The 57,671-nt window shown below is 43.3% G+C and carries 53 protein-coding genes and 2 riboswitches (1 of these 55 running past the window's edge); of the genes, 16 read left to right on the top strand and 37 right to left on the bottom strand.

The window, feature by feature from the left end; translation table 11 throughout:
• The coding region (locus tag FC83_RS17525) for a zinc ribbon domain-containing protein (RefSeq protein WP_236700855.1) at positions 1–379 on the top strand (379 nt) is incomplete at its 5' end.
• Positions 380–742: 363 nt separating this feature from the next.
• Here the strand turns inward: FC83_RS17525 and FC83_RS16530 are convergent.
• Both FC83_RS16530 and FC83_RS16535 read right to left on the bottom strand, forming a co-directional pair.
• The gene (locus tag FC83_RS16530) at positions 743–1,216 is read right to left on the bottom strand and encodes a nucleoside deaminase (protein ID WP_169790839.1); all 474 of its coding nucleotides are present in this window, start codon (positions 1,214–1,216) and stop codon (positions 743–745) included.
• A gap of 48 nt (positions 1,217–1,264) precedes the next feature.
• Positions 1,265–2,692: a uracil-xanthine permease family protein gene (locus FC83_RS16535; RefSeq protein WP_235184157.1), complete on the bottom strand. Its 1,428-nt coding sequence runs from the start codon at positions 2,690–2,692 to the stop codon at positions 1,265–1,267.
• 449 nt (positions 2,693–3,141) lie between these two features.
• Positions 3,142–3,238: riboswitch (purine riboswitch) on the bottom strand.
• A gap of 682 nt (positions 3,239–3,920) precedes the next feature.
• Here FC83_RS16535 and FC83_RS16545 point away from each other — a divergent pair.
• Both FC83_RS16545 and FC83_RS16550 read left to right on the top strand, forming a co-directional pair.
• Positions 3,921–5,279: a uracil-xanthine permease family protein gene (locus tag FC83_RS16545; RefSeq protein ID WP_035450588.1), complete on the top strand. Its 1,359-nt coding sequence runs from the start codon at positions 3,921–3,923 to the stop codon at positions 5,277–5,279.
• Positions 5,280–5,314: 35 nt separating this feature from the next.
• Complete coding sequence (locus tag FC83_RS16550) at positions 5,315–6,685, top strand: 8-oxoguanine deaminase (RefSeq protein ID WP_057003044.1); 1,371 nt, start codon at positions 5,315–5,317, stop codon at positions 6,683–6,685.
• A gap of 29 nt (positions 6,686–6,714) precedes the next feature.
• Here the strand turns inward: FC83_RS16550 and FC83_RS16555 are convergent, their stop codons facing one another.
• The 16 genes from FC83_RS16555 to nifJ form a co-directional block, all read right to left on the bottom strand.
• A complete protein-coding gene (locus FC83_RS16555) occupies positions 6,715–7,398 on the bottom strand; it encodes a TVP38/TMEM64 family protein (protein ID WP_057003045.1) in 684 nt (227 codons plus the stop codon).
• 18 nt (positions 7,399–7,416) lie between these two features.
• Positions 7,417–8,139, bottom strand: a complete 723-nt coding sequence (locus tag FC83_RS16560; protein WP_052004406.1) for a TVP38/TMEM64 family protein — start codon at positions 8,137–8,139, stop codon at positions 7,417–7,419.
• Positions 8,126–9,037, bottom strand: coding sequence for a nucleoside hydrolase (locus FC83_RS16565; RefSeq protein WP_057003046.1), 912 nt, complete (start codon positions 9,035–9,037; stop codon positions 8,126–8,128). The genes FC83_RS16560 and FC83_RS16565 overlap by 14 nt, the downstream gene beginning before the upstream one ends.
• Positions 9,034–9,702, bottom strand: coding sequence for a TIGR04282 family arsenosugar biosynthesis glycosyltransferase (locus FC83_RS16570; RefSeq protein ID WP_035450586.1), 669 nt, complete (start codon positions 9,700–9,702; stop codon positions 9,034–9,036). Before FC83_RS16570 ends, FC83_RS16565 begins: the two co-directional genes overlap by 4 nt.
• Positions 9,695–10,702: a phosphotransferase family protein gene (locus tag FC83_RS16575; RefSeq protein WP_057003047.1), complete on the bottom strand. Its 1,008-nt coding sequence runs from the start codon at positions 10,700–10,702 to the stop codon at positions 9,695–9,697. The genes FC83_RS16570 and FC83_RS16575 overlap by 8 nt, the downstream gene beginning before the upstream one ends.
• A gap of 2 nt (positions 10,703–10,704) precedes the next feature.
• Positions 10,705–11,397: a TIGR04283 family arsenosugar biosynthesis glycosyltransferase gene (locus tag FC83_RS16580; RefSeq protein ID WP_057003048.1), complete on the bottom strand. Its 693-nt coding sequence runs from the start codon at positions 11,395–11,397 to the stop codon at positions 10,705–10,707.
• A complete protein-coding gene (locus FC83_RS16585; protein WP_035450585.1) occupies positions 11,394–12,389 on the bottom strand; it encodes an ABC transporter ATP-binding protein in 996 nt (331 codons plus the stop codon). The genes FC83_RS16580 and FC83_RS16585 overlap by 4 nt, the downstream gene beginning before the upstream one ends.
• Entirely contained in the window at positions 12,373–13,152 is a 780-nt protein-coding gene (locus FC83_RS16590; protein ID WP_035450743.1) for an ABC transporter permease, read from the bottom strand. The genes FC83_RS16585 and FC83_RS16590 overlap by 17 nt, the downstream gene beginning before the upstream one ends.
• The gene (locus FC83_RS16595; protein ID WP_035450584.1) at positions 13,139–14,011 is read right to left on the bottom strand and encodes an ABC transporter permease; all 873 of its coding nucleotides are present in this window, start codon (positions 14,009–14,011) and stop codon (positions 13,139–13,141) included. The genes FC83_RS16590 and FC83_RS16595 overlap by 14 nt, the downstream gene beginning before the upstream one ends.
• Positions 14,004–15,251: an ABC transporter substrate-binding protein gene (locus FC83_RS16600; protein ID WP_035450583.1), complete on the bottom strand. Its 1,248-nt coding sequence runs from the start codon at positions 15,249–15,251 to the stop codon at positions 14,004–14,006. The genes FC83_RS16595 and FC83_RS16600 overlap by 8 nt, the downstream gene beginning before the upstream one ends.
• Before the next feature lie 12 nt (positions 15,252–15,263).
• Positions 15,264–16,019 carry a heterodisulfide reductase-related iron-sulfur binding cluster gene (locus FC83_RS16605; RefSeq protein WP_035450582.1) on the bottom strand — a complete coding sequence of 252 codons (756 nt, stop codon included), beginning with the start codon at positions 16,017–16,019 and terminating at the stop codon, positions 15,264–15,266.
• Entirely contained in the window at positions 16,016–16,381 is a 366-nt protein-coding gene (locus tag FC83_RS16610) for a 4Fe-4S dicluster domain-containing protein (RefSeq protein WP_035450581.1), read from the bottom strand. The genes FC83_RS16605 and FC83_RS16610 overlap by 4 nt, the downstream gene beginning before the upstream one ends.
• Positions 16,382–16,385: 4 nt before the next feature.
• A complete protein-coding gene (locus FC83_RS16615) occupies positions 16,386–16,775 on the bottom strand; it encodes a hypothetical protein (RefSeq protein ID WP_081762946.1) in 390 nt (129 codons plus the stop codon).
• A complete protein-coding gene (locus FC83_RS16620; protein ID WP_057003069.1) occupies positions 16,775–17,755 on the bottom strand; it encodes a sulfurtransferase in 981 nt (326 codons plus the stop codon). Before FC83_RS16620 ends, FC83_RS16615 begins: the two co-directional genes overlap by 1 nt.
• Positions 17,756–17,852: 97 nt before the next feature.
• Entirely contained in the window at positions 17,853–18,329 is a 477-nt protein-coding gene (locus FC83_RS16625) for a rhodanese-like domain-containing protein (protein WP_035450580.1), read from the bottom strand.
• A 250-nt stretch (positions 18,330–18,579) separates the two neighbouring features.
• A complete protein-coding gene (gene nifJ / locus FC83_RS16630) occupies positions 18,580–22,119 on the bottom strand; it encodes a pyruvate:ferredoxin (flavodoxin) oxidoreductase (RefSeq protein ID WP_035450579.1) in 3,540 nt (1,179 codons plus the stop codon).
• Positions 22,120–22,595: 476 nt separating this feature from the next.
• Here nifJ and FC83_RS16635 point away from each other — a divergent pair, with 476 nt between their 5' ends.
• Genes FC83_RS16635 through yedF form a run of 5 tightly spaced genes read left to right on the top strand, consistent with a single transcriptional unit; the run spans position 22,596 to position 26,538 of the window.
• Entirely contained in the window at positions 22,596–24,248 is a 1,653-nt protein-coding gene (locus FC83_RS16635; RefSeq protein ID WP_035450578.1) for a peptide ABC transporter substrate-binding protein, read from the top strand.
• Positions 24,249–24,277: 29 nt separating this feature from the next.
• Positions 24,278–24,916 (top strand): molybdenum cofactor guanylyltransferase, encoded by a 639-nt coding sequence (locus FC83_RS16640; RefSeq protein WP_057003049.1) that lies wholly within the window; start codon positions 24,278–24,280, stop codon positions 24,914–24,916.
• The gene (locus FC83_RS17145; RefSeq protein ID WP_156405617.1) at positions 24,909–25,079 is read left to right on the top strand and encodes a hypothetical protein; all 171 of its coding nucleotides are present in this window, start codon (positions 24,909–24,911) and stop codon (positions 25,077–25,079) included. Before FC83_RS16640 ends, FC83_RS17145 begins: the two co-directional genes overlap by 8 nt.
• 30 nt (positions 25,080–25,109) lie before the next feature.
• Positions 25,110–26,306: a selenium metabolism membrane protein YedE/FdhT gene (gene yedE / locus FC83_RS16645; protein ID WP_057003050.1), complete on the top strand. Its 1,197-nt coding sequence runs from the start codon at positions 25,110–25,112 to the stop codon at positions 26,304–26,306.
• The gene (gene yedF / locus FC83_RS16650) at positions 26,296–26,538 is read left to right on the top strand and encodes a sulfurtransferase-like selenium metabolism protein YedF (protein WP_035450577.1); all 243 of its coding nucleotides are present in this window, start codon (positions 26,296–26,298) and stop codon (positions 26,536–26,538) included. Before yedE ends, yedF begins: the two co-directional genes overlap by 11 nt.
• 64 nt (positions 26,539–26,602) lie before the next feature.
• Here yedF and FC83_RS16655 read toward each other — a convergent pair whose 3' ends face one another.
• The 13 genes from FC83_RS16655 to FC83_RS16715 form a co-directional block, all read right to left on the bottom strand.
• Positions 26,603–27,523, bottom strand: coding sequence for an aldo/keto reductase (locus FC83_RS16655; protein WP_035450576.1), 921 nt, complete (start codon positions 27,521–27,523; stop codon positions 26,603–26,605).
• 67 nt (positions 27,524–27,590) lie between these two features.
• A complete protein-coding gene (locus tag FC83_RS16660; protein WP_035450575.1) occupies positions 27,591–28,460 on the bottom strand; it encodes a MurR/RpiR family transcriptional regulator in 870 nt (289 codons plus the stop codon).
• Complete coding sequence (locus FC83_RS16665; RefSeq protein WP_052004404.1) at positions 28,429–29,040, bottom strand: HutD/Ves family protein; 612 nt, start codon at positions 29,038–29,040, stop codon at positions 28,429–28,431. Before FC83_RS16665 ends, FC83_RS16660 begins: the two co-directional genes overlap by 32 nt.
• Before the next feature lie 89 nt (positions 29,041–29,129).
• Entirely contained in the window at positions 29,130–29,900 is a 771-nt protein-coding gene (locus FC83_RS16670; protein WP_035450574.1) for an ABC transporter ATP-binding protein, read from the bottom strand.
• A 10-nt stretch (positions 29,901–29,910) separates the two neighbouring features.
• Positions 29,911–30,798 carry an ABC transporter permease gene (locus FC83_RS16675; RefSeq protein ID WP_052004403.1) on the bottom strand — a complete coding sequence of 296 codons (888 nt, stop codon included), beginning with the start codon at positions 30,796–30,798 and terminating at the stop codon, positions 29,911–29,913.
• On the bottom strand, positions 30,746–32,056 hold the full coding sequence (hutI, locus tag FC83_RS16680) for an imidazolonepropionase (protein ID WP_052004428.1): 1,311 nt from the start codon (positions 32,054–32,056) through the stop codon (positions 30,746–30,748). The genes FC83_RS16675 and hutI overlap by 53 nt, the downstream gene beginning before the upstream one ends.
• Positions 32,057–32,061: 5 nt before the next feature.
• The gene (locus FC83_RS16685; RefSeq protein WP_057003051.1) at positions 32,062–34,080 is read right to left on the bottom strand and encodes a urocanate hydratase; all 2,019 of its coding nucleotides are present in this window, start codon (positions 34,078–34,080) and stop codon (positions 32,062–32,064) included.
• 30 nt (positions 34,081–34,110) lie between these two features.
• On the bottom strand, positions 34,111–35,127 hold the full coding sequence (locus tag FC83_RS16690; RefSeq protein ID WP_057003052.1) for an ABC transporter substrate-binding protein: 1,017 nt from the start codon (positions 35,125–35,127) through the stop codon (positions 34,111–34,113).
• Between the two features lie 29 nt (positions 35,128–35,156).
• Positions 35,157–36,128, bottom strand: a complete 972-nt coding sequence (locus FC83_RS16695) for a C-terminal binding protein (RefSeq protein ID WP_035450573.1) — start codon at positions 36,126–36,128, stop codon at positions 35,157–35,159.
• Between the two features lie 10 nt (positions 36,129–36,138).
• Positions 36,139–36,561: an aconitase X swivel domain-containing protein gene (locus FC83_RS16700; RefSeq protein ID WP_035450572.1), complete on the bottom strand. Its 423-nt coding sequence runs from the start codon at positions 36,559–36,561 to the stop codon at positions 36,139–36,141.
• On the bottom strand, positions 36,518–37,762 hold the full coding sequence (locus tag FC83_RS16705; protein ID WP_057003053.1) for an aconitase X catalytic domain-containing protein: 1,245 nt from the start codon (positions 37,760–37,762) through the stop codon (positions 36,518–36,520). Before FC83_RS16705 ends, FC83_RS16700 begins: the two co-directional genes overlap by 44 nt.
• A 12-nt stretch (positions 37,763–37,774) precedes the next feature.
• The gene (locus FC83_RS16710) at positions 37,775–39,121 is read right to left on the bottom strand and encodes an amidohydrolase family protein (protein ID WP_057003054.1); all 1,347 of its coding nucleotides are present in this window, start codon (positions 39,119–39,121) and stop codon (positions 37,775–37,777) included.
• Positions 39,122–40,399, bottom strand: coding sequence for a Zn-dependent hydrolase (locus tag FC83_RS16715; protein WP_035450571.1), 1,278 nt, complete (start codon positions 40,397–40,399; stop codon positions 39,122–39,124).
• 297 nt (positions 40,400–40,696) lie between these two features.
• Positions 40,697–40,803, top strand: a riboswitch (TPP riboswitch).
• Between the two features lie 81 nt (positions 40,804–40,884).
• On the opposite strand from FC83_RS16715, the gene thiM reads away from it, so the two are divergent.
• The 4 genes from thiM to cytX are packed head-to-tail and all read left to right on the top strand — an operon-like array spanning position 40,885 to position 44,330.
• On the top strand, positions 40,885–41,667 hold the full coding sequence (thiM, locus tag FC83_RS16720; RefSeq protein ID WP_035450570.1) for a hydroxyethylthiazole kinase: 783 nt from the start codon (positions 40,885–40,887) through the stop codon (positions 41,665–41,667).
• A 12-nt stretch (positions 41,668–41,679) separates the two neighbouring features.
• Positions 41,680–42,504 (top strand): bifunctional hydroxymethylpyrimidine kinase/phosphomethylpyrimidine kinase, encoded by an 825-nt coding sequence (gene thiD / locus FC83_RS16725; protein WP_035450569.1) that lies wholly within the window; start codon positions 41,680–41,682, stop codon positions 42,502–42,504.
• Complete coding sequence (thiE, locus tag FC83_RS16730) at positions 42,494–43,144, top strand: thiamine phosphate synthase (protein ID WP_057003055.1); 651 nt, start codon at positions 42,494–42,496, stop codon at positions 43,142–43,144. Before thiD ends, thiE begins: the two co-directional genes overlap by 11 nt.
• 1 nt (position 43,145) lies before the next feature.
• Entirely contained in the window at positions 43,146–44,330 is a 1,185-nt protein-coding gene (cytX, locus tag FC83_RS16735) for a putative hydroxymethylpyrimidine transporter CytX (protein ID WP_057003056.1), read from the top strand.
• A 51-nt stretch (positions 44,331–44,381) separates the two neighbouring features.
• Here the strand turns inward: cytX and FC83_RS16740 are convergent, their stop codons facing one another.
• Positions 44,382–44,963, bottom strand: a complete 582-nt coding sequence (locus FC83_RS16740) for a hypothetical protein (RefSeq protein ID WP_057003057.1) — start codon at positions 44,961–44,963, stop codon at positions 44,382–44,384.
• A 169-nt stretch (positions 44,964–45,132) separates the two neighbouring features.
• Between FC83_RS16740 and FC83_RS16745 the strand changes: the two genes are divergently transcribed.
• Positions 45,133–45,885 (top strand): 3-oxoacyl-ACP reductase, encoded by a 753-nt coding sequence (locus FC83_RS16745; RefSeq protein WP_035450566.1) that lies wholly within the window; start codon positions 45,133–45,135, stop codon positions 45,883–45,885.
• Between the two features lie 99 nt (positions 45,886–45,984).
• Here the strand turns inward: FC83_RS16745 and FC83_RS16750 are convergent, their stop codons facing one another.
• Positions 45,985–46,401, bottom strand: a complete 417-nt coding sequence (locus tag FC83_RS16750; RefSeq protein WP_057003058.1) for a universal stress protein — start codon at positions 46,399–46,401, stop codon at positions 45,985–45,987.
• 245 nt (positions 46,402–46,646) lie between these two features.
• Here FC83_RS16750 and FC83_RS16755 point away from each other — a divergent pair, with 245 nt between their 5' ends.
• Both FC83_RS16755 and FC83_RS16760 read left to right on the top strand, forming a co-directional pair.
• On the top strand, positions 46,647–47,861 hold the full coding sequence (locus tag FC83_RS16755; protein WP_269083198.1) for a restriction endonuclease subunit S: 1,215 nt from the start codon (positions 46,647–46,649) through the stop codon (positions 47,859–47,861).
• 82 nt (positions 47,862–47,943) lie between these two features.
• Positions 47,944–48,873 carry a site-specific integrase gene (locus tag FC83_RS16760; protein WP_035450562.1) on the top strand — a complete coding sequence of 310 codons (930 nt, stop codon included), beginning with the start codon at positions 47,944–47,946 and terminating at the stop codon, positions 48,871–48,873.
• Positions 48,874–48,983: 110 nt separating this feature from the next.
• Here the strand turns inward: FC83_RS16760 and FC83_RS16765 are convergent, their stop codons facing one another.
• The 4 genes from FC83_RS16765 to FC83_RS16780 form a co-directional block, all read right to left on the bottom strand.
• Positions 48,984–50,225 carry a restriction endonuclease subunit S gene (locus tag FC83_RS16765; protein WP_057003060.1) on the bottom strand — a complete coding sequence of 414 codons (1,242 nt, stop codon included), beginning with the start codon at positions 50,223–50,225 and terminating at the stop codon, positions 48,984–48,986.
• Complete coding sequence (locus FC83_RS16770; RefSeq protein ID WP_057003061.1) at positions 50,215–51,792, bottom strand: type I restriction-modification system subunit M; 1,578 nt, start codon at positions 51,790–51,792, stop codon at positions 50,215–50,217. Before FC83_RS16770 ends, FC83_RS16765 begins: the two co-directional genes overlap by 11 nt.
• A gap of 15 nt (positions 51,793–51,807) precedes the next feature.
• Positions 51,808–54,687: a type I restriction endonuclease subunit R gene (locus FC83_RS16775; protein ID WP_057003062.1), complete on the bottom strand. Its 2,880-nt coding sequence runs from the start codon at positions 54,685–54,687 to the stop codon at positions 51,808–51,810.
• Positions 54,688–54,875: 188 nt separating this feature from the next.
• Positions 54,876–55,121, bottom strand: a complete 246-nt coding sequence (locus FC83_RS16780) for a hypothetical protein (protein WP_035450560.1) — start codon at positions 55,119–55,121, stop codon at positions 54,876–54,878.
• A gap of 961 nt (positions 55,122–56,082) precedes the next feature.
• On the opposite strand from FC83_RS16780, the gene FC83_RS16790 reads away from it, so the two are divergent.
• Positions 56,083–57,671, top strand: the 5' portion of a protein-coding gene (locus tag FC83_RS16790) for a glycoside hydrolase family 3 protein (protein WP_057003063.1). The gene runs 1,075 nt beyond the window's last position; only the first 1,589 of its 2,664 coding nucleotides appear in the window; it begins with the start codon at positions 56,083–56,085; the stop codon falls past the right edge of the window.

Here is a 57,671-nt window from a genome sequence, read left to right on the forward strand (position 1 = left end):
CGGACCAAATACCTTGTTTGTTTTAGAAAATTTGGTCAATGTTCGTTTTGCCACAGAAAAGACCACTAAGGACACGCGTTATGAAAAAGTCTCTTGGGCATTCTACCAACTAGAACAGATGTTGACCTACAAGGCTATCCAGGCGGGTGTGGCAGTCATCACCGTTAGTGCGGCATATACCAGTCAGCGCTGTCCTCACTGCGGTGAAATCAAAAAGACGAATCGCAAGTACCAACTGCACGCCTATCAATGTTCAAACTGCGGTTATCAGTCCAATGACGACCGTGTTGGTGCCATGAACATTCAATATTTGGGTACGCAGTATATCAATGGCGTGAAAAAGCCCAAACTTAAAAAGAAAAAAAGTGCGAACGGGTAAACCTGTTCAATTGCCGGTGAAGTCGATCATCGGGCTGTTGGGACCCTTAGATAAGTAAGACCCAGCAGTAAGTAACGCCAACACAGCGCGTGCTTATCACACGCAAACTACGTGGGAGACCGGAAGGTTGTTAGACCACATAGCGTTAGGCGTAAGTCTAAAGGTATCTGATACAGATGCCCTCGCCACTTGGTGGTGAGAGACAAGCTTGGTACTTTAGTGCCGAAAATCATTGACAATAGCGCTTTCTTTACTGTTCTAGGTCCTTTTTGAATTTCAACACCACGTAAAAAAAGACTGAGGCGGCTGCCTTCAGTCTTAATCAATCACATTTTATGAAAGGATGCAATCTTTATTTTAGAATTAATATAATTGTTTGTCCTGCATGGCTTCAAAGCTGTTAAAGGCTGGAATCGTTAAGTCTCTGGACAGCTGTTCCAAGTCCAAAACTTCTTTATCTTTGGCATCGCCTTTAATGAAGTCATAGATGAAATCATCCCGGAAGCCAATTTTAGCCGCATCTTTGGCGGTATTGCCGTAGTAAACAGTCTTAATATTGGCCCAGATGATGGCCCCTAAACACATTGGGCAAGGATAGCAAGAAGTATAAACCACCGCGCCGGTTAAATCATGGGTGCCTAATTTACGGGTAGCTTGGCGAATCGCGGTGATTTCCGCATGGGCGGTGGGGTCATGGTCCACCAATACTTGGTTGTGAGCTTGGGCAATGATTTCCCCATCTTTGACGATGACACAGCCAAATGGGCCCCCGTCGCCAGTCTTTAAGTTAGATTCTGCTTCTTGTGCGGATAATTTCATATAGTTTTCAGTCATGATAGGAACTTCCTTTCTGCATGCGTTTGGCTATTGATGATCAACAATAAACTAGTTTTGGTTTGCTAAAGACTCGTTATTGCCTTTAGCGGTTCGGTCAGTCTCTACTTCTGCTTCTGAATCTTTTATCTCAACGACTTCCTTTGAGGCTGGTTTCATCAATTCCTTGAAATTAAAGAATAGATTCAAGCAGATAGCCATCAAAGAGCCGGCTAGAATGCCACTGCCAAAAATTGTTTGGACGATAGTCGGAAAATTACCATAGAAGTTAGGATAAACCGATGGCAACATACAAACCCCAATACTTAGCCCAATGACTAAGCCATTGTGGTTGCCCTTAAAGTCAACGGGTTTCAAAATATTAACGGCACTGCCCACGATGGCGCCAAAGATGGCAAACCCAACGCCCCCTAAGACGGGCTTAGGAATGGCAGAGATCAAAGCAGAAAACTTAGGTACTAAGCCCACTAAGATCAACATGAACCCGGCAGCCGCGGTGGTATAACGGCTTTTCTTTTTAGCTAAGTCTAAGACACCAATATTAGCCACAAAGGCCGTTGGTTGGGCCGCGTTAAAGGCCCCGGAGAAGATGGTGGAGATGCCTAGCGTTCTAAAGGTCTTAGAAAATTGATCCTTCGTGGCCGGCTTTTGGGAAATGTCATGGATCCCCATGGAAGTCCCGGATAATTCCACCATCCCTAAAACCATAATAATAAGAAATGATAGCGTGGCGGTGGCATCAAACTTCGGTAAGCCAAAGTGGAATGGCAACACTAGGCCAAACCAAGGGGCACTATTTACCGCAGAGAAGTCCGTCATGCCTAACAAAGCGGCAACGATGGTCCCCACCACAATGGCCACTAGAATACTGATATCCCCCATAAAACCCTTGAGATATTTACTAATGAACACGTGGAAGATAAAAACGCCTAAGCCCAGTAACAGGGCTGATACATTCACAGATTTGGTGAGTTGGCCGGCGTTCTTATCCATGAGCCAGTTGAAGGCATTGGGCAATAAAGCCACCCCGAGGACCATCAAGTTGGTCCCCACAACTAACGGCGGAAAGAAACGCTGCATTTTGTTCCAGAATGGGCCAATGAGCAGGCAAAATAGCCCCGCAATCATCGTTGAACCCGCAATAATTTCAAACCCGGCGTCTATGGCACCGGCTTGTTTGAAAGTAATGATCATCACCGACGCCACGGAGAAGTTGACACCCATGACCATCGGTAATTTCGGAGATGTTTTGGGGATAATATTTAAAGATGCGAGTAAGGTGGAGATCCCAGTGGCAAAAATAATGGAACTGACGAAAAACATCGTTTGGGCTGCCGATAACTTAACAGCGGCTGAAACAATCAGCGGCACGGGGATGGCGGAAAGAACCGCAATCACCATGTGCTGAAAGCCCAAAGGTAGACTTTGGGACAATGGTAGTTTTTCATCAGCGGGTAATTTTTGTGCTTGTTTCATCATGTCAATACTCCCTTCTCAATGGGATATCAAACAGCATATCCGTGTCTTTGAACTGACAATATCTGTGCTTTTGCTTGGTTTCTCCAGCAACGTTCATGTTCAGAACTGACGAGAAGTTGTTTATTTGTGTTGGAAATAAACGATTCTTGATGTCGATTAAACACGTTACGGGTCCACCATTTGAAGTAAAGATTGATCCTTTATTCATGGCGTTCACTCCTGATGTAATGTGGCGACAATAACTAGTAACAATAAAACAAGTTCCTAAAAATCAACCTATAGCTTTAGCCAACAGTTAATTTTTAGCGATCACTGATTGAAAAACACCTCACTCCTTTGTTTGACAACCTCAGTGAAGTACCAGGTTAAGGCACTTTATAAATGTGATTTTAATCACAATTTGGGTGATTTCTGGCGGGCAAAATAAAAACTACCAACGCAGTCTGAGGGCTTGTTTAAATAAGCCTCATAGTCAACTGTTTTGGTAGTCGGTAGAAACGCCCATCCATTTCATGGGCATATATGAGTTGTCCATATTCTAATTTACAAATATCATATTAGCTCATGTTAATTAACTTGTCAATAAATAAATCATAAATAATAAAAATTGTACTCAATTTGTTTTTTGCAGATTTGCTTTTTCAATGTAAGCGCTGCACTTTTTTAAATTCTTAAAATTACATTTTTTTGATTAAAAAACGAACATTTTATGTTAACTATCATCACATTAATTCTATGCTTACAATGGCCCTGCCCGGTTACGTTTGTGGTGTTAATTTGACCTTTATCAAGATAAAATAACAGATCTGCCCCTATCTTTATACAAAAATATGTTTATGCCCAAAAAAATAATTGTAATAAAGCCCATAATGTAATATCATGACCATAGTTATAGGGTTCACAATCAGTCACTTTACAAGGATTTTAAGTTATCAATATTTTGGCTTAAAGACATTATTCTGGCTCGATGCTGAATTGCTATAACATTTTTGTCGTACCAATAATTGCGACGTGCTGAATCGACATTTTGCCCCCATCAAAATGTCGATTTGGCGTATACCGGCATAAAAAGGAGTGATGGTCCTACCAAATTATCGTGGATGCTAGTTTTTAAATGTATATACAGATTAACTTATTAAAGGTGTTAGCTCGTTCTTAGTTGCCAGATCCATCTGTGGGCTAACACATGTCAACCTGCATATCATAGTTAACGAAACGGAGGATTACTATGAATGATGTAAAAAAGAACAATGACAACAAAAAATTGTCAGATAAAGATCTGGTCTACCAATTAGAAGGCCGTCCCAAATTTTCAGTTGCATTTCCATTAGGGATGCAACACGTTTTAGCCATGTTTGCCGGAAATTTAGCGCCAATGCTCATCATCGCCAGTGTTGCCAAAGCAACTGCCGCTGAGACCGTCGTCATGGTTCAAGCGGGGATGCTGATTTCTGGGTTGACCACTTTCTTACAGCTTTATCCTATTAAAATTGGGAAACTCAAAATCGGCTCCGGTCTGCCTATTGTCATGGGGACCAGTTTTGCCTTTGTCCCAACCGCATCTGCAGCCGCCCTGGTCGGCGGTATCCCAGCGGTGCTAGGGGGCTCATTGGTGGGGAGTATTGTCGAAGGTTTAATTGGTCTGTTTTATAAATACTTAAAACGCTTCTTCACCCCACTGGTCATTGGCTGTACGTTGATTGCCATTGGGATCAACTTACTGGGCGTTGGCCGTGATTACTTCGCCGGGGGTGCCGGCGCCAAGGATTACGGTTCTTGGCAAAACTTGACCATCGCCTTTACCACCTTCCTCTTCGTAGCCATCTTGCAACGATTTGGGAAGGGCGTTATCAAAACAGCGGCCTTATTATTCGGTTTAGTGTTTGGTTATATTGTTGCCCTGTTATTTGGGAAAGTTAGTTTTGCAGCTGTTACGACTGCCTCTTGGGCGACTATTCCGCTGCCATTCCACTTTATCCCAACTTTTGATGCCAAAACAATTATCAGCTTTATTGCCATTTATATCACTATTGCCATGGAAACCATCGGGAACACGTCAGGTATCACCATTGCAACTATGGATCGCCAAGCGACGGAAGAAGAAACTTCTGGTTCCGTCCTGGCCGATGCCGTAGGTTGTGCGGCCGCCGCCGTATTTGGCTCCATGCCAAACACCGCCTTTGGCCAAAACGTGGGGATCGTTTCCATGACCAAAGTTATTAACAAATATTGTATTGCCCTAGGTGCTGGTGTCTTAGTTATTTGTGGCTTCTTACCTAAATTAGGGGCGGTTTTCGCTTCAATCCCTTCAGCTGTTTTAGGTGGGGCTTTGATTTCTGTATTTGCTATGATCACCATCAATGGTGTGAAAATGCTAGCTCAAGCCGGTTTTAGTGAACGGAATGTCTTAGTCATTGGGATTACTTTTGCCATGGGTATTGGTTTAGCTGGACATGCTGATGCCATTAAAGGCATGCCAACATTCCTTAAATTCTTCTTTGAAGACAGTATTGCTGCCACAACTTTCATTGGGATCCTTGCTAACTTAATCTTCCCAGAACCTAAAAAAGCTGTTGCCACCAATTAAGGTCACCGGCAATCTGCCGGCAAAGGAGGCAATCCATGTCAAGTTTATTGATTAAAAATGCCCAAATCGTCGTCACTTGTGACGACGATGATCAAGTCCTGCATGAAACCAATATTTTGATCAAAGATGGGGTCATTACTTATATGGGTGACGCCGACCAAGTAGCCGATGAAACCATTGATGCTAGCCATCATATTGTTTATCCCGGTTTGGTCAACACCCATCACCATCTTTATCAAACCTTCACCCGCAATCTACCCCAGGTCCAAAATATGGAATTATTCGATTGGTTGACCACTTTGTACAAAATTTGGGGTAATTTAGACCAGACTGTGACTTACTATAGTGCCATCACGGGTTTAGGGGAGTTGCTGAAAAGTGGCTGTACCACGGCCTTTGATCATCATTATGTTTTCCCCAGTGGTGAAGAGACCGGCTTGATTGAAGCTCAATTTAAGGCTGCTGATGATTTAGGTATTCGTTTCCATGCCTCTCGGGGTAGTATGAGTTTGAGTCAAAAAGATGGCGGTTTGCCGCCGGACAACGTGGTTCAAACGACGGATACGATTTTAAAAGATTCAGAACGCATCGTTAACAAATTTCATGATCCCAAACCTTTTGCCATGCACCAAGTCGCTTTAGCCCCCTGCTCACCCTTTAGCGTGACCGGGGACTTGATGATTGAAACGGCCAAATTGGCCCGACAGCTAGGCGTTCGGCTACATACACATTTAGCTGAAACCATCGATGAAGAAGATTATGTCAAAGCCCACTTTCACATGCGGCCCTTGGCCTATATGGAATCTTTAGGCTGGACTGGCCCAGATGTCTGGTTTGCCCATGGCATTCACTTTAATCATGAAGAACTTGCATTTTTAGCCGAAACCAAAACTGGCGTCGCCCACTGTCCAATTTCAAATATGAAATTGTCTTCAGGGGTCTGCCAAATTCCAGAAATGCTTAAGTTGGGTGTCCCGGTTGGTTTGGGCGTAGATGGCAGTGCCAGTAATGACGCTTCTAATCTACTAACCGATCTACGGGTAGGCTTTTTATTGCAACGGCTAAGTGCCAGCAATAATGCCCCAACGGGTTATGATTTCTTAAAAATGGCCACCCGAGGCAGTGCCCACTTACTAGGGCGAGATGATATTGGTAGCCTAGCCGTGGGTAAAGCTGGGGACTTGTTTATGATCGATACTCAAAACATTTCCCTGGTAGGCACCCTGCAAGATCCTAAAGCCTTGCTTGGGACGGTGGGTTTCTCCGGAGCCGTGGATTATACCGTGGTCAACGGTAAGATCTCCGTGGCCCATGGGCAATTGACCCATTTAGACGAAACCAAATTTGTAGCTGATGCCAATCAGCTCCAGAAATTATTCGTTTCCAAAGCAGATCCTGTTAAATGACCACAAAAAAACTGATGCGCAATTTTGCATCAGTTTTTTTCTTTGGACTTATATTCAGAATTTAATTGGCGGATTTTTGGACTCAATCGCTTAGGTAACAGGGTCAACAGGGCTAATAAAAGCCCCGCAATGGTCAATTCCAGCAGCAACTTCCAAGAGACGCCGTTTTTAACAATTTCGGCGGCCATAAAAGTATAAATAAAGCTGGCCGGCATCATGGTGATGAATGAAATTAAGGTGAACTTTCCCAAGGACATTGGTGTCAGGGCGTAGGCATAACTTTGAATCGCATAAGGAAAAATCGGCACTAATCGAGTAAATACCAGAAAAGTGGTACCATTGGTCAAGACTCCCTGCTCAATTTTTTGAAAAACTGGGCGCTGGCCAAAGTGTTGCACGATATAATCTCGGGCCACGTACTTGCCTAATACAAACGCGATGGCTGCCCCTAAGGTGGCCCCAACCACCGTTAAAATGCCGCCCACTAAGCCGCCATAAACCATCCCCCCAACCAGGGCTAATAGCTGCCCGGGCAGTAGAAAAACCGATACCAGGATGGATAATACGATGAACCAAATATAGCCCTGCCACCCGCTGGCAACTAGCAGGTGTTTAAAGTCCTGTAAATTAGTCAATAAATCCCATAACCCAAAAGTATAGGCGAGATAAAAGCCGCTGAGCAGTATCGCCAAAAAAATCAAGATGCGCTTCATCGCTTTATCCTTTCCAGATTAACGTCGCTGTTGGCGTTGCAATAAGATTCGCTTGATAACCAAAGAGGCCACGATCAATAGACAAAAACCTAAAATACCATATAGGATCATCTTTGGGCCTTGACTTAACGTGCCTCCCACCACGGAATACACCACGGTGGCTGGCAGTTGACCTAAACCGGTGGCAATCAAAAAGCTGCCTAAGCCGATGTCAGTCAACCCCGCCGCGTAACTCACCACGTCAAAGGAAATAAAAGGGACGAGCCGACAGATCAAAATTGTATACTGGCCGTAAATATCAAAGAAATGATCCATCTTGTCCAGGGCAACTTTAGAGATCAATTTCACCGTCACCGGCCGCCCCAATAAGCGGGCAATGTAAAAACATAGGGTTGCGCCGAACATGGCCCCTACCCAAGAATAAAGGATCCCTTGAAACCAGCCAAAAACCATGGCATTGGCAAAGGTGATCACAAAGGCCGGTAACGGGGCCAACACCGATTGAAACATCATCAACAAGATAGAAATCACCGGCGCCCAGATACCAAAATCTTGAATCAAGCTAGAAATGCCGCGAATATCCCCTCTGCTTAGTAAAACGGCTGTGGTATTCACGCCCTTTTGAAAGCCAGGCACCAATACATATAAGCCCAACAGGCATAACACTACCACCAACAAACTCACTAACTGAAATTTGCCATTGCCTGAGTTGGCCTTGTCCGACCCTTTAATTTTTCCCATGGTGCTGTACTTCCTGCCCCGGTTTGGCAAAACCAGCGGCAATCCCGGCGATCATCAGGTTGTTAAACGTCTTTAAATCTAATAAGTGCTTGGGCATGGTCACGGGATAAACGGAAGCATCATCAAAGACCATTTCCCCCACATTGAGTAAGGGTTGGTTTTGATGCAAAAAGACTTGTTCTGAGGTAAATAATTCAGGCTGGGTCACATAAAGGGCCGTGGTCATATCCCAATTGCAAAAACCATTAAAATGAAAAACACGTTGATTCCATTGGATCCAGTGGCTTAAAGTTTGGGCTATGAACTGCTGCGCTTCAGGGGTTAGTAATGGTTGTAGGGTCGCTAACAGTTGCTCTTTTTGTTTGGCCGAAAAGAAAGCTTCGGCGGTCATATGGCCATTCATAATAGCTAAAGGTGCTTGCGCCAAAATAGTGGCCTTGGCAGCCTGAGGATCACTAGCAAAATTTAATTCATCAACTGCATGGTGGTTCACCTTTAACGGTTCAATGGTCCCCCCCATCAAGATCACTTGGGCTACTTTTTTGAAAAAATCCGGATCCAAAGCTTGAGCTGCGGCCAAATTAGACAAGGCCCCGGTGCCAATCACCGTTACTTCTCCAGGATATGTATTGACTTGTTGGACTAAAAATTCAGCCGCAGGACTGGCCACATTTTTCGATTCAGCACCTAAATACGTTGGAAAATTCAAACCTAGTTTTGCCTTTAGTCGGTCCGTGGCGCGTTTGACCTCAGCTAAAGTCCCATTGCCATGGGTTAACGTCACCCCCAACAAGTTGAGTTCAGACTGGCCCAGTAAATATAACAAGGTCAAGCCATCATCCACGTCTCGATTGGGTAGGCCAAAGGTATTATCACAATCATAAATCACTTTTTTCATCCTAATTTACCTCGATTCTTGATTAACCAGGCCCCTAAATTTCGATTTTGCTGCATCGTTGCTGGTGTGAGTGCCACCAGATCTTTAGGGTAATCCACATCTTGAAGTGGTTTTAACAAAGCAATGTGAACCTGCTGCAACAGTTTCATGGTAGTTTCGTAAACCGTGTCCTGTCCCCAGGCAATGGGGCTGGTAAACATCGGCGCCAAATCAATGCCAGCCCGGCAACCAATTAAATAATAACCCCCATCTGGCGACGGCCCAATCACCACGTCTTGTAATTTGGAAAATGCTGTGGTGATTAAAGCCGGCTCTAACCCAGGAATATCACTGCCAGTCAAAACGACTGCTTCATAGCCTAACGCAAATACAGATGCAAAGACATTTTGCATGCGTTGGCCCATATCAGCGCCAACTTGCGGCATGGCTTTAAAGGTACGTGGCAACGTGGTCAGGAATATACTGGGATCTTGCTCATCAGAATAAGCCACGAAGACATCAATATGCTGTTGTACGGGAAAATTTCGAAACTTCGCGAAAAAATCCTGCAACATATCCCCCTGGACCTGACTAGCTTCAATGCCAGAAAGTCGGGCTTGCAGTCGGGTTTTCACTTTGTTGGGGGTTGGAATCCGAGTGAATAAAATATAAGCCTGTTTAGTCATGGGCAAACACCTGCTCTTGTAAGGCCTGGGCCAAAAAGGCCGGGTCCAGGTAACTTTTAACTTTTTGAAAAATCACTTCGTTTTTCAAGGCCTTGGTATCACTTAAATAGCTATCATAAGCCATGGTTGACCAGGAAAGGGCCCGGAGCATCAAATAAGGATGATAAATCGCTAAAGCCGTCAAAAAATCCGTCGGATCAAAGCCAGTCACTGCCAAATACTGATCCATAAAGCCTTGCTTTTGGGCGAAGGTTAAACGGACATCACTGCGCCACAGCGTAGTGGTACTGGCCAGAAATTGCGAAATATCTTGCACTGGATGGCTGATGACGGGTTTCTCCCAATCAATTAACCAACCCTGCTGGCCAATGATGAAGTTATGGGAGTTTACTTCGGTATTGTTCACTGCCCAAAGATCTAAGTCTGTGAAAAAGCGCTGTTGGGCAACATGCTGGCGACAATTGTCTAACGCGTCCGCCAGTAATTGTTGCACGGGTTGGGCGATGACTTTACTGGCAAAGACTGGCGTCAATAAGGTGGTGCATTCCCGGACCCGAGCCGCTAGAATATCTTGTTTTTCGGCCAAAAATTGCTGTTGGGCCTGCCTGTCAATTTTTAAACGATGAATACGTCCAAAAATTCTCGCTGCCACCGTTAAATCCTGATGGTAATCCAGTGGGCGACCAGGTAAAAACGCTTCAATCAATAAACCTTGGTCAAAGAAATCCTGACTATCATCCACATAATAGACCTTAGGGGTTACGTGGGAACGTTGCAACCATTGTAAAGCCTGGTATTCATAGCGAATTTGATTATCAATCGGCAGCTGGGAGCCATAGTTAAACCGCAAGACAAATTGTTGGGGATTTTGCCCATCGGTCAACAAGAAATTCTGATTATATTCTCCCTGGGCTAAAAAAGTAACTTTCACAGTCGGTTGTAATCCCAGTAATTTAGGGATTTCTTTGACCTTTAAATAAGTTAAAATTTTTTCGATCATGGCTAATTGTGCCTCCTGTTGTAACGTTTGGCTAAGTCCTTGGGGGATGTCCCCAATATAAATAATAATTGCAGCCGATGCATGGCCAAGTGCGTCCGCCAGGGATGGGCAGCAAAGCGACGATTAGAGGTGTAAATGGGAGCGCTGATCAACTTAAACTTACCCAGCCGATGAAGTTGCCGGCTTAGTAGCCAATCTTCCATCAACGGTTCGGCTAAAAAGCCCCCGGCCCGTTGGTAATTTTGCCGAGTGGTAAATAGCCCTTGATCGCCGAAAATTAAACCTAAATATTTTGCCCGCCAATTGGAAGTGATTGCTAAATAACGGTAGAAAAACCCTTTTTCAGTGAAGCGCAAGGTTAAACAACCTGCACTTACCCGAGGCTGACTTAAAACGGCCATTATATCCGCAAAAATAGCTTGTTGGCCATTCAACTGGCTATCGCCGTGTAAAAACCATAAAATATCACCTTGGCTTTTGGTCACCCCATAAGCCAATTGCGCCCCACGATTAGCTTGACTCAAGGTATACACCTTGGCATACTTTTGGGCGATAGCCACGGTCTTATCTTGGCTACCCCCGTCCACCACAATAATTTCACTGGCATAGCCCACAGCTAATCGGGTCACTGTTTTTAATAAATTACCAATGCCTGCTGCTTCGTTTAAAGTAGGAATAATCACGGAAAATTTCAATTCGCCACCACCTGTAAGTTGGCGCCAAACTGTAAATACACCACTTCACCCGGATGTAACTCCCCTTGAATATTGGTAAGGACCAGGGTCTGTTGCCCAACGCGCAAATGCGCCAAGACCCCACTGGGTTGCCACTGTAAGGACACTATCTCCGCTTGAATACCCGAATGGCTCAGAGAAGCTGCCACTTCATAGGGAATCACCAATTGGACTGGCCCAGTGAGTTGGTTGGGATTGACAACGGTAATTTCTTGAGATTCGAATTGAAACTGTTGGCCTTGTATAATACCAGCCAAAAAATTCATCCCCCCAATAAACGCCGCTACCTGGCGGGTTTGCGGTTGTTCATAAATTGTCTGGGGCGTACCAATTTGTTGAATTTCACCGTCAATTAAAACGGCTAATCGGTCAGACAACTCAAAGGCTTCATCCCGGTCATGGGTGACCAAAATAACCCCAAAATGATATTGTTGCTGTAATTCCAATAATAATTGATGCATCTTTTGGCGGAGACTGCTGTCTAGGCTGGCGAAAGGTTCATCTAGAAGCAATAATTTAGGTTTCAAAACAATTGCCCGGGCTAAGGCCACCCGCTGTTGCTGTCCCCCGGATAATTGGTCCGGAAAGTGATCGGCTAACCCTTGCAGTTTTAAGATGGTGATCATTGCTTGAACTTGTTGGGCAATTTGGGTGGTGTTGACGTGGCGCACTTTAAGTCCAAAAGCAATGTTTTCAAAAACCGTCATATGGGGGAAAAGCCAAAAGTCCTGCAACACTAAGATGGTCCGTTCTTGGGAAAAATCACCGCGAAAATCTAATGCGCCGGATTGTAGGGGCTGCATCCCCGCAATGAGCTTTAAAATCGTAGTTTTACCAACACCAGAAGGCCCAAATAGCGTGAGAATTTCCCCGGCCGCTACCTGAAGGTTGATGTGTTTTAAAATTTGTTTGCGGCCATAATGTAACGACACATCGCTAATTTCTAAGCCCATGATGCCATCCTCCAATCAATTGTTTTAAAAGCAATACCCCAATCATCGTCACCAATAAAAATACCACGCTGTAAGCTGAAGCCAAACCAAAGCGGCCATTGTTGGCGTAAGGTAATAGGATCAACGGTAACGTCATTATTTTGCCGCCACCGATGAAAAAAGTTGGTAAATACTGGCTCAAAGAAACAATAAAGGTTAACCCCGCTGCCGTGGCGATTCCTGGGGCCATGAGTGGCCAAGTAATCGTTCTCAAAATTTGCCAGGGCTTAGCCCCTAAACTCTTGGCCGTTAGTGCGTAGCCCTGACCCATTTTCCGATAACTTTCCAAAATAATTTGCATGGCATAGGGCAATGTGAAATAAGTGTGGCTCAAAATAATCCCGGTAAATGTCCCGGTTAAATGCCATTGAATGAATAGCATCTGAGTTGAGGTCACAATGGCAATGGCCGGTAAGATAAAGGGCAAGTAAATCATGAAGGTCAATAGCCGTTGGGACATGAAGTGCTGCGTGGCTAAGACCTTTGCTGCGGGCATGGCAATGAGTAAAGTCACCACGGTGGTGGCCAACGCAATGACAAAGCTATTGAGAACTGCGGGCCAAAAATTGGGTTCTTGTAACATTTGCCCCAGAACTTTGCCGCCAAATTGTTGGGGGACGAGTGCTGGATAAAGCCACTGGGTCGCCACCGTCCACAATAGTAAAACTACCAGGGGCAAAGCCACTAAAAAACAAGCCAATAGTAAAGTACTAGTCCTTTTCACGGTGCCGCCTCCCTCCTGGCAAGCGGGCACTGATGCCTAAGACCAATAAAGTCATTGCCAAACAGATCAAGGACATGATGAAGTTTAAGGCAAAGGCTGTGGGTCGGACGGTCAGGTCGGCTTGGGTCAATAGATTATAAGCGGTCACCGCGATGGTTTCGTTGGCGGGACTGCCCAAAATGAGGGGGACTTCAAAAGAGGTAAAGGTGAAACAAAATAAAATGATAAATAACGTGGCTAGAATCGGTTGGAGCATGGGTAAAATGACCCGGCCAAAAATTTGCCGCGGGGTTGCCCCTAAATTGGCCGCCACTTGGACATAGCCTAATTGTAATTGCTTCAAAATGGCTAAGGTGCTCACCGCCACATAAGGGATCTCTTTATATAAAAATACACAGATGATGCCAATACCGCCCTTATCATGAATCAACAACGGAAATTGGTCAATCTGTTGAAGCAACCCCACTTGATATAGTAGCCGGGAAATCAATCCAGATTGGCTTAGTACCTGCAACATCATCAACGCCACAATGATATGAGGTAAGGCAATGGGAATTTTGAAGAAATTCGCCAACAAAGGATGATTGGCGCTGGTTTTCAATAAAATAAACGCCATGCCTAATCCCAGTAACAACGCTAAAATAGTGGCGACCAGGGCTAAATAAAGACTATAGCCAATAGTCCGCTGAAAGGCCGCATCCCCTAAGACCGTTTTGAAATAAGCCAACGTATAGTGACGTAGGCCGATAACCGGATAATAGCCTAAACTGACCTGAATAGTCTTAAACAGCGCTGCTAAAATAACAGCGCTGTTTAAGAGAATAAATGGTCCTAAAAAAAGCAAAGATTTTTTAGTCATTTAAAACGTATTCTTTCCATAAAGATTCGATAATCGGAATCTTCTTAGCCTGGACTTCGGGAATTTGTTTCTGTTGCAATTCGGCTAAAGAAGGCACCCCTTGATTGTTATAGATATCCGTCAATTGTTGCTTGGCTTTAGGGGATAGTTTTTGCGCATCAAATGGGGGAATGCTGTAACCATACTTCGCTTCTGCCTTTTTCAATTGGGCACTTTCACTGGTCATTTCATTGATCAAGACCAGCGCCGCATCCTTGGCATTGGAAGATTTGGCCATGGCCAAGTAGTTTTGATTGGCAATCGTGCCCTTGTCAAATAAGAAGGACTCAGTGTTGTCGTTGAATTCCTTATCATGGCGCTTTTCAGCCACATGCATTGGGGAATAACTGTAAGTCATGTTGATTTGCCCGGCAGCAAACATCTGATCTAATTCCGCCGTAGTCTTAGGGTAAGTTTTCCCCTGTTGCCATAGGTAGGGTTTCAACGCATTCAAATAATCCAAGCCCGGTTTGATGGCTTTATACAAACCCGCTTTGGTGGCGGGGGCTTGGTTGACTTTGTCATAGCCCACCACGTCACAAATGATATTACGGACAAAGGCACTGCCGGTAAATTCTGGTGGCGCCGTATAAGTAATCTTGCCCGGATTAGCCTTAGCATAAGCTAGCAATTTGGCACTACTGGTGGGAAAACCCTCGGGAAATTTAGTCTTATCCCCGCCAAAGACCAGTTGGGCATTGCCATAAGGCACTTCATAACCATTGATCTTGACCCCAAAGTCATATTTAGAACTGTGGCCGTTAACGGCCATCAATTGATTGAAACTGGGAACTTTATTGGCAATCGGGCCATATAACAAGTTGGCTTGCTTAGCCGTATAAAAGTTTTCCCCGTTGATCCAAACCACATCGATATCGCCTTTATTATTCCCGGCTTCTTTTTCAGTGGTCAATTTGTTTAAAATATCATCAATATCCATGGGTACCCGCTTGACCGTGATATCATACTTTTTCTTCATGGCCGGGGTCACTACTTGATCCACCCATAGATTGGCTTTCTCGTCCCCGCCAAACCCATAAAAGGTCACGGTCTTGCCCTTGCTGGATTTAATCGCCGCCGACAAGGTGGTCACTTTCCCAGACCCGGCATCACTTTTAGAACTTTGATTAGCTTTACAGGCCGGTAATAAAAGCAGTAGCACCATTAAAGCTGCTAGGCGCCAATACCATTTCTTCTTCATTTTATTCTCTCCCTATGCTTTGGCCACAATTTGCTTGGCGCGATAACGATTCGCCCAAGCAACCAGGGGATGATGTAACGCTGTATCTGGGCAAGTATCCCCCAGTTGGACCACATCCCCAAAAATCAAGTCCAGTAAATGCCAAGATCGCCCGCCACCTAAAATCATGGCTGCCGTACAACTGGCACAATACGTCACGATATAATCCGTTTTAAAATCATGGACCCGTTTGGTAGCCGCTGTTTTCGCCAAAGGCGGATTAGAAACCCCACACATCCCACCCATGCCGCAACATAAGGTATTTTTCCCAGAAAGTCGTGTTTCTTTGGTGGCATAACCAAGAATGTGGATCAAATAGCGCACCGCCTCATGAATGTCGGTACGATCTTTGGTGGGGCAAGAATCCTGAATGGAGAAAACCACTTGGCTGTCTTTAGCTTTGTTCAAATAAGCCTTAGGTAAACCTAATTCAGCCATTTTCACCCAGAGGGATTCGGTTTTAAACTGATTTTGATCCGTCATGGTCTTCAAACAACCCTGGCAAGCCACTAGGAGCTCATCGATACCAGCTTCATGGACCATATCAGTCAAACTGGCGAATTGCTTTTGAAAAGCCGCCTCTTGGCCGATCATGCGTCGAGGCTTGCCGCAACAAGCCTGAATAACGCCCAAATCCGGGTAGTAAGTCTTTAAATAAGCAATAATGTTGGCCACGTTTTTGGGGCTGGCCGAACTTAGCGAACAGCCCGCCATAAAGCCATATTTCATCGTGAATGCCTCCCACTGATACTGCTGAACAAGCGACTGGCTGATAAGCGCTGATGCAGGGTCACACTGCGCAGTTGTTTTAAAGGTAACTTCTTTTGATCACGGCAAAGATCTTGACGCATGGCCAAAAAGGCTTGCCCCAGCTCCAAGCGCAGGGGGCAAACCACGGTACAATGGCCACATAACTGACAGGAATAGGGCACGATGGTGGGTAATCCTGAGGTTAAGAATTTTTTGAAAAGTTCTTTGGGATTGGCGCAATACTGTTGTAAAAAGACACAATCTTTCATGCAACGGCCGCATTGCGTACAATTATCGGCAATGAGTTGAGCCATATTGATTGTTTTTTGTGAGTAAACCATGGCCCTACCCCCGATTCTTGCGGCCAACTAGGCCGATCAACAACAACTGCAGTAGCAAGATGACAAATATAATAGCTACAACTAAATAATAAATAGGTACCAGCTGTAACGACGCACTATACAACCAGCTCAGCCAAATCGCCGCAATGATCAATAGTAAGTAACGCTCTTTGGTGCGTTCTCGCCAAACTAAAAAGATACTCAACAGCAACATCACGATGGGTAAAACGACGAGATAACGCCCCAACCAGCTTTGGGCAAATTCTTCGGAGAAAAAAGACGTATTGCGCATGAAACCTAAGTGATTGGCATACAAGTCATTGACCACATAAATGCCATAAACCAGGCCCAACTGCAATAGATGGATGATAAGATAGATTAATTTTCGCATCATTAATCTAAGATTTTCACTTTACTTTTATCCCGGGGATCGCCAACTTGAACAGGGTATTGACTTGGATGTTTTTGATGGGCTTTATCCCAATCATACCAGCCGCCATCAAACATTTTGACATTTTTCCAGCCAGACTGTTTGGTGATGAAAAAGGCTGTGGCTGCCCGCCAACCAGTCCCGCAATAAAAGGCCACTTCTTTATCCGGTGTGATCCCCCACTTTTTCCAGTCTGCGAAAATCTTGGTCGGGTCCTTCACCGTGCCATCACTATTGGTCAAATAAGCCACATCAGCACTGGTCTTACTAGCCTTGGCATAAACGGCACCTTTAGGTTCACCTTTGTCTTTAATGTAAGAATAGCCACTGGTCTTCCCAGTAAATTCAGCCCAAGACCGAGTACTAGCCAATACTAGATCTGGATTCTTCTTTTGCGCTGCTAGTAAATCAGCAGACGTGGAAATCAAGATATCAGGACGACCGGGCACATTACCTTTAAAGTCTTTGGCAGCCTTAGGTTTCACATTCCCTTTGGCAGTGGTATATTTGGCACTTTGCCAAGCATTAAAGCCACCGTCTAAGATCTTAACTTGATCGACTCCTAACCAATAAGCCACAAAGGCCACCCGAGAAGCGGCGTTAATGTCGCTGGAATAAATGATCACTGGGGTATCCTTGGTGACACCCTTTTTCAAAAAGGCTTTTTCGCAAGTCGCCGCGGGTAAAATGTTCCAGTTATTGGCTTCGGTTTCAATTTCCATGGTATCCATATGCACGGCCCCAGGTAAATGGGCTTTCTTATATTCTTTACCGGGACCATAAGAAGCTTCGATGACAACGGTCTTTTTATTGGTCTTCAATTGGTTCTGGACCCATTTGGCACTGACAAAAAAGTCATTTTCGCCGGGTTTGTTATTTTTCACCAGGCGCTGGCTGGTGGTACTGGCCTTGGCTTGAACTTGGTTGGTATTTAAGCCAACCATTAAAATGAATGCTGCTAAAATACTCGTGATAACTGCTAAAATACGTTTGTTTTTCTTATCCACGATAAGACCCCATTTTATAATTTATAAGTTTCGACTAATTTGTGACCCAAAGTTTGCTATTATCCTTATAAGGCCATCCTTTAGCCCCATTTTGAACAATATGTAACCGTTTGGCTTTGACACCTTTATCGATCAAAATTGAAACAGTGCGTTTAGCCCCACTGCCGCCGCCGGGACAAACCACATAAATTGGATTGGCGCCCTTTTTAATTTTGGCAGCTGATTTAGTGACTAAGTTTTCCAATTGCTTGGTATCCACCGGATAAGCATGCAGACTTAAGGAATTTGGTAAATGACCCTTTTTATAATCTGCTGTGGGTTGAATATCCACCACTTGGTAAGTCTTCTTGTCTTTATTTAACAAGATTTTTTTCATCGCTTTAGGTGTGGTGTATTGCCAGGCAATATTATCATTGGCCCGATCTTTTGCCCCCACCGTTTGTGTCCCTGTACCGATAATCAAGAACGCTGCAAATAGTGCAACGAATAACCCAACTAATTTCTTTTTCATTTCGTCACTCCTCCAATAATTTTATATGCAATAGTTTGTTCACTATTTAACATTGCTACCTAAAAATTAAGTTGGAAACTAGCCCGGAGGTTCATTTCCAACTTTTGAATTGGATCGTATGCTTCTCGTGAATAACCACGGTCTCATTATATTTAGAAAGCGGTCACCATGTCAAGGAAATGTAAAAATTTTTTTGGTTAGAAAAATTATATTTTTTCTAATAAAGTTATTCTCTTATCGTCCCATAAGTTCACTTAGGAGACTGATCTACCAATTCTTGATAACGGGCGGTGCGGGCCTTCATATCCGCAATGGTTTTGGACACCATGGTATCCACTAACTGGTCGTTCTTTAAAATATTGTGCAGGGACCGATAACGGGTCTGTTGGGCCATGAAGGCTGGCATCTCACTGTATTCCGGATTCTTTTGGTCTAAGCGCATGGGACTGTGACCCTTGTCTATTCTTCTAGGATCGTAGCGATACAACTGCCAATAGCCGGCGGCAACCGCTGCTTTGGCGGAGGTGATGGCTTGGCCTAACCCCCCCTTTAAACCGTGATTAATACAAGGCGTATAGCCAATGATCAAGGATGGGCCGGGATAACTTTCAGCTTCAGCGATGGCTTTAATGGCTTGGGCTTGGTTGGCATCCAGGGCAATTTGGGCCACATAGACATTGCCATAGGTGGTGGCCATGAGACCTAGATCTTTTTTGGCGGTTCGTTTCCCGTTACCGGCAAACTTGGCCACGGCACTGGCTGGGGTAGCTTTGGACATTTGGCCCCCGGTATTGGCATACAATTCGTTATCCATGACTAAAATATTGATGTCCGCGCCACTGGCCAAAACATGGTCCACGCCACTGAAGCCAATATCATAGGCCCAGCCATCCCCGCCAACGATCCATTGGCTGACTTTAACAAACTGATCGCTGTATTTTAATAAGACCTTTAACGCTGGATCTTGTTCTTGAGTCAAGGCGGCTGTTAACGTGTCAGCTCGCTGGCGGGTATTTTCACTCTCATCTAAGTGGGTCAGCCAATCTTCCAGGGCCTTTTGCGTGACTGGCGTTCCTAACCCAGCTTTGCGTACAGCTTGAATTCGCTTGGCCAGATTTTGCCGTTTGTGGCTGTTGGCGATCATCATACCATAACCAAATTCCGCATTATCTTCGAACAGGGAATTGCTCCAGGCAGGACCTTGCCCACAACTGTTGGTGGTGTAAGGCGTGATGGGGCTGGACGCACCCCAAATGGAGGAACAGCCAGTGGTGTTGGCGATTTGTAAGTGGTCCCCATATAATTGGGTCAACAACTTCAAGTAAGCTGTCTCCCCGCAGCCAGCGCAGGCCCCAGAAAATTCCAGCAACGGCTTTTCTAATTGGGAACCCCGCACCGTGGTTTTCTTGAAGGGATTGGCCTTTTGCCGCAGGGTCATGGCAAAGGCCCAGTTTTGGGCTTGTTGTTTTTGCTGGTCATAAGGCACCATCTTTAACGCCTTTTCCCGGGCCGGGCAAGCGGCCACACAAAGCCCACAACCGGTACAGTCTTCGACAGACACTTGAATGCGATACTTCTGGCCATCTTGACCCACCATATCCCGGGTGATGAAGCCAGCGGGCGCTTCGACCATTTCAGCGTCATCCGCCACAAAAGGCCGAATGGATGCATGGGGACAAACAAAGGCGCAGGCATTACACTGGGTACAAAATTCTGGATTCCACTGGGGTACTTTTAAGGCAATGCCCCGTTTTTCATAAGCTGAAGTCCCCATGGGCAATTTGCCCGCCAGCATGCCGTTGCTCATCAAATCCTTGACGGATAAATCATCCCCAGCTTGACGGCTAATGGGTGCCACAATATTGGTCACAAAAGCGGGTACGGCTTTAGGGTCCGCCTTGGGTTGATCATTAGCTTGGGCCCAATCAGCCGGGACCGCCACTTGAACCAGGGCCTCAAAGGTGGCATCAATGGCCCGATTATTGGTGTCCACGATTTCTTGGGACTTGCGGCCATAGGCTTTTTGAACCTCGGCCTTTAACAACGGTACAAAGGCATCCCGCTGCAAAATATCTGTCACTTCAAAGAAGGCGGTGGACATGATTTGGTTGATACGCCGGCCTAAGCCAACTTTTTGGGCAATGTCGTAGGCATTGATAATATAGAATTTAATGTGATGTTGGGCTAAATAACGTTTAATGTTGTTGGGTAACAGTACCCGACACTTAGCCTCATCCCACATGGTATTTAATAGGAAAGTTCCCCCATCTTTTAAACCGGCCAACAGATCATATTGATGGATATAAGCGGGATTATGACACCCCACAAAATCCGGATGAGCCACATAATACGTGGAGGTGATGGGAACATCCCCAAAGCGTAAGTGGGAAATTGTTAGGCCCCCAGATTTTTTGGAATCATAGGCAAAATAAGCCTGGGCATATTGACCGGTGTGGTCGCCAATGATCTTGATGGCTTGTTTGTTAGCCCCCACCGTGCCATCGGAACCAAAGCCCCAAAACTTCGCTTGAAAAATCGAACTGGGGGTTAAATCTAACACGGGCCTTTGGGGCAAGGACAGTTGGGTCACGTCATCATTGATCCCAATGGTGAAGCGGGGCTTTAAATTAGCTTGAGCCAGTTGTAAATGATCATACACCGCCACGATTTGATCCGGGGTGACATTTTTAGAAGCAATACCATAACGCCCACCAATCACTACTGGCCGATTAGGATGGTTGAATAAAGCACTTTGCACATCCAACAATAAGGGTTCCCCCTCAGAGCCTGGTTCTTTGGTCCGGTCCAACACCGCCACCCGCCGTACTGTTTTTGGCAAATTAGCCAACAAATTAGCACTGGGGAAAGGTCGGTATAAATGGATATTTAAAAAGCCCACTTGCCGGCCCCGCTGATTTAAATAATCCACCGTTTGTTTGATTGTCGGTGCCACCGAGCCCATGGCAACAATCACTTCAGTGGCCTCTGGGTCGCCATAATAATTCGTTAAATCATAGTCTGTTTGTCGTAATTGGTTGATCTGCTGCATGTATTTCTGAACTATTGCGGGCATGCGGTCATAAAATTGATTCACGGTTTCTCGAGATTGGAAATAAATATCGGGATTTTGTGCGGACCCGGAAACATAGGGATGATTGGGATTCATGGCTTGGTCGCGAAAACGCTGCAGCGCATCCGTTGGGATCATGGCCTTTAAATCAGCATAATCAATCGTGGTGATTCGTTGCAATTCATGGCTGGTGCGAAAACCGTCAAAAAAGTTTAGAAAGGGTAAGCTTTTAGCTAGACTGGCCAAATGGGCCACCGCTGATAGATCCATGACTTCTTGCACACTGCTTTCGGCCAACATACAAAAACCAGTTTGCCGCGCTGCCATCACATCACTATGATCGCCGAAGATACTTAAAGCATTGGTGGCCACCGCCCGGGCGGCCACGTGGAAGACCCCGGGTAATAATTCCCCGGCAATTTTATACATATTGGGTAACATTAGTAACAATCCTTGGGAAGCCGTATAAGTGGTGGTCAACGCCCCGGTTTTTAAAGCGCCGTGGACGGCACCGGCGGCCCCTGCTTCGGACTGCATCTCCACGACCTTCACAGGATCGCCAAACACATTTTTCTTGCCGGCCGTGGCCCAAGCTGCCACCACTTCAGCCATGGTTGAACTAGGTGTAATGGGATACACGGCGGCGACTTCGGTAAAAGCGTAGGAAATATAAGCCGCAGCGGTATTGCCATCCATTGTTTTCAGTTGTGTTTCTGTCATATCGAAAACCTCCTTGGGGTTTTAAGCTGATTCACGACTACCAATCAAATCTTGCCTAAATTGCGACAAGTGCTGAGCTGCTTGCGAGTCGGTAATTTTGGTGCGTGTCATATGTAATCATCCCTTCATTAATCATGTTATTTAAAAAAAGAGCCTGAATCAGCAATAACACCTGATTCAGCCTCTAGACAGTAACGACAGTGCGGCTTTTTGGGACATCTCAATTACAAAGTAATGATTGTGTGATATTTTATCACGCCTAATTATCTTTGTGAAGCTGACATGAAAAATTTTCAGTGTTTTCAGGCCGAAATCGTTGCTTTGACGGTAAAAATAATTTTTACATGTCATATAACTTAACAAATCACATGTTTTGTGAGACTTTGCAAACGTTTTTTTAGGTGACATAAATATTTGTTATGTGTTATTATTTACATGTGATTCGGTTCACTATACTTATATTGGGAGTCTTCATTATGAAACGGCATAAAGTGTTAATTTCAGTGTTGCTCAGTACCGCTGCAATTTTTCTGCTGGCGGCTTGTGGCCAAACCAGCACCTCTAAGTCTAACGGTTCGGGGACCCAATTAGCCGCCAAACAAACGGCTACTATCGTCTCCACCAAAGAGATCACCTCGCTAGATCCCACCAATGTGATCGATGCCACCTCTACGCAAATTTTGCAAAATGTTTATGAGGGGCTCTACCGCTTAGATCAACATAACCAACCCGTGGTGGCTGGGGCCAAAGCCCTCCCCACCATCAGCCCTGATGGTTTAACCTATACCATTGATCTGCGCCAAGATGCCAAATGGTCCAATGGTGATCCCGTCACTGCTGAAGATTATGTGTATGCTTGGCAACGGGGTGTGAGTCAAAAGAATGCGGCGCAAAACTTAGCCCAATATCAAAGTGTTAAAAATGCCAAAGCCATCATTCAAGACCATCAAGATCCAACAACTTTAGGGGTCAAAGCCCTTTCTAAATATCAGTTACAGATCCAACTGGCCCAACCCACCACTTATTTCACCAAACTATTGACCACCATTAGCTTTTTCCCAGTGAACCATACTTACGCCAGCAATATCGGCAAAAATTACGGGGCAACTTCCAACAAGGCCGTTTATAACGGGCCTTACCGCTTAACGGGTTTCCGAGGCTCTGGCACCAGCGAAGACTGGACCTTGGTGAAAAACAAATCCTATTGGCAGCAAAAGACCGTTAAAATGCAACAATTGAAATTTAAGCTGATCAAAGAAACCGCCACTGGTGCAGAACTTTTTGAAGATAAGAAAGTCGGCCAAACGCCAATTACTGGTCAAATTACTAAGAACTATCAAAATAATGCAGCCTATCACAGTGCTGCTAGTTCTTCCAGTGTTTATTTAGGCTACAACTTCAACCAAGAACTATTTAAAAATGCCAAAGTTCGCCAAGCCATCGCCTTAGTCTTGAACCGCCAAGCGCTAGCCAAACATACCTTGCAAGACGGTAGTACCGCGGCCACCGGGTTAATTCCCAAGGGAATTTTCAGTGGCGATCAAGGCACTGATTTTGCCACGGCGGCTGGCAATTTGACAACCACCGATACAAAAAAAGCCACCAAATTGTGGCAAGAGGCTAAATCTGAATTAAATTTAAAAGGCACCACGGAATTTGACCTGTTGACCTTTGAAAACGAAGATGAACGTTTAGCCACCCAATACATTCAAGGTCAGGTTCAAAAATACCTGCCCGGCTTGAAGGTCAATATCAAAGTCCAACCCGTCTCTGTCTTCATGAAAAACACCACCGCTGGCAACTTCGGCATGTATCTGGTGAGCTGGGGGTCTGATTACCCTGATGCTGGCAGTCAATTGAGTTTGTTCACTTCTGATTCTGGGAACAACTGGGGCCATTACAGCAGCGCAAAATATGATGCGTTATTGAATCAGGCCAATGCCCAAACCGATGCCGCTAAACGCTGGTCCGACCAACAAGCAGCGCAAAAGGTCTTATTGTCTGATTACGGTATCAGTCCCGTCTTCTTCACCCGGGTCACCTATTTACAAAATCCCAAACTCAAGGGTGTAACTTTAAATACCCAAGAAGGTAGCTTCAATTATCAAAAAGCCTATTTGGTTAAATAATAAATCTGTTCTAGAAAAGAGGCACTCCTATGTCCACACCCCCAGATTTTAAGCATCTGGTTCAACCTTTCCAAAATTCCCCTGGTCCAAGTTTTCCAAAAGATGTGGGCCTAATTCTCGCCGGTGGTGAATCTAAACGCTTTGGCACGGATAAAGCTTTGTTTCAAGCGCCTGGGCAGCCCGCCCAAGTCGTCCAAGTGGCCGAGGCCATGGCCAGCAATGTGCGCCAAATTATCATTTCAGCCAACAATAACAACTGTAAAGCCCTATCCCAACTTTTCAAACATCAACCCCACGTGACGATCATCAAAGATCAAGCCCCCTTTGCTGGACAAGGCCCTCTAAGTGGTATCTATGCGGCCTGCGTCCATGAAAATCGGCCGGTGCAGTTCTTGATGGCGGCCACAGATTATAACCATATTGAAAGTGACCTATTGGCTCAACTGAGCACTGTGCCCAATTGTTACGCTGTGCTGGAAGACCGGGCCCATTATACCATTGCCCATTTTGAAACGGATTTAGCCCGGATCAAGGCCTTTATGGCCCAAGATGATCGGCACTTAAAGAATTTTTTGATCAATGTTTGTCACTGTAAACCCTATGAACTATCTGAAGACTATCGCCAACAGCTTACCAACCACAACGAGAGGAGTGCCAGAGATGGCTAGCAATCAACCCGATAATTTAAGACCTGAAGATTTTAGACAACTACTGCAAATCGCAAAAAATAATCAGTATGCGGCAAAACGCACGCCTGACACGGATACCAACAATACGGAACAACACATTGATGATCCGGCTAAACCCGCAAATGGAGATGACCAAATTTGATAACTTTTAATTTGACGGGGTGTGGGGGCCATGGCTAGTTTAAAAAAAGCTTGGAATCCCATGCTGGCGATTCCTATCTTAGGGGCATTATCTGCCTTTTACTTCGGCTTGACCCAAACATTTTGGGCCGTGACCGGGGAATTCACCCGCTGGGGCGCCAGTTTGATGAACTTGGTGGGCATTGATACTTCCCATTATTCTTATTTAAAACTGATCCATTACCAAGGTACCGTTTTAGACCGCGTGGATGGCATTATGATCATCGGCATGTTCTTAGGGGCTTTTGTGGCTGCTTTGATTTCCAATAACGTAAAATTACGTTGGCCCACGTCTAAAATCCGTATCGGCCAAGCTATTGGCGGCGGTATTTTAGCCGGCTTTGGGGCTAGGTTGGCCATGGGCTGTAATTTGGCCGCCTTCTTCACCGGAATTCCCCAATTTTCGTTACATGCCTGGATCTTTACTATTTTCACAGTCATTGGCACTTATTTTGGAACTAAAATTATTAAAATGCCCTTCTTCAGACCCCGGGTCAAGTTACAGAAGAAAAACAGCCACACCTTAGCAGATTTACACCAGGGGGATCACACCAGCCGTAATCGGGTCTTGTTGATTCTGGCCGGCGTAGCTATCGTGGGCTTGTTCTTTGTGGAAGCCAACAAAGCGGCTCTGCTGCCTTGGGTACTGATCTTTGGCTTAGCCTTTGGGTTCTTATTGGAAAAAGGCCAAGTATGCTTCACCTCTGCTTTTCGAGACCTGTGGACTGCCGGCCGGACGAATATGACCAAAGCCATTATCGTGGGGATGTTAGTCAGTACCATCATCACCTACTTCTTCATCCGTTCGGGTATCCCAGCTAAAATTATGTGGGCCGGGCCCAATGTGGTGATTGGCGGCTTTGTCTTTGGCATTGGTATCGTGATTGCTGGGGGCTGTGAAACTGGTTGGATGTACCGGGCCATGGAAGGCCAAGTTCACTACATGTTAGTGGGCGTGGGCAATATCATTGGCTCCATGTTACTGGTCATCAGCTGGGATGCCCTGGCACCAAAAATCGTCATGCCCTTTCCAAAAGTCAACTTGTTAACTTCTTTAGGTAATTATGGTGGTTTAGCCTTTACATATGGGGCTTTGTTGCTATCATTGTTGCTGGTGATGTGGTATGAACGGCATTTCTTCAAGAAAAATTCTGAGCCTACTAAGGAGGTCCTAGCCCATGAAAACTGATTATAATATTGATTACTTGTTAGATTTAAAGGGCGAACCTTGTCCCTTCCCAGCCATGTCCACCATTGATGCATATGATGATATGGCTGACGAAGAAGTCATTGAAGTTCTCAGTGATTGTCCCCAGTCCATCAATAGCATCCCGGTAGACGCCAAAAAGCGGGGTCACGATGTTTTGTTGGTACAACAAGATGGTCCCACTTTTCGCTATGTGATTCGCGTGCATAAATAATTACCCTGAAGCTAAAATAAGGCGCTTTGAAATGAGCTGATTCATTTCAAAGCGCCCTTTTAGGTTATTTAAAGTCCTTAAATAATTGATCAATCTGTTGATAATCGGCATCACTCAAACGCACATCCAAGGCACCCACATTACTTTTGACTTGTTCCGGTTTCCGGGCCCCAGGAATCACCACGCTAATGTCAGGGTTTGCCATATACCAGGCTAATATCACTTGGGCCACGGTAGCTGCTTGGCCATCCGCCAACGTTTTAACTTGGCCTAATGCCGTTAAAATTTCCTGGTATTGGGCCGGGGTAAATTGGTTAAACTTATCCCCGTCACCGGCGGTATACTTCCCGGTCAACAAACCAGAAGCCAGTGGGAAATAAGGCACAAACGAAATCTGATTGGCTTTTAAGTAAGGCATTAACGCCTGTTCTGCTTGGCGGTGAACCAGGCTATAATTATCTTCCACAATATCCAAGGCCCCGTCGCGATTAGCTTCTTGGACTTGATCAAAGGAGAAGTTAGAAACCCCCACGGCTCGGATTTTGCCGGCTTTTTTAGCCCTGGCCAAAGCATCCACGGCTTCGTCTTTCGGGGTGTGGTCATCGGGAAAATGAATATAAAAAATATCAATATAATCAGTCTTTAACCGTTTTAAAGCGGCATCAATGGCCTGGGTCAAAAACTGAGGATCATTATTGGCCTTTAAGTCATGGTTGGGATCTTGCGCTGCTTTGGTGGCGATCAAAACTTCATGGCGGGGATATTTTTGCAAAACTTCGCCAATGATTTCTTCAGAACGACCTAAGCCATACATAAACGCGGTATCCAGCAAAGTGATTCCTTGATCTAGCGCCGCTTTGACAACCGCGGCCCCATCTGTATCCAACAGCCCAGGAAATAGGTTGTGGCCCCCTACTTTATTGGTCCCTAACCCTAATTTGATGGTGGAAATATCGGTCTTACCAATCTTAACTGTTTCTGTCACATTATCAGCTCCTTCTGACTTATTGTAAGTAATTCTAACACAAAATTATGCCATTTTAGACACCAAATCAAGAATAAAATACGTCGTTTTTTATATTTTGATTTTCGATTTGTTTCAATCTGTCTTTAATATTAGGTAATTTTTTCGCAGCATCTCTTACCAACAAGTTAATCAATAATATTGGTGTACTGTATACATCAAAAACTGAGGACGTCGTAATCGGTGTGATAACCGGGTTATCGGCTAATTGCATTAAAGGCGATAATCGACTGTCCGTTATTCCGCTAATGGCGTAGCCAGCTTCATGTAAACTTTTTAATTTATTCACCATTATTTTTGAGTAGCGGGGTAATAAAATCGTCAAAATTGTGACACCTTTTGTTGAATTTAATTCAAGATTGTCCCATGAAGCTGTTCCTGGACGAACTTGGTAAATATTGGGTCGTAATTTATCTAGAATATAATACATATACGGCATTAACGTTTCTGACATCCTGTCTGAAATTAAAACAAGCTTATCGCTATTAGTAATCACATTAACCAATGATTGATAAGCATCTTGTTGAATAACCTCTTGTAACTCTTGGATATTATCAATTTCTTGTCCAAGTATATTTGAATTGCTGTCTTTATTATCGCGATCCAAAACTTTCAAGCGGCGCGGCATAGTCATCTCCGTACTAACAACTTTTTGGAGATACCGCAAAAAATCGTTATAGCCTTTATATCCCATCTGAATGCAAAATCTAGAGATACTGCCCTGACTGACGCCCACGACTTTACTTAATTCTATCGCTGTTAAAAAAACAATTTCATTGTAGTTTTTCTCAATATATCTGGCAATTTTCTCATATGTTCCTGATTCCGTCGCAACCTTTGAAAGCCTATTGACTAATACCTCAATATTAGGGATGTCCTTGCCTGCTTGATTTAACATCTAAATCACCCTTCTGATTAAGCTCAACTTTTAATAGTTTGAATACATGCTGCCCAAGTACTTCAACCGTCGTTGGCTCCTGTGCATCTGAAATGGCCACAAAATCACCTGCAATCATTTGAACAGCACCCTTTGAATTTTGAATCTTTAACTCTAAGTTACCATATACAAGATAAAACACCACCATTGTTGTACGGAAACTTATTTTTGAATTTGTTTCAATAACAGTCAAGTGTTGCTGCCAGCGCGGAGAAGTCATCACATTGAAGTCCGTCGTACAACCATGTGCTCGAACTGCCTCAGAACCGGCAAACTGGACTTGTTGAAATGGGTTCACTCTTTTAACAGCGTTATCAAAAATTAAGGTAATCGGGTCTGTCAAGGGTATCAAAGTTCGTCGATAGCCCGTCAAATCAGAAAAGGTAGATTCTGCCAGCTCAATAGTTGCAGATGAAATCCTAATTTCAAAGTTCCGCTTTGAATATGAAGTAAGTTCAGGAAATAAAAAAAGCTCTGTGGTTTTACCGCCAGTCCATTCGCTAACCTCATATGAATCTGAACTTAAATGCTCAACATTCATGTACGCTCATCCCTTCATAAATCTTGTAATGTGCAAAACAAAGTGGTTGAGTCCAAGTGAATCCTCTGGCCCAACCACTCATCTGTTCTCTACATAACTTTCATACTTTCGGTCCGAATCAAATTACTGGCTTGACGTTTATATTCTAAGAACTTCTCAGTTAGCCGGGTATTATAGTCCCTTTGTTTACCAAGATCCACATCAATTATATCCTTTATTTTACCAGGTCTGGCGGACATGACCACTACGCGATTAGCCAGCAAAATTGCTTCTTCAATGTCATGGGTAACCATTACAATCGTTTTTGGAGAAGTTTGCCAAACTTTCAATAAAAGCTCTTGCATCACTTCACGTGTTTGCATGTCTAAAGCGCCAAAGGGTTCATCTAACAATAATACGTCTGGATTATTTGCTAAACCTCTGGCTAAGGCAGTGCGCTGCTGCATGCCACCCGATAGGTTCTTCGGATACAAATCTTCAAATCCCTTAAGACCAACCAGATCAATATATTGTTTAGCTATTTCAATACGTTTGGTTTTATTCACACCTTTTTCTTTTAAACCAAACTCTACATTTTTCTGAATGGTCATCCAAGGAAATAGACTATACTGTTGAAAAACCATCCCCCGATCAGGCCCAGGTCCAGTAACTTGACTGCCATGACACATAACATGGCCTTCTGAAGCTGTTTCCAGACCACCAATAATTCTTAATAAAGTCGATTTTCCGCAACCGGATGTTCCTAAAATGGTGACAAATTCTTTATCCTCAATCGCTAAATCGATACTGTTAAGTGCCTGAACTGATCCCTTTTTTGTTGTGAATCGCTTAGAAACGCCTTGAACTTTGATACTTTCCATAATATATCACCTACCGCTCATTTGTGCTCCAAGGAAATAGTCGTTTGTTTAGCATAATCAAGACACTGTCACAAATCAAACCGATTAGTCCTAGGATTAAAATACCAACAAAGATACTATCCACTTTCATAGTTCGCTGTGCTTGTAAAATCGTATAACCAATCCCAGAAGACGCCCCCACCATTTCGGCAACAATCACATATGTCCAGGCCCATCCTAGAACAATTCGAATGGTATTCATAATATCTGGAATGCTTTTTGGCAGAATAACTTTCCAAAGTACATTAATTGGTGTTGTGCCTAAAGTATAAGAAACCTCAATTAATGAAGATTCAACATTTCGAATATTATTAGCAATCATCAAGATAAGTTGCGGCAAGCTACCTAAAATAATGATAGCTATTTTTTCTTTTTCACCAATTCCGATCCAAAAAATAAAGAGTGGAATAAAAGCAGATGCTGGCATGTAGCGCACAAATGAGAATACTGGCTCAAAAAATGCTGCAACCGGCGCATAGGCACCAACAAAGATACCTATAGGCAAAGCAACAAGCAAAGCAACTGCAAAACCAAGCATAACTCGCATGACAGTCACACCAATATCTGTCCAAAATCCGGAAGTCATCATCCGCACCGCTTCTTGAAGAGTTGCGCTAGGGGATGGTGCAAACAAGGGATCAACAATACCGGTGTATGTAACTACTGACCAAGCTAATATCAAAAATACGAATGCCAGAACACCCATCAAAAATGCACTTCTTTTGGAAATACTTTTTTGAGGAACAAACTGACGTTGTACTTTTTTCAAAATGGAAACTGTTTTCACTTGAGGGGCTGCTTTTTCTTCACTTAACTGAGATGCTTCGATGGTACCAATTTTTATTTTCTGGTTCTCCATTCGTATCAACCACCTTTCCACGCTTCATAACTCGCACAACATCATTCATGCCGGTATGATAGACCATGTACCGATAATCAGGAACATTTAAAAATACAATATCTGCAAGCTTGCCAACTTCTAACGATCCAATAGAATCCGCCCGATCTATGGCTGCAGCGGCATTTATTGTCAATGCTGTTAGAATCTCAGCTGGTGTCATTTTCATTGTCACACTGGCTAAAGCAATCATTAGGGGCACTGAACAGGTATACGCACTGCCTGGATTATAATCAGAGGCTAATGAGACTGCACAACCCGAATCAATCATTTGCCGAGCCGGCGCAAACTCTTCCTGCAAACAAAAAGCAGTACATGGCAATAACGTTGCTATTGTGCGACTGCGATTTGCTAAATCTCGAATCTCGGCTGATGTTATTCGCAACAAATGATCGGCCGATGTGGCATTTAGCTTAGCTGCAAGTGTGGCACCGCCAAGGTTTGCTATTTCGTCAGCATGAATTTTTATCTTAAATCCATAATCTATCGCAGCAGATAACAACCGCTCAGCTTGCTTTAACGTGAAAACACCTTGATCACAAAAGACATCTACATATTCAGCCAGATGTGTAGCGGCAATTTTTGGTAGCATAGTATTGATAATCCAATTAATATAGCCATCCCCATCACCACTAAATTCAAGGGGAATGGCATGTGCTCCAAGAAACGTCGCTACAACATCCATATCTAAATCTTGATTTAATTGTTGTATTAACGTTAGTTCTTCAAGCTCTGTTCGTTCATCTAAGCCATAGCCACTTTTAATTTCGGCCGTTGTTACTCCAAAACGTAGCATTTCTGATAATCTTCGCTTGCTTTCATTTAACAGTAGGCCAGGATCGGCTAATCTAGTTGCACGTACTGTATTTTGTATGCCACCACCCGCAGCCATTATTGCCATATAAGTGGCCCCTGATAGTCGCTGACAAAATTCATCTAAACGCTCTCCTGCAAACATTAAGTGAGTATGCGAATCAATTAATCCTGGTATTAGGGTCTGACCGGAAGCGTCTATGACATAAATTTCAGATTGATTTTCGCTTTCGTGTAAATACTGTTGAACAGACGCGCTTGGCCCAATTTGTTGAATGACCCCATCTTCAATATAAATACTGCCAGTCTCTATCAGTCGTAGCCCATTCATTTGCTTGCCGCGTTTTGCACAAGTTCCAATTGGCGTAGCAATTTGTGCTGCATTTTCAATGAGTACTCTATTCATACCCATCACACCTCCTTGGGATAGCTTGCTCTAACTGCTTCACCAATAACTTGTTCGTTTGCGACGAAGGGTTCTGTGATATGGGCCTTACCTGCATATTTATTGTTAAAATCTTGCGTTACTAATACGGCATTCTTATTACGCGCCCAATTGCGCCGGGCAACGCCACCCATAACATCCCAAAGAATGCTGCTTTGAATGATCGCATCAACTCGTTGACTACCATCAAGAACCAAGCCAAAGCCACCGTTGATTGCTTTACCAATGCCAACACCACCACCATTATGCAATGTCACTAAGCTCATACCCCGTGCAGCATTACCAGCAAAACACTGAACAGCCATATCGGCCATCACATTACTACCATCCGTAATATTAGAAGTTTCGCGAAAAGGTGAATCCGTCCCACTAACATCATGATGATCTCGACCAATCATCACTGGACCAATAACCTGTTCCCGCACTAATTTGTTAAAGGCCAGTGCAATATCAATTCTACCCTGAGCATCTTGATATAGTATCCGTGCTTGAGTTCCGACAACTAAATTATGTTTTTCGGCATCCCGAATCCAATTATAATTATCACGGTCTTGATAGCGTCGTTTGGGATCAATGCAAGCCATAGCAGCTAAATCGGTTTGATGTAAATCGGAAGCTTTTCCAGATAAGCAAACCCAACGAAATGGGCCATAACCATAATCAAAGAGCTGTGGCCCCATGATATCTTGAACGTAAGATGGAAAAATAAAACCATCCTTGTCATCAATCCCATTTTTAGAAACTACTTTGACCCCAGCATCATAAACTGCCTTTAAAAAAGAATTCCCATAATCAAAGAAATAAGTATGTGCCGCATGCAGTTGTTGAATCAATTGGAAATGTTTTTTCAACGTTTGATCCACCATCTGATGAAAAGTCTGCCGATCTGTTTTTAATAGTTCCGTTCGTTGTTCAAATGTTAATCCTTGGGGACAATATCCGCCTTCGTAAGCAGCGTGGCAAGATGTTTGATCGGATAATAAATCAACGTGAATATGATGCTCGACAACATATTCTAGTAAATCCACAATATTACCAATATAAGCAATTGATAAATTATCGCCATTGGTTATGGCAGTTTTGACTCTTTGAAAAATCTTATCAGGATCAGCCAAAGCAATGTCTACCCAACCTTGATCTAGCCGAGTCTGAATTCTAGAAGGATCCACTTCAGCAATAACAGATACGGCACCAGCAATTTGGGCTGCTTTGGGTTGGGCACCGCTCATTCCCCCAAGCCCTGAACTAATGAATAATTTACCTGATAGATCACCATCTATTGGCACGCCTAACTTTAACCGGCCTGCATTCAATAATGTATTGTAGGTACCATGGACAATCCCCTGTGGTCCAATATACATCCAGCCTCCAGCTGTCATTTGACCATAATTTGCGACCCCCATTTCTTCTGCTATCTCCCAGTCCGCCTGGTTATCAAATTCACCAACCATTAAACCATTCGTAATGATTACCCGTGGTGCACCAGGATTTGAAGGGAATAAACCTAACGGATGACCGGATTCCAATACCAATGTCTGTGAATCAGTCAGTGCTTCTAAATATTTTTTGATCAATCTATATTGCATCCAGTTTTGACATACACTACCAGTTTCGCCATAAGTCACTAATTCATAGGGATATAACGCAACTTCAAAATCTAGATTGTTATCTATCATCACTTGAAAAGCTTTGCCATCCGTACAATTGCCAGCATAATCTGTTAAAGCATGGCCATAGATACGCCCAGCCGGCCGAAAGCGATAACCATAGATTCGCCCCCGGGTATAAAGCTCATCAAGAAATTCTGGAATCAACTGCTCATGATATTTTCCAGGAATATACCGCAGTGCATTTTTTAGAGCAACCTCCGTTTGTTTCTCGGTCAACCTGAACCCTCTGGAAGGGGCCCGACGAATACCCGCTTCAAACTTGGGGTATTCTGGTAAAGGTTCATCTAATACAAATCTAATTGTGCTTGTATCCATGAAATCGCACTCCTTAAATGAAAAATTAAATTATTTGATTGAATTAACAAATTCCGGATTGATTGCTGTATTTATATCTGCCTTTTTATCTGATATTTTGGTTGAATACCATAAATTTGACGCCAACTCAGCTGTTTTGTAGATCTGCCCTTGCTTTGCTGCAGTTCCGAAGAACTTTTTATTGCCATTTTTGTCATATAATTTAATCTGTTGCGTCATTTGAACCTTTAACTCGGCGGGGGTATTACCTGCAACCTTGCTCATAATCTTATAAGCATCACTTGGATTAGATTTAATATAGGCAAGTGCCTTATACCAACCTTTAATGATTCCTTTCACTTCTTTAGGATGTTTCTTAATATAGTTTGAGCTTAACCCCAGTGTGTCAACGATTATCCCAGGAGAAGCCTTACTAGACATAACCACATGTCCATTCTTGGTTTTCTCTGCCTTGTCTAGCCAAGGTTGCCAAGTCATAGCAGCGTCAACTTTTCCAGACACGAAGGCACTGCCGGCATTGCCTGAGTCCATAGATTGAACCGTCATATCCTTTAATTTCATATGATTCTTTTGCAACATGTAATTAAACCAAAAATAGCTAGCCCCACCGGTTGTGTCCAAAGCAACACTTTTACCCTTTAGATCTTTGAAGCTCTTAATATCTTTCTTACCAATCAAACCATCTGCGCCATCAGATGTATCTAATGCTAAGATGTTCTGGATATTGACACCACTGGCTGAACTTAATATGTTCGTATCCAGAGAGGTGGCAATGCCTTGGATCTTCCCAGAAGCTAATGCGCTCTTACTATCGGCCTTGCTTTCAATGTCACTGATTTCTACATTGACGCCATAATCTTTGAAAAAGCCTTTCTTCTCTGCAAGATCCAAAGGATAAAAGCCAATCCATGAGGAATGAGCAATTTTAACCGTAGGCGTAGCTGCCTGAACTGACTGACTTGGCACCAATAGTAATGTTACTAAAATCCCTAAGATTACTCCCCAAAAGGATTTATTTATAAGCTGATTCTTTTTATCACACTTCATGGCCATTCCTCCATCAATTCCATTGTTGTTCACATATTAATAACATCTTCTGGTACTATGCCCTTGTACATAGACAAAGCATTTTCAGTTGCACGACGTTTCAACTCACCGATTGATTCTTCTGAAACATAAGAAATATGTGGTGTTACAATAATATTTTCAGTATGGTAAATTGGATCCTCAAATTGGGGTGGCTCGTTGGTAACAACATCTAGGACTGCGCCTCGAATCTCATGGCATTTGACAGCTTCAATCAAGGCTCGCTCGTCGACGACCAATCCCCTAGAAGTATTAATTAAAACACTACTAGGCCGCATCAGCGCTAATTTTGACATGTCAATTAAATGCGTTGTTGAGGGCATCAGATTGCAGTGTATACTCACATAATCTGCTTGTTGCAATCCTGTTTCTAAGTCCACACTTTCAATCATTGTCCCGGCTGTATTAGCTTTAGTTAATTGAGGGTCACTGCAAAGAACCCGCATGCCCAAAGTACATGCCTTGGCTGCAACGCGTCGACCAATCCTGCCGAATCCAACAATCAATAGCGTCTGATCTTGAATTCGTTTTTGCATCGTTGTTACCGCGGGTAGCCCCCAGGGATGTTCTTTAATTTTTGAATAATATGAAATCAAGGGCTTATTAAAATACAGCATGGATGTTAATACATAATCAGCAATATCATCAACACAATAACCCTTGACAATTGTCACAGGAATATCACAACGTTTAGCGGCTGCAATATCAATGCGGTCATAACCTCCGCCGAATAACGCAATACCCCTACAAAACTTAAGTTGCTCAATAACCTCTCCAGGTATCTCCGCATAGACTTGCGCTAAGATTAGGTCAGCTTGACGACCAAAACTTTTCAAATCTTGCGCATAGTCGTAGGTCGAATATTTGATCATGGCGTCAGGAAAATAACTCAGGATTATTTTCTCTTCAATGTCATAGTTTGCCCATTCTTCATCAATAATCCATATCAGCGGTCTTGTCATCACTACTCACCTAGCTTTCTGAATTCACGGTTATGGTCCCATGGGTGGCATCAACATGGACGATATTGCCATTTTGAATACCAGTTTTAAATGAACTATCAGTTTTATCAACCAGTGGCATTTCCATGATGATTGCGCTAGCTACTAAAGTTGTATCTGGGTAATCTACAATCATTGCTTTGGGTGCCATACCCTTCATTTTTAATTGATACATCCCATCTGCTTGAACAACTGAACTGCCCTTCCCATTTGGAAAGACAAGTACTTTACCGGCAATACTTTTTCCAAAAAGGCAGTGGTTTCGTTCAATTACAACACCACTTTTTGGATCCACCAAGTAAAAGCAGATTGGATCTTTAGAAATCATAATTTCACCACTTGCTTCGCCCTCAGATATTTTGTGACATTGAAACGCTTTTTTCATGATTTTCATCGTAAATTTCTCCCTTCAAAGCTGCTTTAACCGCGTTTTCTAACTCTGTAATCACAAATTCCATATTGCGCCGTTTTGTATAATAAGCACACTTAGGTGAATCCGTAACACCTTTTTTTCCATACAGAAATTTCCAGCAAGGCTGATCCATACAAGTATTCGAGATGATTTCTCCACCAGCTGCTTCAATTGTTTGTAGATAGCCCATATCCTGACAAAGTTGCTGTGTTGGTGCCGAGGACATAATGAATAATGGAACTTTCAAGTGTTGATTTTCAACTAGATCTGCCACAATCTTAATTTGATCAAGGGTTAAGTGGGGACAGCCGAATAACGCAAATTCTATCTTGCCATATGGCGCCGTTAAATCACTGCGCATTTCGTCTAAGTCTGCTTGCGTGATCGTTACGGTTTCTTTAACCTCGTGGCCCTGAAAAGCTGCCGTAATCGTTTCAGCTTCTGGTGTTACCCCTACGATATGGTACATTGGCACGTTGCCGCCAGTATTTAATTGGGCGCCTAAATTCATTAATGCCGCATTACTTGGATTGACCAAATTATTAAACACTGGAATTTTATAGCCAATTTTTTTAGGCGTCACATACCCTAGCAATTGGTAATCAAAATCCGTTTTCATCTCAGCTTGAACATTCACTAAGATTTCTCCCTGCCGATTCTCTTCTTTTAAAAAACCGTAATAAGGTGTCACCCCTGTAATAGCCGCACACAAGGCACTCTGAGCTGATTCTCGATTACTCCGTGCCCCGTATACCGAATTAACAAATGGCGTTGCGGAAGATTCCGAATAAGCTAACACTTCATTAACGCGTGGTACATTCAACTGTAGATACGGCGTACAGTCATAGGTCATGATGGCACCGATTTTTTTGTAAGCTGCGTCAGTTCGTTTTACAATGGCTTCATCCTTGGCATCGATGCTCGTAATTTTCTTCATTTGTTTCCAATTGAAACTAGGATTAACGGTCGGCCGAATTCGACAATGAGCGCCTTGAGAAACTAGTTTTTCGACGAACCATAGATCTGCCTCTTGATTGCTTAATGCCACATGGGCGCGGGTGATTGGTACCATATAAGGGGCATCAAATGCCTCACCAATGGCCACTTGGATCTTCATAGCTGTCTGTGTGCCTTGTCCATACTTACCAGCTAGCATTGCTTGCTCTTCTTCTGTCAGTTTCATGTGTATTCGCTCCTAACTTAGCTGCTTAACTGAATCAAAATGCCGCATTGTTTTTTTGATTCGGTTTAATAAATCAACTTGTTTAACATTTACTAACTGGCCTGCCCTAACTGTTTGCCGGCCATTAACAAAAACTTCTTTAATTGCAGTTGGCTGCATCGCATAAACAATATTGGGCAACATCTGCTCTAGGTCTGAATTCATTGGTTGCATCGATAAATCATCTAAATCAATACCAACCATATCCGCTGCTTTACCCACCTCAATTGCCCCGGAATTTAGATCCAATTGCTTGGCCCCGTTAATGGTTCCCATATCAAAAACCTGCTTACATTTCACACAAAGGGCATCCTGCGTGACAACTTTTTGTAAGAGTGCCGTCATCCGCATCTCTTCAAAAACGCTGATTCGATTATTGCCGCAGGCGCCATCACTACCTAAGGCAATATTAATGTTATTGTTAGCCATTTTAGGAATATCCGTAACCCCATCGGCAAGAAACATATTCGATGACGGACAATAATTTAAACTTGCCCCCTTCTCACCCATTAACTGAATTTCAGATTTGCTCAGCCAGACACCATGGACAATTGCTAAACGCTCATCAACAACACCTAGATCATTTAAATACTCGATGGTTCTTTTGCCATGATGTTTTGCCATAGTATCTTTAACTTCAAAAGGTTCTTCGGCAACGTGCATATGAAATTTGGTGTGCATTTTTACCGCCAATTCATGGCCAGCCACAATCATCTCTGGACTAGCTGCATGTAAACTGTGTGGTGCCGGAATAATTGTAACCATCGAATCATCTTTATACTTATCTGCTAATACCAAGGTGTTATCAACTGCTTGATTCACAGTTTCCAAATAGCCTTTGGGAGCACCGGCCCAATCATACATAGTTCTCGCTAAAACAAGTCTTATGCCAATATCTTTTGCAGCTTGGATCACAATTTCATCGGAATCTAACCCGAAATTATGTAGATAGAAGAAATCACAAACCGTCGTAACACCTGCTAGCATCATCTCTGCGAAAGCAAACAATGCCCCATTATAAATATCTTCCCGGCGCATTTGTGGTGAAAAACGGTACAAGGATTCATCTCGCCATTGCAAAAACGGTTTATCAATCGCAATCCCGCGTAATAAGCTTTGAAACGAGTGATTATGGGCATTAACCGTACCAGGTACAAAAACACGATCCGGATAGTGGACTACCTTCGCATTAGGATACTGACTTACGAGTTCTGATTCAGATCCAACGCTTTCAATGTTACCTTTATTCACATAAAGCGCAGGCTCCTCAACAAATTTCTCATGCATATAAGCAAATTTAGGAACGAGTATGTTTCCCATTCAATTCAACTCCTTATCCAATTCTAAAATCGTCTGTAAATAGACATTACAAGCTACTTCGATATCTTCAATCCTGGAGAATTCATCAGAACAGTGGCTTTTCCCGCCAATGCTTCTTACAAAAATCATCCCAGTTCTACCAATGCGGCCCATGTTAGCGGCATCATGACCAGCCATGCTGGTTAACACTGCATTCGTACCAGATTCAGCCTTTAGGGTTGATTTTATTACCGCAATAATTTCAGCATCCATGTTCTTTGGCTTTTGATTTAAAATAACCTCTCTTGAGATTTGAAATCCTTGAGACTCCAAAGTCTTGAACACAGCATCTAGCTGTTTTACAACATCTTGAACTTGATCAAAATCTCCTGAACGAATGTCTAAATTAAAAATAGTTTCTCCCGGAATAATGTTTGCGGCATTCGGCTTAACCTCAAGGAAGCCAAGTGTTCCAACTACAGAATCATCTGTATACTTGGAGAGTATTCCTTTTAATGCTAGATCAATCTCGCTCGTAGCAATTAACGCATCCTTGCGGCAACTCATCATCGTTGTGCCCGCATGATTGGCTTCCCCTTTGATTGTGACTAATTCTCTATAGATACCTGTAATACGATCGACAGCAGCAGCTGGCTCTTTCTTGATATCCAGGCGAGCCCCTTGTTCAATATGACATTCTATAAAAGCTGCCAGACTATTGTTAAAATAGTTGATTTGATCAATTTTATCGAAATTACCACCCAATCTATTGATGGCTTTTGACAATGGTTCCCCTGTTTCCAGGTGATGTAATTTCATAAGGTCATTTTTGGTCACTATTCCTGTTAAAACTTTACTGCCCAGCGTAGAAATTTGATAAGGATTGGGTTCTTCTCCCGTTAGCGATATGACCTTCAGGGGATGTTTGAGATCAACCTTAGCTTCCAAAATCGTTTGCATCACTTCAGTTGCCATCAAGACACCTAGCGCACCATCAAACATGCCGCCTTCGGGTACTGAATCGTTATGAGAGCCAATCACAATCGGTTTGAGCGTTGAGGTATTGTTTGGATCAAGTCCCCATATATTAGCAATTGGATCAGCTTCAACCTGCAGTCCCATTTGTTGCCAATAGTGTGTAATCCACTGTCGCGACGCCAAATCTGCTTGACTACCTAAAGAACGATTAATACCACCTGATTGTGACTTTCCAAACTGACTTAAGGCCATTAAATTGTGCTGTAATCGACCTGAATCGATTCTAAATTGATGCGCCGGTCCAACCTCTAAGTTATTCATATCCATCACTACCCCTGAATGAAAATATTTTTAAAAATAATAAATGAATGGAACCATCAACAAAGAATAAAAAAATAAGAAGCAAATTGCTTCGTCTTTATGTGTAAGATAATATTACTCGAATAAACAATAGTCAAGTATTTTTTCAATATCGGGTAAAAAACATTATTTTTATGTAATATATGTTAACATATGAAGTGCGGCTGTTTCCCCAAGCGAACGGCATCCTACGCGAAAAAACAAAAGCTGCCACTTGTGGCGACTTAGGACACATGATAAGATGAAATTAATTAAATATATGTACACTAGGGGTGTTCTTAAGAGGAACTGAGACGGGCTTTGACAGCACGATCCCTTTGAACCTGTGAGTTTAGACTCGCGAAGGAAAGTGTCCAATCAGTTTAGCTGGGACGAAAGCTTTCATTTCGTCCCAGCTTTTTTTGTTGAAATCACTTCTACGGTGTGCAAAAAAGGAGTGTCAAAAAATGCAATTAGATTTATTGAATCAGCTCCGTGCCCAAGTCCCACTGGTGGTCAACTACGCCAATTATGTCACCCCCAACTTTGTGGCTAACGGTTTGAACGCCTTGGGGGCCTCGCCCATTATGACGTCCGAAGTCGATGAAGCCGATGACTTGGTTAAAATCACCAATACAGTTGTCATCAACTTGGGGACCATCAACCATTATGAAACGGACTTAGTTTGGCAGCTTTGCACCAGTGCCGTGAAATATCACAAGCCCATCGTGTTAGATCCCGTTGCCGTGGGGGCAACGGCCTATCGTTTAGATATCGCCCAAAAATTACTGCAAGATTTCCCGATTGCCGTTATCCGGGGCAATGTGGGTGAAATTGCGGCTTTAGCCCAGGTGGATTGGGCCACTAAAGGTATTGACGCTGGGACCGGGGATGCGGATCCGGCCGCTATTGCCAAGGCTTGTGCCACCCGTTATCACAATGTGGTGGCCTTAAGTGGTATTACCGATTACATCACGGATGGCCAGCAGCTTTTCAAAGTGGGCAACCAAACCCCACTGCTCCCCTTGACCGTGGGTTCTGGGGACTTATTATCCAGCATCATCGGGGCTTTTGTGGGCATTACTGACAATTACTACGAAGCTGCCCAGGTGGGCTGTGCTGTACTAGCTTGTACCGGTGAAATTGCCGCCCAACCGCTACATTCCCACGAGGGTGGTACCTTTGCCGCCCGATTATTGGACAAATTGACCATCGTTGACAAAGAAGATATTCTCGAAATTTTGAAATAGGAGTGATAACTAATGTCTGATTTAAAACAGTATCCGCAAGCCTTATCCATCGCTGGTTCCGATAGCGGTGGCGGTGCGGGGATGCAGGCGGACTTGAAGACCATTCAAGAACGCCACGTCTTTGGGGCCACAGTCCTGGTGGCCATCACGGCGCAAAATACCATTGGCGTCCAAGATGCCCTGCCCCTACCAGAAACTATCATCGATGCCCAATTTAAATCTTTAGCCGCTGATTTAGCAATCAAGGCCTGTAAAACCGGGATGTTAGCTGATGTGACCCGCGTTCGGGCTGTTGTTCGGAATTTAAAAAAATATGATTTTGGACCACTAACAGTGGATCCCGTGATGGTGGCCAAAGGCGGTGCCCCACTGTTAAGTGAGGACGCCGTGGCGGTGGTCCGGGATGAACTGTTACCCTTGGCGACGTTAGCCACCCCTAATTTACCGGAAGCTGAAAAATTGACCGGGCTGACCATCGACGATGAAGCGGCCATGAAACAAGCCGGTATCGCCCTGCAAGGCTTAGGCGTTAAAAATGTCATCATCAAAGGTGGCCACTTAAGCGCAGATCAAGAAAGTAATGACTTTGTGTTGTTAGAAAACGGTGAATCTTTCTGGTTGACCTCTAAACGGGTGGACACTATCCGCACCCACGGCACCGGCGATACCCTATCAGCTTGTATCACTGCTGAACTGGCCAAGGGCGCTAACATTGCCGATGCTATCCGCACGGGCAAAGACTTTGTGGAAGCGGCGATTGCCGATGGCATCATCGTGGGCCATGGCCACGGGCCTTTAAATCACTGGGCATTGGAGGCGAGACGTCATGAATTTTAACAAAAATATGCTGCAAGCCTACTGCATCGCCGGCTCCCAAGATTTAGCCGATCATCAAGTCCTGCCCTTTTTAGAGACGGCTTTAAAGGCCGGAATCACCACCTTTCAACTCCGGGAAAAAGGGCCTGATGCTATCGCTGATCCGCAAAAATTGGTGGCCTTAGCCCGAGCTTGTCGTCAACTCACCCGCCAGTACGACGTGCCTTTGTTTATCGATGACAATATCGACTTAGCTTTGACTGTGGGAGCTGATGGGATCCATGTGGGCCAAAAAGACGAAGGGATTTCTGCCGTTTTAGCCAAAACTGCTGGTAAGTTGATGGTGGGCTATTCCTGCAATACGCCAGCCCAGATTGAACACGCTAATAGTTTAACAGGTATTGATTATTTGGGAGTGGGGGCAGTTTACCCCACCACTTCTAAAGCCGATGCCGGGGCGGCCATTGGCTTGGCAAAGCTTCACGACTACGCTCAATTAAGTACCCGGCCCATTGTAGCCATTGGTGGCATCACCGTGGCCAATGCCCCCGATGTGATTGCTGCTGGGGCAGCGGGTATTTCTGGCATCACTATCTTCACTTTAAGTGAGAATCTACCAGATACCGTCGCCCGCTTAAAAGCCTTAGATGGGGGCGTTTAAGATGACCAAACCTAAATATTGGAACCAGTCCTTATTATGGATCGGCGCAGCTATTTCCATCGCCGAGATCATCACCGGGACCCTGTTGGCACCCCTGGGCCTACAAAAGGGCCTGTTAGCCATTTTCCTAGGCCATTTTATTGGTTGTTTTGTCTTCTTACTGCCCGCCAGTTACATTGCCACGGCTCAGAAGAAAACCGCCATTGAAACCACGGATGATTCTTTTGGCAAATTGGGCGTGAACCTCTTTTCTTTGATCAACGGCCTGCAACTCATCGGCTGGACTGCCGTGATGATCATTTACGCCGCCCAAGCAATGACCGGTGTTTCTAAACGTTGGTTTTCCTTCTCTAATTTCCCATTAATGGCGATTTTAGTGGCAGCCTTCATCATCATCTGGCTCTTGTTGAATAACACTTGGTTTTTCAAACTCAACAACGCCATGGTCATTATTTTATTCATCGGGGTCTTGATCATGATCGCCGTGATGTTCACTGGCAGTGCCCATAGTAATGCCGCCATTACCGGGGGCATGAGCTTTGGGGCCGCCGTGGAATTAAACGTCACCATGGCCTTATCCTGGTTGCCGTTGATCGGCGACTACTCTAAAACCTCTGGTAAGCCCTTTAAGTGGGCCCTGGTCAGTGCTGGCAGTTACTGCTTTGGCAGTTTATTAATGTTTAGCATTGGTTTGACCACCGTGATCATCACCGGTTATCAAGACTTTACCGCTTGGCTGGCCCAATCCAACCTGGGCGTGTTGGCCTTGATCATCATTATTTTCTCCACCGTGACCACCACTTACTTAGATGCTTATTCCGCCGCCGTCAGCTTCAACAATGTCTTTAAGGGCAAACACAATAATTACTTAGGTGTGGCTGTGACCGTAGGCGGCTTGGTGCTGGCCCTGGTGTTGTCCATGAACGTGTACATTAATTTCTTATACTTCATTGGTTCCGTGTTCGCACCGTTATATGCCATTGTTTTTGCCAACTACTGGCGCAAAAGTCAGGTCATTCCCAAATATGTCAATTTTGCTCTCTGGATTTTAGGTATCTTTGGCTATTATCAATTACAGCGCTTTGACTTCTTCGGCGGTACCACGCTATTAATTGGCTTGATTTTAGTTGTTTTCGTGCTGGCTTTACAAGTACCTTTTGGGGCCAGACGCAAGCAACGGGAATAAATAATAAGCTCCTGCCCAATTGATGGGGTACAGGAGCTTTCTTTGTGAGTATTAGTTGTTCACTGTAACATCTGTGGCTTTCACCCATTGATTAGTACCAATCCGGTAAGCTGTTGGGGTACCGGTGTTGTCATAGGCGATTTCAAAAACCTGCCAGAGATTATATTGGGTGCTTAAGCGGCCATTGGGTTGGGTGGCTTTGGCATTGCTATAAATTTGCACGCTTTGATAGTTGGAATTGATCAGGATGCCATTGGCCGTCTTGGTAGTGGCATTGCCCTGATTGCTGTTACCCGTGGTTTGCTGCAAATCACTAGCTTTTACCCATTGGCCGTTGCCTAGGTCATAGGCAATCACATTGCCGCTAGTATCTTTGGCTTCTCGGGTGACCCGCCAGTCGGAAATATTGGTGGCTAATTGCTTACCAGTACTTTGGGTAGCTTGGGGATCAGCATAAATCGTTAATCCTTGATTGTTAGATTTAATAGTTGTATTGGCAGTTTGAATGGTTGGTTCAGTGGTGGTAGCTGCGCTGGCCGCCCCTAGGGAAGTTAGACCAATAGTGGCTACGCCAACGATGGCAGATGCACTCAGCGCCATGGATTTAAATTTTGATTTTTTATTTTTATTCATCGTGAAACGCCCCTTTAAATTAATAGTTACTCGCAATCAAACTTGATTACTTGAACCCTAGTTTACCGGTGGGGTGTGATGATTCTGCCAAGATCAAATGACTTAATCATGATAAGTGTGTGTTTATTTGTAAATCTGAATGAATATTTATGAAGGAAGGATGATTTCTATGAATAGAACAGTTTTGATCACCGGTGCCAGTGAAGGTTTAGGAGCAAAAATTGCCCAGGCTTACGGGGCTCAGGGCTACAATGTTATTGTGAACTATTTTCAAAATGAGACCGCCGCTAACGAAGTCGTGGCCAGCATTGGCAACGACCAGGCTTTGGCCCTACAAGCTGATGTGCGGGATAAAGCCCAGGTGGCCCAATTAGTAGCCAGTGGTAAAGCTCGTTTTGACCGGATCGATACCGTGGTAAACAATGCGTTGGTGGGCTTTAAATTTGATCCTGTGGCTCAAAAGAAATTTGAAGATTTAACTTGGGCCGATCACCAAACCCAATTGGATGGCACGTTAAAAGGCGCCTTTAATGTCATTAGTAGCGTCTATCCAATTCTAAAAACCCAAAAATATGGCCGCATTGTCAATATTGGCACCAATTTATTCCAAAATCCCGTAGTCCCTTATCACGAATACACTACGGCTAAGGCAGCTTTATTGGGGATGACTCGAAATCTTGCGGCGGAATTTGGCCAGTATGGCATTACTGTCAACATGGTGTCCGGCGGCCTCTTAAAAACCACTCGGGCCAGTGCGGTCACCACCCCAGAAGTCTTTCAAATGATCGCCCAAAGCACGCCCTTGCAAAAGGTGACCACGCCCGATGACGTGGCCCAAGTCGTGGTCTTCGTTGGCTCTGAAAAAGCAGGCGGCCTCACCGGACAAAACATCACTGTGGACGGTGGTTTAACCATGAACTAAAAAACTGCTTCAGTTCTGACCGAATCGTCAGGGCTGAAACAGTTTAGCTGGATTCTAAAAATGAGCCATTCATCATGGATTAAGCAATACCTCGGTCTTTTAACGGACAATCAACACTTGGGTCTTCGCTCGCCGGGAAACATAGTCTGAGACAGACCCCAATAATAGTCGTTCGGTTCTGGAACGACCAGTGGCACTGATCACGATTAAATCGATGTTCAATTCCTTAGGTAAATTCTCAGCGATAATTTCTCGAGGACTGCCCTCTTCTTGGCGGGTCTCAAAATTCGTGAGGCCTTTGCCTTTGGCTGTTGTGGCCAACTTCTCCAAGTCAGACTTGGCATTGGCCCGGGCTGCAGGTAGTACCTCAGTGGACCGATCATAATACAAGGGCTCCACGACTTCAACAATATAAAGCTTCGCATCAAAAGTCTTTGCCAGATCAACTGCCTGGTCAAAGGCTTTTTGTGCTTGGGCGGAACCGTCTGTTGCAATCAAAATATTCTTATAAGCCATATGACATCTTCCTTTCTAATCAAGGACAAATACTGTAATCTCCATCAATATTCACCGGAATCGATGGTGATTAAATACACCAGCTCTACCTTGATTATAGACGATTGGGGGGCATGGGGGCAAAAAATTGGCTAGGAATGCAAGTTGATTGGTATCAGATTGAATTCTAACTAACCGTAGAAACCGAAATAACGGTAAAGGTGCATGAATTACGTTTGATTCCATGAAATAACACTATTACTTAAATTTGGGAACAGCGGAAGTTGAATGAGCTCAGTCAAATAACGGATACAAAACACGCCACTGCTCCAATTGTAAATTATGAAACTCAGTTTAAAATGATTAGAACATCAACTGTTAGAAGTGGACATCTTCACACGAAAATGATGGATAGTGTTACATATGAAGTATATGAAGAATGGTCTGAAAGAATTCATTTAAAAGCTGATGATGTTGTATTCTCAAGAGAGGCACCTATGGGTGAATCTGCTATTATACCTGATAATAATAACAAATATTTTCTAGGGCAGCGTATGGTTGGCATTCGAACAAGTACAAGTCTAGATCCTGTATTTTTAATATCAACTTTTCAGGCACCAAAGTTCAGGAAAGAAATACTAATTAGAAATGCTGAGTCAACAACAGTGGCTAATTTTGGAATTCCGAGTATAAAAAGTTATGAAATTGACTTGCCTCAAATAAATGAACAATCTAAAATTAGTAGATTTTTCAAATTAATTGGTATTATTATCGCCCTTCATCAGCGTAAGCTCGAGCTACTTAAAAAGCTTAAACAGGGATACCTGCAAAAACTGTTACCACAAGATGGGCGAAAAGTGCCAAAATTAAGATTCGCTCAATTTAGTGGTGATTGGGAAAAGCATGAGTTAGCCAGCGTTGTAAAGATGGTCAGATCTTATCCATTGTCCAGAGAAGTTGAGTGGCCTTCAGACACGGGATATCGTTATATCCACTATGGTGACATACATACTGGCAAAGCAAGAATTATTACGAATTCTAGTAGATTACCAGCTATTCTAGGTGGTAACTATACGCCTTTACAAGAGGGGGATATAATCATTGCGGATGCGTCTGAGGATTATCAAGAAATTGCACTGCCAGCTGTCTTGATATCGATTAAAAATAAAGAAAGAGTAATTGCAGGATTACATACAATTGCATTTAGGCCATCGGAGTCGCTGAATTCTTTATTTTTGTACTATGTTTTAACAGCACCAACGTTCCGATATTACGGGTATCGCATGGGCCAAGGGCTTAAAGTATTTGGAATTAGTAAATCTAACGTGAATAAATTCACTATATTTTTCCCATCACGCACTGAACAATCTAAAATCGTAAATCTTTTATATTCACTCAACAACACTATTGTCATGATCCAGAAAGAGATAGACAATCTGAAAGAAATGAAAAAAGGTTATCTAGCCCATTTATTTATTTAAAAAATGTTTTGAAATATTGACCCCTCTTAGATAATAAGTATCGGTAGTTTTCTATCAAACATAATTATCAAGGAGGGCTTTTATCATGCCTAGATCTAAATCAACACAATTGTTTCATCAATATTTTGAAGAATGGATTGAGCTTTATAAGGTTAATGCAATCCGGTCAGTAACATTAGACAAGTATTACATGACACTGAAGTGGGTCACCAAACTTGCCCCCGATTTGCGCATCCAGGATATCACGCGTCGTACCTACCAGCAGCTCATCAATGATTACGCACTCGAACACGAAAAACAAACGACCAAAGATTTTCATCATCAAGTCAAAAGTGCAATTATGGATGCTGTGGATGAGGGACTGATTAAACAGAACCCAACCCGGAAGATTGTTATAAAAGGTAAACAACCTCGAGAGAAGAAGCAGAAGTTTCTAAACCAATTCGAAGTCCAGCAATTACTGCACCAATTGAACCTTAATTCGACTATTAATTGGGATTGGTATATTCTGTTAGTTGTTAAGACGGGATTGCGTTTTGCCGAAGCACTTGCGTTAACGCCGGCAGACTTTGATTTCAACAAGCAGACTGTAAGCGTGGATAAAACCTGGAATTATCGAAATACAAAAGGTGGATTTCAACCAACCAAAAATATAACCTCTATTCGTAAAGTACAAATTGACTGGCAACTTGCAATGCAATTTTCACAAATTATCAAGGATTTGCCGGACAGTCAACCAATCTTTGTAAGAAAACGTGTCTTTAATTCCACTATCAATCAGCGATTGAAGGTGTTGTGTGAAAAAGCTAGAATTCCAGTTATTTCCGTTCATGGCTTGCGTCACACACACGCCTCGCTACTATTATTTGCAGGCGTATCGATAGCAAGTGTCGCAAAGCGACTGGGCCATTCAAGTATGACAACAACCCAAGAGACATATCTGCATATCATTCAAGAGTTAGAAGCTCAAGATGGCGAAAAAATTATGAGGCAAATGGCTCAATTGATGTAGCAATAATAAGAAAGGAAATTCAGATTTCATTTTTTGCCTGAAATCTGAGTTTCCCTTTTTTATTTATTGGATGGTATCGTAATTTTAAAACAAGGGCTTTTGATATGTCTTTAAAAAAATAGATTATTTAAATACCCCTGTTTTAACTTAGTGAGAAATTTTATTTTCTGATGATAAAGTGCGATATTATCATTTACAAGTTCAATGATGTCAACGACTTCATTTTGTTCTTTGATATCAGTTGAGACGCATATATACCCCTCTAAGAAACCAGAATTGGTAATATTCACGTTATTACGTGCTCCTACATTTACTAACGGATACAGATATGCATCTAAACGATATTTATCCTCAAAATAAACCTGGATAATACTTGGATTAACCTCGTGAGTACTATGATAAACACAGTATAGGGATGGAACGATACCATGAACTCCCTTATTTGTACGAACAATCCCATTCGGATACCCTTTGATTGGTGATTTAGTGTAAATTACATCTCCAGGGTATACAATGTAGTAACTTTTAACCGATTTTTCTGTAGAACGAAGGCCAAAAAATATATGCTTTTTGACTAACTCTGTTCCTAACGAGGCAGCCAAAATATTGTCTTGATCATATTTCCCAGCATTATTTCTATCGCTTGACGGAGTTAGGAACTCAGAAAGTTTACGCTTCTCCCAATCGTCACTAAATTGAGCAAATCTCAACTGTGGCACTTTTCGCCCATCTTGCGGGAATAGCTTCTGCAAATAGCCCTGTTTAAGCTTCTTAAGCAACTCAAGCTTACGCTGATGAAGGGCAATTGTATTATCAAGCACTAAAAAAAGCCGCCCAATCTTTATTTGCTCATCTAGACAGGGTGTCGATACCCTTAACTCCGAAAAACTTTTCTTATTCAGAATTGGTACTGCCTGAGTGGCCGAAAATCGCCGTAGTCGGTCCGAACTGTGTTCTAAAAGAGAGTATACAAAATCAGAATCGGTGTCACTATTGTTAATTAATGCATTGATTTGTTGATTTGTAGTGGCAGATACTTTCAATTGCCCAACTTTACCAATAGTTGATCCGATTGATACAAAAAGACTAGCACCACTTGGAAGTTGACGACCTCTTTTAAAACCGGCTTGAGTCAGTGTCGTCTTTGTGGACTCAACGAAACGATTATCTTGAATGTCCGCTGGACTGACAAATGCAAAACAGCCATCATAGTACTCACGAATAGAAGTAGCAGGGGTTGAACCAGTTACGATTTTCCCCAACCGTTCCAACTTCCGCTGTTCCCAATCGTCATGAAACCCTTTAAACCGTAATTTTGGCACTTTACGTTGTGACTCATCTTTATTTGTCATTTGAGTCACCTTTATCCGCTTGATCCGTCCAAACTAGCTGCTTACGCATTTCATTGAATTCAGCCCAAGATTTATCAATTTGTTCATCAACTTCAGCTAATTCTTTGAAAACAGCGTCTAAATCAATTGGTTCTTCCGGTTCGAACGTGTCCACGTATCGTGGGATGTTTAAATTGTAGTCATTTTCTTCAATTTCCTTGCGGCTAGCTACGTGTGCATACTTATCTACGCCTTTGCGCTCTTGATAAGCTGCTACAATCTTATCCACATTGGCATCAGTCAAACTATTTTGATTTTTAGCCTTCTCAAAATCATTAGAGGCATCAATAAAGAGAATATCATTTGTGGTACGATTTTTCTTGAATACTAATACTGCCGTTGGAATACTGGTACCGTAAAACAAATTAGCTGGTAGACCAATTACTGCATCCAGTGCATTTTTCTTTTCGATAATATGTTGACGAATAGTTCCTTCGGCCGCTCCCCGGAACAAAACACCATGGGGTAAAACAACCGCCATGGTCCCTTGATCATTCAAGTGGTAAAGCATATGTTCCACAAAGGCAAAATCGGCTTTGGATTTAGGCGCTGTTTTGCCGTATTCTCTAAACCGTTCATCATCTAGTTTGCCATCCGGATTCCACTTAGCAGAATATGGGGGGTTAGCCACAACGGCATCGAATTGCATGTTGCCAACCTTATCATCCTCTAGGGTATCGCCTTGGAAAAGTTCAAAGCGAGTATAGTTGACCCCGTGCATTAATAGATTCATCCGAGCCAAGTTATAGGTGGTGCCATTGATTTCCTGGCCATAATATTTCCCAATTTTGGCATAATCACCCAATCTGAGCAGTAAGGAACCAGAACCCATGGCCGGATCATAAACAGCTTTAAGTTCTTTGTTGGTCAACGTGACTAGTCTAGCCAAGAGCTTAGACACTTGTTGCGGCGTGTAGAACTCGCCGGCCTTTTTCCCGGCAGTCGCCGCAAACTGGCCAATCAAATATTCATAGGCATCCCCTAAGACATCGATCTTGATGTCTTTTTCTTTGAAACTTATGTCAGATAAATTCAAAATTACTTTGGCAATCAAATCACTACGCTGGGCGACGGTATTACCTAGCCGCGACGAACTTAAGTCCAAGTCTTCAAACAAGCCTCGGAAATCTTGTTCAGAGGTTTGCCCTAACGTAGAATCCTGAATTTCATTGATGGCACTTTGCAGTTGCTCAATGTCAAATTCACCAACTTGAATATTTTGGACCATGGTAGAAAATAACGAATCAGGTTGTAAAAAGTAGCCCAATTCTTGAATGATTTCTGCGCGGAGATCGTTTTTAAAGTCGGGATCTTTATACGCTTCTGCAAAGGAAACATCATCATTTGCCAATAGCGATTCAGCAACTTCACTGACCCGATCGGATAAGAACCTATAGAAAATTAACCCTAATATATAGTTTCGAAACTCACTGGCATCCATATTGCCCCGAAGGTCGTTGGCAATTGCCCAGAGTCGTTTTTGTAATTCTGCTTGTTGTTGTGCCTGTGTCACGTGCGTTGCTGCCATAAATTATATTCTCCTCTAATTCGTCAATGTATAGGCCTGAACGGCTTCCGTAATAAATGTGTCTAATTGTTGTTTGACCTTGCGGCGTTCGCCGAACTTAAGACCACTTTTTCCCAGCTGACTCATGATTTCATGCCCATTTAAGTGGCCGTAAAAATTAAAATCGGTTAATTGCTCCGCGACAAACTCCACTGGTATATCATGCTTTTTAGCAAAGTCAGCCATGGCTAATTTTTGGCTATAGTCTAAAAAGTTATTCAATTCTGCCGAGACATCAGCTCTTGGCTGTAATTTTGGAATAATCTGGTCCAAGAAACGTTCCAGTAGCGCTGCTTTTGACTTCAAATCATCGTTATCAGCGTTATGCAATAACCGTTTGATTTTGTTGGTGTCTTCTTCACGCCCAGTTGGGGTACTTAAATCAATAGTGTTGATCAAATTCAAAATGTAGGTCACATCGATTTTATCGGTTTGTAGTAGTTCAATTTCAAAATCGATATTTTCCAGGATGGAATCTTTATCTCCAGGATTTTTCTTTATACGGCGATAGGCTTCATAATATTTGCCCCGATAATCTTCCATCTTTTGAGCATTGAATGCCGGGGCAAAGTCGTCCCATTGAAACTCGTCGTATACTCGAATTTGGTTATATAGCCGTAAAACATCGCGGAAATCTAAGACAAATTTTTCTAAAGCCTTGTCACCTTGGCTGTACAATTGGTCAATACTGGCCAAGTCCGGGGCGGTTTCTTGCAGTGACGCAATCGCACCATCTAACTTACCCTTTAAAGCAGCGTAAGTCGGCGCAAAAATAACAGCTGGATCATCATCTGAAAATAGGGCCACGGCTTGATCCGTAGCCTGCTTCAGATTGCGATAAACCACAATATTGCCAAAGGGTTTCTCTTTTTTCTCCACCCGATTGGTCCGAGAATATGCTTGAATCAACCCATGCCACTCCAGATTCTTGTCCACATAAAGCGTGGATAGTCTCGGTGAATCAAAGCCGGTTAAGAACATATTGACGACAATTAAAATGTCAATATTATCCTCTGGGGTTTGATCGTTATGAGCCTTCATGCGTTTGGAAACATCCCCGAAGTAGTCTTGGAAATGGTCTGTAGAAAATGACGTATGATACTTGGCGTTATAGTCCTCAATAACTGTGTCCAACCCATGGCGGGAAGTCTGGTCGCCTTTGTTCTTATCTTGATAAGCTTCGTTGTCCTCTTCATTGGCCACCCACGTATAGATAGTGGTGACATTTATATTTCGGTCCCCCATCAAGACCTTAAACAGTTCATAATATTTCAACGCTATCCGAGTACTGGGTACCGTGAAAATAGCGTTATAGTGGCGCTGCTTGGAAATTTGTTCGTGTTTTTCCAGAATATGGTCGACGATACGGTGCAGGCGGTCTTCGCTTTCAAAGGCTGCTTGGGTATCAATCCCCTTGACCAGTCGATCGGTCCCCCGCTCGTCACCTTTTTTAATGGTGTTCATATACTGAACGGCGAACCCTAGAACGTTATGGTCCCTAATGGCATCTTTAATGAGATATTTATGCAAACATTTCCCATATAAGTCCGCTGTTGTCCGGTCCTTAGCACCCTTGTTTTCGGTGAAAATAGGCGTCCCGGTAAAGCCAAAGTGCTGGGCGTTTTGGAACCAGCGATTCACGTTGCGGCGCATTTCGCCGAACTGGCTACGGTGGGCCTCATCTTCAATAAAGGCAATCGGTTTGTCGTGATAAGCCGTTAAATCGGCCTTATAACGGTCACTTTTGACCGCCTGATTTAATTTCTGAATCGTGGTCACAATCAAATGGTTGTCTTGACGCTTCAATTGCTGCACCAAGTTATAAGTGCTGGTGGTCATATCCAGGGCAGGTTCCCCAGATGTCGTTTCTGGTAAATAAGCGTTAAAGTTTTTAGCGGTTTGCACATCCAAATCGGCCCGGTCAATTAAGAAGATGACTTTTTCAACGGCTGTTTTTTGAGCCAGTAACTGACTGGTCTTAAAAGCGGTGATTGTTTTACCAGAGCCAGTTGTGTGCCAAACATACGCGTTTTCTCCAGGATGGTCTTTCGCCTGTTTTAAAATTGCCTCGGTGGCAAAGATTTGATAGGGCCGCATGATCAACATGCGTTTATTGACGCTGTCAAAAATTGAATAGTTGGCAATTAAACTATGAAATCGGCTCTGTTCAAAAAAGCTGGCACTAAATGCATCCAAATCATTGAGCCAGTTGTTGTTGACGTCAGTCCAATAAAACAAAAAACTAGAATTTAGCGGTCCATCCCCATTGGCAAAATACCTGGTCTCATTGCCATTTGAAATCACATAGAGTTGAATGGTGCGCAATAGTTTCGCGAAGGGCACAGATTCATCCCGATACCGAATAATTTGATGAAAAGCTTCAGTAAAGTCTTTGCCTTTACGCTTTAATTCAATTTGCGTCACTGGCAAGCCGTTCAATAGGATAAGCACGTCATAACGATTTTCGTGCTTCCCACTGGTAATGGTCATTTGATGGGTCACTTCAAAAATATTGTTTTCTGGTTTAACACCATCAAAGAACTCCAAATAAAGGTTGGTGTTGTCATCCCGTTGAATCACGATCTTGCCATAGGGTTGCGTATCCGATCCCCGCAAAAGTTGAGCCACTTGATAGTGGGTTTTCGATCCAATCAATTCATTGAATACAGCCTTAAACTCGCGGTCGCTTAAGTTACGTCCCTTTAGACGTGCTTGATTGCGTTGATTTAAAATATCGCGAAAATGATTCAGCAACGCTGTCTCATCTGGAATAGCTATGTACTGGTAGCCCTGCGTTTGGAGCTTTTTTATTAAATGGTCCTCCAATTGTGCTTCAGATTGATACTGATCTGCCATCTCAATGCCCCCAATATGACAAATTAAGCCAGTTTATTTTTAATCATATCATGTTAAGTATTGCTATGAAAGCACATTGCCGTACTCATTACAATATCCATTAACAATTATTAAAAAGGGCGAGCCTTATCCTGGGCTCCTCAAAATGCCAGTCATTCTCAAATTTATAATTAAAAGATTTATGACATCTATTCCTTTCTAAAAATAAACCCCAAGATGATTAGACTAATGACCCATGTAAACGGTCTTACATAACTTTCCAAAGTAGCCCAAATAAACATGATGTAGAATCTTGGAAAAATTAGCATACTCAATATGATAAGACCAAAAATAATCATCGCTGCAATAGCATCATTTTCATCCTTATTAGGTTCTTTATTAGGTTCTGTACTTGGTTCTGTACTTGGTTCTTCATTAGAACTTTCGTTAGACATTAACGTGCTTCCCCAATTTAAATTTATGTAAGTCTTCAATAACGACAAAATTCATCAATTTTTTTGTTTCAAAATTACCAGCTTGATTGGCAACTATCACTAAAGTTATGAAAAGGGTTATTTTCTAAAGATTCCGATTCAAAAACCTAAACCATGCACCACCAATTGACCAATAAATCATTACAAAAATCATAATGCCTAATAATCTAAGACGGTAAAATTCCATACCGCCCCCTACGATCAGAATTAAATATATCCCACCAAGCAGGCCTATCAAAAAAATGATTTGAGATAACAACTTTGAAATAAATAACATTTTTGCCCTCCCTATTAATTAATGATAATATTTTCATTTTCCTTGAAAAATTACAGAAATTGCTCTATCTATGATTTGCAATTACATAGAAAACATACTTAATTTTACCACACGATTGTACATCAACATGTACAATCACATAGATATTGCCAAAATAGATTGAATACTCTGTATATCTAAATTTAAATCTTCTGGATAATTTTCTCAAGAATATGGCCGATAAATCGTTCAAATAGAAATGGAAAAGCTCTAAGATCTTCAATCGGTTCAAAGAAAAGTATCCAGACGAGTAAAAGAGAAAACTTCATCATCAGGATTAGTCAAAATTTTTTACGATTCGTTATTCTTGACTTACCTGCACCAATCTAATATGATTTTGCTGTATTGAATATCATGATAGTCCAATATTTAGTGATATATTTTGTCAAAAAAGCTTAACGCGTAAGATATTTTGACAAATATAATGTAATCGGTTTCTTAGTTGGGGTGATGCATTATTCTAAATTATTTTTTGTTATTTTTTCTAAGTTGCAATATATTTTTTTAATTATATCCATAAATTTTATTATTTTAAGCATTCGATTTGGTAGATTAAAAACTGAATGCTGTCATATCGCTCATTAAAGCCTGGGGAGGTCAATTTTAATGAAGAAAATATTCAATATTCTGGGAATTCTTGGATTGAGTGCCCTTTTATTAGTGGTGCCCAGCCATAAAGTGTCTGCCGCAATCACCGGGCCAGGCTATACCCCAACTGAAGTCAATAATCAAAATCTGTCCACCAAAATTGCCAGCAACGGGATGGTGCTGTTGCAAAACAACGCCCAACAAAATGGTGCAGCATCCCTACCTATTTCCAAAAACAGTCGCATCGCCCTTTTCGGTTCCGGCTCTTATGGCACCTATAAGGGTGGTTCCGGTTCAGGGGATGTGAACGTGTCTCATGTCACCAGTATTTTAGAGGGCCTTAAAAACGCCAATTATAATGTGGTGACGTCCAGCTACTTAAGTGCCCAACAGGCCGACTACAATAATCAGGCCGCTTGGTATAAAGCCACGGCTGGTTTGATTCCTTTCTCGGGGAATTTTCAGTATCAAGATCCGTTGATTAATGACCTGACTTTCCTCACAAATAGTGCCGATACGGGTATCTACGTTATTTCCAGATCTTCTGGAGAAGGATACGATCGGACCACGAAAGCTGGGGATTACCAACTCACCAGCAATGAAATGAACAATATCATCAATATGTCCAATCACTATAAGAATAGTGTCGTCCTATTGAATGTGGGCGGCCCCATTGATACTAGTTTCGTCACCCAAGCCCCCAACCTTAAGAGTGTAGTTTTGGTTTCCCAAGGGGGCCAAAATGTGGGGACCGCAGTGGCCAACATTTTAAGCGGTGCCGTGAATCCTTCCGGCCATCTGACGGATACCTGGGCTAAAAGTTATAGTGATTACCCAACTTCTGGCACCTTTGCCAACAACGATGGTAATACCAATAACGAAAATTACGCAGAAGGTATCTATGTGGGCTATCGCTACTTTGACAGCTATAACATCGCCCCACGCTACCCATTTGGTTTTGGGTTGACGTATACCAAATTTGCCATGGATACCACCAGTGTGAACGTGGACAAGGATATCGTCAGCATGAATGTCAACGTGACCAATACCGGTAAAACCGCCGGCCGCCAAACGGTCCAAGTCTACCTTTCCAGTCCAAAGGGGGCTATCCCCACGGCCTTCCAAGATTTAGCGGGCTTTGCCAAGACCGGGCAATTGGCACCTGGGGCGTCCCAAAATGTCAAAATTGAATTCTCTTTGAAGAACCTAGCCGCGTATGACGTGGCCAGCGCGGCTTATAAATTACAAGCCGGTGACTATATCCTGCGGGTGGGAGATTCCTCTAGAAATACCGCGGTGGCCGGGGTCTTGAACTTGGATAAGACAGTCATTACCAATCAATTAGCCAACGAAGGTGCGCCAACTGTTGACCCGACCACCCTCAAAGGCAGTGACAATATGTATACACCGGATAACCAAGCCGCCCAATTGAGTACGGCCCCACAATTTACCGTGGATGCCAACAGCTTACAAGACTTAAATAATCATGCCAGCACTTACAGTGGTGAAAGTACCCCAATTTATGTGAACAATGATCAAAGCGCTGCAGACCTACGAGCTAAGGCACCGAATCAAAAAATCGAGGTGGTGGATCCTAGCAATAACGC

The sequence above is a fragment of the Agrilactobacillus composti DSM 18527 = JCM 14202 genome, assembly GCF_001436375.1.
Lineage (GTDB): Bacteria > Bacillota > Bacilli > Lactobacillales > Lactobacillaceae > Agrilactobacillus > Agrilactobacillus composti.

Coding starts and splice junctions, on each gene's coding strand:
- FC83_RS16535 (WP_235184157.1), bottom strand. CDS start 2,692: ATGATGAAACAAGCACAAAAATTACCCGCTGATGAAAAACTACCATTG.
- FC83_RS16545 (WP_035450588.1), top strand. CDS start 3,921: ATGAATGATGTAAAAAAGAACAATGACAACAAAAAATTGTCAGATAAA.
- FC83_RS16550 (WP_057003044.1), top strand. CDS start 5,315: ATGTCAAGTTTATTGATTAAAAATGCCCAAATCGTCGTCACTTGTGAC.
- FC83_RS16555 (WP_057003045.1), bottom strand. CDS start 7,398: ATGAAGCGCATCTTGATTTTTTTGGCGATACTGCTCAGCGGCTTTTAT.
- FC83_RS16560 (WP_052004406.1), bottom strand. CDS start 8,139: ATGGGAAAAATTAAAGGGTCGGACAAGGCCAACTCAGGCAATGGCAAA.
- FC83_RS16565 (WP_057003046.1), bottom strand. CDS start 9,037: ATGAAAAAAGTGATTTATGATTGTGATAATACCTTTGGCCTACCCAAT.
- FC83_RS16570 (WP_035450586.1), bottom strand. CDS start 9,702: ATGACTAAACAGGCTTATATTTTATTCACTCGGATTCCAACCCCCAAC.
- FC83_RS16575 (WP_057003047.1), bottom strand. CDS start 10,702: ATGATCGAAAAAATTTTAACTTATTTAAAGGTCAAAGAAATCCCTAAA.
- FC83_RS16585 (WP_035450585.1), bottom strand. CDS start 12,389: ATGGGCTTAGAAATTAGCGATGTGTCGTTACATTATGGCCGCAAACAA.
- FC83_RS16595 (WP_035450584.1), bottom strand. CDS start 14,011: ATGACTAAAAAATCTTTGCTTTTTTTAGGACCATTTATTCTCTTAAAC.
- FC83_RS16600 (WP_035450583.1), bottom strand. CDS start 15,251: ATGAAGAAGAAATGGTATTGGCGCCTAGCAGCTTTAATGGTGCTACTG.
- FC83_RS16605 (WP_035450582.1), bottom strand. CDS start 16,019: ATGAAATATGGCTTTATGGCGGGCTGTTCGCTAAGTTCGGCCAGCCCC.
- FC83_RS16610 (WP_035450581.1), bottom strand. CDS start 16,381: ATGGTTTACTCACAAAAAACAATCAATATGGCTCAACTCATTGCCGAT.
- FC83_RS16615 (WP_081762946.1), bottom strand. CDS start 16,775: ATGATGCGAAAATTAATCTATCTTATCATCCATCTATTGCAGTTGGGC.
- FC83_RS16620 (WP_057003069.1), bottom strand. CDS start 17,755: ATGGTTGGCTTAAATACCAACCAAGTTCAAGCCAAGGCCAGTACCACC.
- FC83_RS16625 (WP_035450580.1), bottom strand. CDS start 18,329: ATGAAAAAGAAATTAGTTGGGTTATTCGTTGCACTATTTGCAGCGTTC.
- nifJ (WP_035450579.1), bottom strand. CDS start 22,119: ATGACAGAAACACAACTGAAAACAATGGATGGCAATACCGCTGCGGCT.
- FC83_RS16635 (WP_035450578.1), top strand. CDS start 22,596: ATGAAACGGCATAAAGTGTTAATTTCAGTGTTGCTCAGTACCGCTGCA.
- FC83_RS16640 (WP_057003049.1), top strand. CDS start 24,278: ATGTCCACACCCCCAGATTTTAAGCATCTGGTTCAACCTTTCCAAAAT.
- FC83_RS17145 (WP_156405617.1), top strand. CDS start 24,909: ATGGCTAGCAATCAACCCGATAATTTAAGACCTGAAGATTTTAGACAA.
- yedE (WP_057003050.1), top strand. CDS start 25,110: ATGGCTAGTTTAAAAAAAGCTTGGAATCCCATGCTGGCGATTCCTATC.
- yedF (WP_035450577.1), top strand. CDS start 26,296: ATGAAAACTGATTATAATATTGATTACTTGTTAGATTTAAAGGGCGAA.
- FC83_RS16660 (WP_035450575.1), bottom strand. CDS start 28,460: ATGTTAAATCAAGCAGGCAAGGACATCCCTAATATTGAGGTATTAGTC.
- FC83_RS16665 (WP_052004404.1), bottom strand. CDS start 29,040: ATGAATGTTGAGCATTTAAGTTCAGATTCATATGAGGTTAGCGAATGG.
- FC83_RS16670 (WP_035450574.1), bottom strand. CDS start 29,900: ATGGAAAGTATCAAAGTTCAAGGCGTTTCTAAGCGATTCACAACAAAA.
- FC83_RS16675 (WP_052004403.1), bottom strand. CDS start 30,798: ATGGAGAACCAGAAAATAAAAATTGGTACCATCGAAGCATCTCAGTTA.
- hutI (WP_052004428.1), bottom strand. CDS start 32,056: ATGAATAGAGTACTCATTGAAAATGCAGCACAAATTGCTACGCCAATT.
- FC83_RS16685 (WP_057003051.1), bottom strand. CDS start 34,080: ATGGATACAAGCACAATTAGATTTGTATTAGATGAACCTTTACCAGAA.
- FC83_RS16690 (WP_057003052.1), bottom strand. CDS start 35,127: ATGAAGTGTGATAAAAAGAATCAGCTTATAAATAAATCCTTTTGGGGA.
- FC83_RS16695 (WP_035450573.1), bottom strand. CDS start 36,128: ATGACAAGACCGCTGATATGGATTATTGATGAAGAATGGGCAAACTAT.
- FC83_RS16700 (WP_035450572.1), bottom strand. CDS start 36,561: ATGAAAATCATGAAAAAAGCGTTTCAATGTCACAAAATATCTGAGGGC.
- FC83_RS16705 (WP_057003053.1), bottom strand. CDS start 37,762: ATGAAACTGACAGAAGAAGAGCAAGCAATGCTAGCTGGTAAGTATGGA.
- FC83_RS16710 (WP_057003054.1), bottom strand. CDS start 39,121: ATGGGAAACATACTCGTTCCTAAATTTGCTTATATGCATGAGAAATTT.
- FC83_RS16715 (WP_035450571.1), bottom strand. CDS start 40,399: ATGAATAACTTAGAGGTTGGACCGGCGCATCAATTTAGAATCGATTCA.
- thiM (WP_035450570.1), top strand. CDS start 40,885: ATGCAATTAGATTTATTGAATCAGCTCCGTGCCCAAGTCCCACTGGTG.
- thiD (WP_035450569.1), top strand. CDS start 41,680: ATGTCTGATTTAAAACAGTATCCGCAAGCCTTATCCATCGCTGGTTCC.
- thiE (WP_057003055.1), top strand. CDS start 42,494: ATGAATTTTAACAAAAATATGCTGCAAGCCTACTGCATCGCCGGCTCC.
- cytX (WP_057003056.1), top strand. CDS start 43,146: ATGACCAAACCTAAATATTGGAACCAGTCCTTATTATGGATCGGCGCA.
- FC83_RS16740 (WP_057003057.1), bottom strand. CDS start 44,963: ATGAATAAAAATAAAAAATCAAAATTTAAATCCATGGCGCTGAGTGCA.
- FC83_RS16745 (WP_035450566.1), top strand. CDS start 45,133: ATGAATAGAACAGTTTTGATCACCGGTGCCAGTGAAGGTTTAGGAGCA.
- FC83_RS16750 (WP_057003058.1), bottom strand. CDS start 46,401: ATGGCTTATAAGAATATTTTGATTGCAACAGACGGTTCCGCCCAAGCA.
- FC83_RS16765 (WP_057003060.1), bottom strand. CDS start 50,225: ATGACAAATAAAGATGAGTCACAACGTAAAGTGCCAAAATTACGGTTT.
- FC83_RS16770 (WP_057003061.1), bottom strand. CDS start 51,792: ATGGCAGCAACGCACGTGACACAGGCACAACAACAAGCAGAATTACAA.
- FC83_RS16775 (WP_057003062.1), bottom strand. CDS start 54,687: ATGGCAGATCAGTATCAATCTGAAGCACAATTGGAGGACCATTTAATA.
- FC83_RS16780 (WP_035450560.1), bottom strand. CDS start 55,121: ATGTCTAACGAAAGTTCTAATGAAGAACCAAGTACAGAACCAAGTACA.